The sequence below is a fragment of the Sphingomonas plantiphila genome, from assembly GCF_046000505.1.
In the GTDB taxonomy this organism is placed as follows: Bacteria; Pseudomonadota; Alphaproteobacteria; order Sphingomonadales; family Sphingomonadaceae; genus Sphingomonas; species Sphingomonas plantiphila.
On the sequence record NZ_JBELQC010000001.1, the window covers coordinates 2,494,573 to 2,551,531 of the forward strand.

Genomic DNA, 56,959 nt, shown 5'->3' on the forward strand with positions numbered 1-56,959 from the left:
CCCGGTCCGCCGCGGCTGGCATAGGTGCCGGCGATCAGCCGATCGCGTCGCGGCGCGAATGCTTCAGCGGGAGCGGCGGCGAGGGCGATGGACGCGCCGAACAAGCTGCGGCGGGACATTGCAAAAGGCAAGGCGGGCATGGCTGTGGTCAAAGCCGTGCCCGCGCGCCGCGTCAATGTGCTTCTGAACGCGTGAGGGCGTTCAGGCGTCGATGCTGGTGCCGAGCGACGCGTTGACGAGGCCGCCGTCCACGACCAGCGTGTCCCCGACGACATAGTCGCTCGCGCGGCTGGCGAGGAAGATCGCGGCGCCGGCCATGTCTTCCGGCGTGCCGACGCGGCGCATCGGGATGCGCTTGGCCACCTCGTCACCATGGTCGCGGGCGGCGCGGTTCATTTCGCTGGCGAACGCGCCCGGGGCGAGGCTGGTGACGATGATGCCGTCGCGGATTAGCCGCGCCGCCATGCGCTTGGTCAGGTAGATCAGCGCCGCCTTCGACGCGTGATAGCTGTAGGTTTCCCAGGGGTTGAGCCGCAGCCCGTCGATCGAGGTGATGTTGATCACCTTGGACGGCGCGTCGAAGCTTGCGCGCGCTTTGAGCAGATCGTGCAGCGCCTGGGTCAGGAAGAAAGGTGACTTGACGTTGAGGTCCATCACCTTGTCCCAGCCGCTCTCGGGGAATTCGGTGAATTCGACCCCCCAGGCGGCGCCGGCATTGTTGACGAGGATGTCGAGTTGCGGCTCGCGCTCCGCCAGCGCAGTGGCGAGCGCCTTGCACCCGTCGACCGTCGAGACGTCCATCGGGATGGGCACGCAGTTCGGCCCCAGTTCGGCGGCGGTCTCCTCGCATGCCGGGGCCTTGCGCGACGAGATATAGACCTTTGCGCCCTGGGCGATGAAGCCCGCGGCGATCATCTTGCCGATGCCGCGGCTGCCGCCGGTGACGAGCGCGACCTTGCCGGTCAGGTCGAAGAATTTGCTGGTATCCATCATGTCTCCCTCTCCCCCTCGAAGAGAGGGCCGGGGAGAGGGGCAGTCTCTCCAGTCCGGCCCTTTGCTTCGACAAACTGCCCCTCTCCCAACCCTCTCCTCTCAAGGGGAGAGGGCTAATAGCTATCCCGCGCGCTTGAGCGTTTCGCGCGCGATGATCAGCTTCTGGATCTCGCTGGTGCCTTCGTAGATGCGAAACAGGCGGACGTCGCGATAGAGCCGCTCGATGCCGTAATCGGCGATATAGCCCGCGCCGCCGAAGATCTGCACCGCGCGGTCGGCGACGCGGCCGACCATCTCGGTCGCGAACAGCTTGGCCGCCGCGCTTTCCATCACCACGTCCTTGCCGGCATCTTTGGCGGCTGCGGTCTCCAGGACGAGTGCGCGGGCGGCGAGGCATTCAGTCTTGCTGTCGGCGATCATCGCCTGGATCAACTGGTGCTCGGCGATGGCTTTTCCGAACTGCTTGCGCTCGCTCGCATAGGCGACACAGTCGGCGATCAGTCGCTCGGCGACGCCGACGCTGACCGCGCTGATGTGCAGCCGACCGCGGTCGAGCACGCGCATCGCGATCTTGAAGCCTTCGCCCTCTTCGCCGAGGCGGTTGGCGACCGGGACGGGGACGTCGTCAAAATTGACGTCGGCGACCTTTGCGCCCTTCTGCCCCATTTTCTTCTCGGGCTCGCCGATGCTCACGCCGGGCAGGTCGCGCGGGACCAGGAAGGCGGAGACGCCGCGCGCGCCGGGTTCGTCGCCAGTCCGTGCCATGACGGTGAACAGCGATGCCTTGTCGGCATTGGTAATGTAGCGCTTGGTTCCCGACAGGCGGTAGACGTCGCCATCTCGGACTGCGCGGGTCTTCACCGCGCCGCTGTCGCTGCCCACATCGGGTTCGGTTAGCGCGAAGCTGGTGACGATCTCTCCGCTGGCGATCTTCGGTAGCCACTCCGCCTTCTGCTCGGTCGTCCCGGCCATGACCAGGCCCTGGCTGCCGATCCCGACATTGGTGCCGAAGGTGGAGCGGAAGGCGGGGGTGGTGCGCCCGAGTTCGAGCGCGACCCGGCATTCCTCTACCATCGTCAGGCCCAGCCCGCCAAACTCCTCGGCGATCGACAGACCGAACAGGCCCATCGCCTTCATCTCGTCGACGACATGCTGCGGGATCGCGTCGGCCTCTTCGACCTCGGCCTCCAGCGGCCGCAGCCGTTCGGCAACGAAGCGGCGTACCATGTCGATCAATGCGTCGAATGTTTCAGCGTCGAGGCTCATAACCGGCGATCCTGCTCCATACCCTATTTTCGAATCGGGGGATTAGCAGCGGGCATTGGCAGACGCAAATACCCGCCGGAGCCGGTCCGGCGGGTATCGTTCCTCCCCAGGAAAGCGGGACGCTTCAGCCGAGGCGGCCGAGGCGGTGATAGAGGTTGGCGAACTGGACCGAGCGGGGGTCGTCGGCAATCCTGCGGGTATAGTCGGCGACCGCTTCCTTGAGCAGGGCGAAGTCGGCGGTCGAAAAGACCGGGCGGGCCGTCGCGGGTTCGGGGGTCTTCATGGGCCTTCTCCTGTAAAGTCTTGTGCATTCTGTATGACTCTCAAATGGCGATGCTGACAATTTCGATCGGGTGTCAGGCGGGTCATGGTGTTGTTCATGGGTGACAGGCCGGTGGATGGTATGTAAATAATTCACACGGTGGAATTGAAGTGAACATAGCAGGAACGGGGGCTGTAGGACATGGCGGAGCGCAAGCTGTTTGCTGGACATGCGGTGCGGCGGCTGCGGCGCGGTCAGGGGCTGACCCAGGCGGCGATGGCCGAGATGCTGGGCATTTCGGCGAGCTATCTCAATCTGGTCGAGCGCAACCAGCGCCCGCTCTCGGCGACGCTGATGCTGGCGCTCGCGGAGACGTTCGACTTCGATCCGCGTTCGCTTTCCGCGGGCGAGCCGGGCGGGGGCGAGGAGCCGATGCGGCGGCGGCTGGCCGATCCGCTGTTCGCCGACATCGAGATCGATCGGACCGAGCTGACCGAATGGCTGGCCGGTGCGCCGGGTGGGGCCGAGGCCTTCGCGCGCGCCTATGACCGGATCGGGGCGGGGGGCGTGGTCGCGCCGGGCGAGGGCGAGGACCCGGGTACGGCGGTGCGGCGTGAGGTCGAGCGCTGGCGCAACCATTTCGCCGATCTCGACGCGGCCGCCGAAGCGCTGGCCGACGAACTGCGTATCGCGTCGAGCGACCTGTTCGGGGCGATGGCCGAGCGGTTGCGCGTCAAGCATCAGCTGGCGATCCGGATATTGCCGATCGAGGTGTTGTCGGGCCTGCGCGTGCGGATCGACCTGCATGCGCGGCAGCTGCAACTGTCGGAAGCGCTCGACCCGCCGAGCCGGGTGTTCGCGCTGGCGCGGCAGCTGGCGGGCGAGGCGCGCAGCGAGATCGATGCGCTGGTGCGCGGCGCGGGCTTTGCCGATCGCGTCGCCGAACGGCTGTATCGCCGCCATCTGACGGGGTATTTCGCCGCGGCGGTGATGATGCCCTATGCCCGCTTCCTGCGTGCGTGCGAGGCGACCGGCTACGATCTCGAGCTGCTCCGCCGCCGCTTCGGCGCGAGCGCCGAGCAGGTCGCGCACCGCCTGACCACGCTTCAGCGCGTCGGCGCGCGCGGACTGCCCTTCTTCATGCTGCGCGTCGACCGTGCGGGACAGGTGTCGAAACGCTTTGCCGGGGCGAGCGGGTCGCCGCTGGTCGAAAGCGCCGTGCCATGCCCGTTGCTCGACGCCTATGCGGCGTTCGCGCGCCCCGACGAACGGATCGTTCAGCTGGTCGAGCTGGAGGACGAGTCGCGCTGGTTCACCAGTTCGCGCTGCGTCGCCCCGCCGGGCGGGTGGGCCGGGGCGGTGCGCGCGCGGTTCGTGGTCACGCTGGGACTTGCAGCCCAGGCGGCGACGGGGCTGGCGGCGGCGCGCGGCCTGGATTTTGCCGGGGAAGCGGTACCGGTGGGGCTCGGTTGCCGCGCCTGCACGCGCGAATGTCCTCAGCGAAGCGCGGCGCCGACGGGGCGCGCGATGCTAGTCAACGAACGCGAGGCCGGGGTGTCGCCATTCGGTTTCGCGGGGGACTGACCCGCCAGGTCACATGCGGAAACCGAGCGTTTCTTCGCATTTGCAACATCGGCTGACACACTTTTGCGACAAATTGGTTGGAATGGTTGATGTTCCCCCCGGTTGGTGTAGCGCGTTCTGTTCATGAGAATGATTCCTGTCTTGGCGGTTGCGGCCGCGATGCTTGCTTCCTGTGGCGGCGGCGATGCCGCGCCGAAAAAGGGGCGTGAGGCGCCGCTGGTCACGCTGGCGCCGGTCCAATCGACGCGCTTCGTCGAACGGATCGACGCGGTTGGCACCGCACGTGCGAACGAGCAGGTGACGCTGACCGCTCCGGTCACCGAGCGTATCCTGCGGCTCAACTTCGAAGACGGCGCCTATGTCAGCAAGGGGCAGGTCGTCGCGGTGCTGGCGCAGGGGCAGGAAAGCGCCCAGCTGGCCCAGGCCAATGCGCGCGCCCGCGAGGCACGCCAGCAGCTCGACCGGCTCGAGCAGTTGCGCGAGCGCGGTTTCGCCACGCGCAGCGCAGTCGATGCGCAACAGGCGCTCGCCAGCCAGGCGAGCGGGCAGGCAGCCGAGGCAAAGGCGTCGATCGGTGACCGCGTCGTGCGTGCGCCGTTCGGCGGTTGGGTGTCGCTACGCAACATCTCCGCCGGCGCGGTGGTCAGCGCCGGGACCGAGATCGCTACCGTCAGCGATGTCAGCCGCATCAAGCTCGACTTCGCGGTGCCCGAGACGATGCTGAGCCAGATCAAGCCCGGTCAGACGATCGTGGCGACCGCGGCCGCCTATCCCGACCAGCCGTTCCGCGGCACCATCGCGACGATCGATCCGGTGCTAAACCCGCAGACGCGCGCGGTGACCGTGCGCGCGGTGCTGGCCAATGGCGACCGCAAGCTCAAGCCCGGCATGCTGCTGACCGTCGCGATCGAAGCGCAGGCGCGCACGTCGCCGTCCGTTCCGGAACTGGCGGTGGTCGGCGAAGGCGAGCGCAGCTTCGTGTTCATCGCCGAGAACGGCAAGGCCAAGCGCGTCCAAGTGCGCACCGGCCTGCGCCAGAACGGGCGGGTCGAGATCGTCGAGGGGCTCAACCCCGGGGCGCGGGTCGTCACCGAAGGCGTGGTCAAGATCGCCGATGGGCAACAGATTCGTACCGGCGGATCGGGCAATGCGGCACCGAAGGCGGCCGCCAAGAGCGCCGACAAGGCGGGCTGATGCAGCTTTCGGATATTTCCGTCCGCCGGCCCGTCTTCGCGGCGGTGATGGCGATCCTGCTGACGATCGTCGGCGTGGTCGGCTTTCTCAGCCTGTCGGTGCGCGAATATCCCGATACGGACCCGCCGATCGTGTCGGTCGGGACCGCCTATACCGGCGCCGCGGCGAGCGTGATCGAGGCGCGGATCACCCAGCCGATCGAAGAGGCGCTGGCGGGGATCGAGGGCATCCAGACGATCACTTCGCGATCGCGCGACGGGACGTCCGACATCTCGATCGAATTCCGGCCGGGCCGCGACATCGACGCCGCCGCGAACGACGTGCGCGACCGTGTGGGCAGCGTGGTCGAAGACCTGCCCGAAGAGGCGCTGGCGCCCGAGGTGCGGAAGGTCGATGCCGACGCCTCGCCGATCCTGTTCCTCGTCATCTCGCGTCCCGGCTGGTCCAACCTCCAGCTGTCCGACTATGTCGACCGCAATCTGGTCGATCGGTTCAGCACGATCGACGGCGTGGCGCGCGTGTTCATCGGTGGCGATTCACGACCGTCGATGCGGGTGTGGCTCGACGCGACCAAGCTCGCCGCGTTCCAACTGACCCCGGCCGATGTCGAGGCCGCGCTGCGTACCCAGAATGTCGAGCTTCCCGCCGGACGTCTCGAATCGCAGCAGCAGAACCGTACGTTGCGTGTCGACCGGCCGTTCGCCAGCCCCGAAAGCTTCCGCAACCTGGTGGTCGGACGCGGTGCCGACGGCTATCTGGTACGGCTGGGAGATGTCGCGCGGGTCGAGACCGGCGCGGAGAATCCGTACAATTCCTTCCGCACCAATGGCGAGTCGGGCGTGGCGCTCGGTATCGTTCGCCAATCGGGCGCCAACACACTAGAGGTCGCGGCGCGCGCCAAGCAGGTCGCCGCCGAGATGGCGGACCAGCTGCCCGACGGCATGACGATCGAGGTGGGATCGGACGATTCGCAGTTCATCGACCGTGCGATCGAGAAGGTGTGGCACACGCTGGCTGAGGCGGCGGTGCTGGTGGTGCTGGTGATCTTCCTGTTTCTGGGCTCGTGGCGCGCGACGCTGATCCCGGCGGTGACTGTGCCGATCTGCCTGCTCGGTGCGTTCGCCGTGCTGTGGCTGGCGGGCTTCTCGATCAACCTGCTGACGCTGCTGGCGCTGGTGCTGGCGATCGGGCTGGTGGTGGACGATGCGATCGTCGTGCTCGAAAATGTCTATCACCGGATCGAGGAGGGCGAGACGCCTCTGGTCGCCGCGTTCCAGGGGACGCGCCAGGTCGGCTTTGCGGTCCTGTCGACGACGATGGTGGTATGCGCGGTGTTCGTGCCGATCTGCTTCCTTGCGGGGCAGACGGGTCTGCTGTTCCGCGAGCTCGCCGTCGCGATGATCGGGGCGATCGCCTTTTCGGGATTTCTCGCGCTAAGCCTTACCCCGATGCTGTGTTCGAAGATGCTGCGCAAGCAGGAGCGCGGACGCTTTACCGGCTGGGTGGACGACCGCTTCCAGAAGCTGGAGGGGTTTTACGCCCGCTGGCTGAGCAAGGCGATCGACAAGCCGTTGATCCCGCTGATCGGGGTGCTGTTGTTCCTCACCGCGGCGGGCGCGAGCTTCGCGACGCTACAGGCCGAACTGGTCCCGCCCGAGGATCAGGGCATCGCGCAGGTCACGATCAGCGCGCCCGAGGGTACGAGCTACGCGCAGATGGAGCGCTATATCGCGTCGACCGAGGCCAAGCTGCTCCCGATCCTGGACGAAGGCGTCGTGCGCACGATCATCACGCGTGCGCCGGGCAATTTCGGCGGTGGCGACGATTTCAACAGCGGGTTGTTCATCTTCTTCCTCAAGCCCTGGGAAGAGCGCGAGAAGACGACCCAGGACGTCGCCGCACAGGTCAACCGCATCCTGGCCGACGAACCTGCGGTACGCGGCAACGCGCAGGTCCGCTCGGCACTGTCGCGCGGGCGTGGCCAGCCGGTCAACTTCGTCCTGGCGGGGCCGACCTATGAGGGGCTGGTCGCCGCGCGCGACCGCATCCTGGCGGCGGCGGCGCAGAATCCGGGGATCATCAACCTCGATTCCGACTACAAGGAAACCAAGCCGCAGCTGCGCATCGATGTCGATACCACGCGGGCCGGCGATCTCGGCGTATCGGTCAACGATGTGAGCCAGGCGCTGCAGACGCTCCTGGGGTCGCGTCGCGTGTCTACCTATGTCGATCGCGGGGAGGAATATCGCGTGATCGTGCAGGCGGAGGATGACGGACGCTCGACGCTCGCCAACCTCGCCCAGATCCATGTCCGCGCGCGCGACGGATCGCTGATCCCGCTGTCGAACCTCGTGACGACGCGCGAGGCGTCGGGGCCGCGCGACCTCGGCCGCTACAACAAGCTGCGCGCGATCACGCTGTCGGGCGGCATCGCGCCGGGCTATTCGCTGGGCGAGGCGCTGACCTTCCTCGAGCAGCAGGCGGCGCAGGCGCCCGAAGTGGTCGCGGTTGGCTATCGCGGCGAGAGTCAGGCGTTCAAGGAAACCGGCGGATCGATCCTGCTGGTGTTCGGGCTGACGATCCTCGTAGTCTATCTGATCCTGGCCGCGCAGTTCGAGAGTTTCGTCCATCCGGGCGTGATCATCATGACCGTGCCGCTCGCGGTGGCGGGCGGATTGCTCGGCCTGTTCTTCTTCGGGAAGACGCTCAACCTCTACAGCCAGATCGGCATCGTCATGCTGGTGGGGCTTGCCGCGAAGAACGGCATCCTGATCGTCGAGTTCGCCAACCAGCTGCGCGACGAGGGCAAGAGTATCGCCGAGGCGATCCGCATCGCTTCGTCCCGCCGCCTTCGCGCGATCCTGATGACGTCGATCGCGACTGCGGCGGGTGCGGTGCCGCTGATGCTGGCGAGCGGGGCGGGGGCCGGCGCACGATCGGCGATCGGCGTGGTGATCGTGTTCGGCGTGCTGCTCGCGACGCTGATCACCTTGTTCCTGATCCCGATCCTGTATAGCAGGCTTGCCAAGTGGACCGGTTCGCCCCAAGCGGTGAGCCGTGAACTCGAAGCGGCGATGGGGGCGCCGCAGCCGGCGGAATAGCCGGTTCAAACGACTGGGGAGCGGCGATGGAGATTGCGTCCAAGGGGCAGTTGCGGCTCGCATTCCTGCGATGGGCGGTGGTGACCGTGCCGTTCATCCTGCTGCTCGGCTTCACCTCCGCGCGCATCGCCCCGACCGCGGCGGAAAACGCCTGGTACCAGATGCTGGAAAAGCCCGCGCAGACGCCGCCGGATTGGGCATTCCCGGTGGTATGGACGATCATCTATGTCCTGATGGGCCTGGCGCTGGCGATGATCATCAACGCGCGCGGATCGAGGCTGCGCGGGCCGGCGCTCGTGCTATTCGCGGTGCAGATGGCGGCGAACCTGATCTGGTCGCCGCTGTTCTTCGGCGCGCATCAGGTGTTCTGGGCGTTCGTGCTGATCGGGGTGATCCTGGTGCTGGCGCTGGCGACGACCATCGCGTTCGGGCGGATTCGCACCGGCGCGGCGATCCTGATGCTGCCCTATCTCGGCTGGCTCTGCTTCGCGGGCTGGCTCTGCTACCAGATTGATCAGCGCAACCCGAACGCGGAAACCCTTGTCCCGGCGCAGTCGGCGCCCCAGATGATGATCTGAGGAGCAAGATATGCAGAGCGACAACCGCATTTTCGACGATTTCGTGAAGGTCCTGAACGGCGCGGCCGGCACCATGGCGGGCATGGCCCGCGAGGGCGAGGCGGCGGCGCGCGAGCGCTTCAAGAGCTTCGTCGGCGGGATGGACTTCGTCGCGCGCGACGAGTTCGAAGCGGTGAAGGCGATGGCCGCGGCGGCGCGCGACGAGAATGACGCGCTGCGCGCGCGGATCGACGCGCTGGAGGCGAAGCTGAGCGGTGCGACCGCGCCGGCAGCAGGGAAGAAGCCGCGCACCAAGAAGGGCGATGCCGACCCGTCGCTGTAAGCTGCGCTTTTCCACATCTATTTCAGCCGCGTTAACGTTAAGCGGCTTGTGCGTCGCGGCATCGCTTGGCACCCATGCGCCAGGCAAGGGCCGGGCGGAGGACGACCGGAATGCTCGACGAGAGCGAATATGAGCGCGACGACGATGCCGCGCCGATCGACATGCTGGAAAGCTATTACGCGGCGCATGGCTGGAGTCACACGCGCGAGGACGACGAGGTCGTCGCGCGCGTAAAGGGCAGCTGGACCGAATATGAGCTGCGCGCGATCTGGCGCGAGGACGACGGCGTGCTCCAGTTTCTGGCGTTTCCCGACGTACGCGTCGCGGACGAGCGGCGCAGCGACATCTACGAGACGATCGCGCTGGTCAACGAACAGCTGTGGGTCGGGCATTTCGAGCTGTGGTCGTCGAGCGGGATCCTGCTCTATCGCCACGCCGCGATGATCCCCGGCGAGGATGGCGGATCGATCACGCTGCAGCACACCGAATTGCTGGTCGAAAGCGCGATCGACGAGTGCGAGCGCTTTTACCCGGTGTTCCAGTTCGTGCTGTGGGGCGGCAAGACCCCGCGCGAGGCGATCGCCGCGGCGCTCATCGAGACGCAGGGCGAGGCCTGACCGGCCCGGGCGACGTATGACGGAGCCCGTATGAACCCGGTCATCACGGCATTTGAAACGTCCCCCGACCGCGGCAGGGGGCTGGCGCGCGACTTTCGCGTGCGCTGGGCGCTCGAGGAGCTCGGGCTGCGCTATGACGTGCGCGCATTGTCGTTCACGGCGATGAAGGAGGCGGCGCATCGCGATCTGCAGCCCTTCGGCCAGATCCCGACCTTCGAAGCCGACGGCGTGGCGCTGTTCGAGACCGGAGCGATCGTCCTGCATCTCGCCGAGCGACATGCCGGCCTCTTGCCCACCGGCCCAGCGGCGCGTGCCCGCGCGCTGAGCTGGATGTTCGGGGCCGTGAGCACGATGGAGCCGCCGATCGTCGAGCGATCGATGGCGGTCCTGCTGGAGCAAGACAAGCCGTGGTTCGCCGCGCGCATGCCCATGCTGGAGGAGCGAATCCACAGGCGGCTTGACGAACTGTCCGCATATCTGGGTGAGTCCGAATGGCTGGACGATGCGTTCAGCGCGGGCGACCTGATGGTTGCCGATGTCATGCGCCGGCTGGGTGGATCGGGGCTGCTCGAAGCGCATCCCCGCGTCGCGGCCTATATCGCCCGGGCGGAGGCGCGTCCGGCGTTCCGGCGTGCCTTCACAGCGCAGCGCGCGGTTTTCGAGGCGCAGGGCGAGGCTTAGCGGGAGATAGCGCGCTTCGAGGGCTATCGCTTCGGCTCGTCGCTCCACTTCCAGTCAGGATTACGTGCCGCTAACGGGGCGATCGGGAGCCCTCGCCGCAGGGCGTAACCGTCGAGATAGGAGCAGACGATCGTTATGCCTTTGGCGCGTCGACGGACTTCATTATCGGTTTTTGGAAATCGTTCGACTGCGTTGCCGAAACTCTCGACCCGGTTCATGCAGTAGGGGGAGACAATCGTAGACTCGATGCATCTTCGAAGAAACGCGACTTCGTATGGTCCCACATTCTTGTCGATCCACATCGTTATGTCGCTGACGTATCTTTCACCTTCATCGAAGTTTTTCCAAACTCTGAGTTGTTCATATGCCTCAAGATATTGTTCGATCTGTGCGCGATCCGGGACCGGGCGCGCGTCGATATACAGCACTGGGAAGAGGACTTCCGGTTCGTATCCGCATTCTTCGCCGTTCGGTGGGTCAGTAAGGGTCAGGAACAGCCGAAAGGGAGCGAGACGATTCCTATAGGCCTCCACCAACCTCTGTGCTTCGATCGAGCCGCCATAGGGACCCTGTTCGGGGAACAAGGCGGATATGGCGGCCACCGCGACTGGACCCAGAACTGTGCCCGTCGTGAGAAGGAGGGCGGCAAGGCCGACGGTCCGCAGCCGCGAATTGACAGTGAGCCTCATCGGACAGCTCCGCGTTATACTGTATCATTACTCCCTTTTTCTCATCGGTGTAAAGCACGCGCTCCCCATCTCTTCTGTCAACCCGGACTTGACCCGGGGCCTCGCTTCTTCTTCGAGTGCAGTGAGCAAGCGGGACCCCGGATCAGGCCCGGGGTGACGGACGGAGTGCATTGGCGATGGCGACCCCCAAGACCCTCTGGCTGATAGGATGCGGCAATATGGCCGGGGCGATGTTGCGGCGCTGGATCGAGGCGGGGGCGGTGCGGGGCGCGGACGTGTTCGTGCTCAACCGCGGTGACCGCACGCTGCCCGACGGCGTGCGGCAGGGACGGGCGCTTCCCGAGGGCGAACTGCCCGACGCGGTAATGCTGGGGGTTAAGCCGCAGCAGCTGGACTATATTGCCGGGCAGATCGCGTCTCGAATCGCGGGCGTGCCGCTGCTGATCTCGATCCTCGCGGGGGTCGAGGAGGCGGCGCTGGCGGCGCGGTTCGACGTCGGCGCGATCGTGCGCGCGATGCCCAACCTGCCGGTTGAGATCGGCAAGGGCGTCGTGGCGCTGCACTCGGATAGCGCAGGCGCGAGGGTCCGCACCGACGCGGAGGCGCTGATGGCGCCGCTCGGCCTGGTCGAATGGGTCGATGCGGCACAGTTCGATGCGGTGACAGCACTGGCGGGGAGCGGACCTGCGTTCGCGTATCGGTTCATCGATGCGCTGGCGCAGGCGGGCGAAGCGATCGGGTTGCCGGCCGATCAGGCGCTGCGGCTGGCGCTGGCGACGGTGGAGGGCGGGGCCTCACTCGCGGCGCAGGCCGTCGAGCCGCCCGCAGCGCTCGCCGACAAGGTGGCGAGCCCCGGAGGTTCGACTCGCAAGGGGCTCGACGTGCTCGATGCCGATGCGGCGCTGACCCGGCTGCTGACTACGACGCTGGAGGCCGCAGCGCGCCGCAACGCAGAACTGGCGGCGGCGGCGCGCAGCTGACATGGAACGTCCAACTCGCTGAATTCGTTGTCGCGCCAGAACCTTTTCATGGAGGCGATCATGGCGACCAAGACACAGAGCGAAAAACAGGCAGAATCCCAGCCGCGCGACAGCAAGGGCCGGTTCAAGGAAGAAAGCAGCTGGGGCGGCCATCTCGGCGCGATCGCGGGCGCGACGGCCGCCGGTGCCGCGCTCGGCGTGCTGGCGATGCTGGGCCGCAAGGCGGCAGTCCAGTCCCCCACCATGCTCGCCGGTGACTGGATGGACGGCCTGATCGCTGAACATCAGGCGACGCTCAAGCTGCTCGACACGATCCAGGCGACCGACGACAGCGCCACGGCGCGGCGCAAGATGCTGCTGATGCAGCTCAAGCATGCGCTCGCCAAACACGCGATCGAGGAGGAGAATGTGATCTATCCCGCGCTGCGCGAGGCCGGAAAGGTCGACGCGGCCGACGAGCTCAACAAGGAGCATGGCTATGTGAAGCAGCATCTCTACGAGCTGGAGAACATGCCCGCCGCCAGCCCGCAGTTCCTGGCGACGATCGCCAAGCTGCGCAGCGAGCTGGAAGAGCATATGAAGGACGAGGAGGAGCGCCTGTTCCCGCAGCTACGCGCCAGCCTTTCCGACGAGAAGAACGCAACGCTGACCAAGGCGATGAACAAGGAAGGGTTCAAGGTCGCGTGAACTAAGGCGGCCCGCTTCCCGGGTGGCGGCGGGCCGCTTACTTTCCGAGGTCGGAAATGCGCTTGCGCTCGGCCTCGGGAACCAGACCTTCCAGCACCGCCCAGAACCCGCCGACCGCGCCCTGGCCCGCCGAACTGTAGGCGGCGGCCATCTTGTCGCGCAGCGCGTCGAACAATTCCCCCTCCAGCCGGGCGCCTTCGGGCGTCAGGCGCAGCAGGCGCTGGCGTCGATCTTCGCGACCGGGCCGCGTCTCGATCAGGCCGCGCTCGGCGAGATCGCCCAGCACGCGTCCCAATGATTGCTTGGTGATCGCCAGTAGCGCGATCAGTTCGCCGACGGTGATGTCCGGCTGCCGCGCGATGAAATAGAGCGAGCGGTGATGCGCGCGACCCAGCCCCTGCGCCGCCAGTCCCTCGTCGATCGAGCGCGTCAGATGGCTGTAGCCGAAATACAGCAGCTCTACGCCGCGCCGGATCTCGGCTTCGCGTAGGAACAGCGGGGACGCAGTTGGGACAGCCATGTTGACCTGTTTTGCCATCCGCCTTAGGCGTGCGCAACGATAGATTCAGGAGATTGATGTGAGCAGTCCGACGTTTCACGTTGAAGCCAACCCGGCTCCTGTCGCGGCGAACGAGCGCACTCGTCTGTTGGCCGACCCCGGTTTCGGCAAGCTGTTCACCGATCACATGGCGATGGTACGCTGGTCCGATGCGAAGGGCTGGCACGATGCGAAGATCACCGCGCGCGGTCCGCTGACGCTCGATCCCGCCACCGCCGTGCTGCACTATGCTCAGGAAATCTTCGAGGGGCTGAAGGCCTATCGCCTTGCCGACGGCGGCACGGCGCTGTTCCGGCCGGAAGAGAATGCCCGCCGCTTCCGCGAGTCCGCGCGACGCATGGCGATGCCCGAGCTGCCCGACGACCTGTTCATCGGATCGATCGAGGCGCTGGTGAAGGCCGATGGCGACTGGATCCCCGAACTCGAAGGGGGCTCGCTGTACCTGCGCCCCTTCATGTTCGCGAGCGAGGTGTTCCTGGGCGTGAAGCCGGCCAGCGAATATCTCTACCTGGTCATCGCATCGCCCGCCGGCGCCTATTTCAAGGGCGGGGCCAAGGCGGTGACGATCTGGGTCTCCGATCACTATACGCGCGCCGCGCCGGGCGGCACGGGCGCTGCGAAGTGCGGCGGCAACTATGCCGCCAGCCTGGTCGCGCAGGCCGAGGCGATTAAGGAAGGGTGCGACCAGGTCGTGTTCCTCGACGCGGCCGAGCGTCGCTGGGTCGAGGAACTGGGTGGCATGAACCTGTTCTTCGTGTTTGACGACGGCAGCATCGTCACCCCGCCGCTGACCGGCACGATCCTGCCCGGCATCACCCGCGAATCGATCATCGCACTCGCGCGCGAGCAGGGCATCGCGGTGCGCGAGGAAGCCTATGCGATCGACCAGTGGGAGGCCGACGCGAAGAGCGGCAAGCTGGTCGAGACCTTTGCCTGCGGTACTGCGGCAGTGGTAACGCCGGTCGGCACGGTGAAGAGCCGCGACGGCGCGTTCACCATCGGCAGCGGCGGCCCGGGACAGATCACCGAATCGCTGAAGGCGCGGCTCACCGCGATCCAGCGCGGCGAAGCACCCGACCCGCATGGCTGGGTGCATCGGTTCGGCTGAAATCCCTTTTCAGCAGCGGCGCGGCGCTTTAAGGGCGTCGCTTCCCGTGACTATTGGGGCGTAGCCAAGCGGTAAGGCAGCGGTTTTTGGTACCGCCATGCGCTGGTTCGAATCCAGCCGCCCCAGCCACTCTCGATCCGACCGATCCTTGACGTGCGAGCGATGCGATCGTCCGACCGTCCGTCGACGATCGGTCCGATCGGCCGTACCTGGCCAGGTCGCGGGGCAGGGGGGTGCCGCTCCAGTCCGACGGATTGGCGCGGCGCGCCTGCTAACATCCCGACGCCCTGGAGGTAGCCCGCATCGCGTGGCGCAATGGCTTGCGGCTTGCCCGTGCCGACGTAAGTATTTCGTCATGCTTGCCCTGCATCCAGAGAAGTGCGGGCACAGCGGTCGACGGCTCGGGAGGCATCGTTTGGCGTTCAATTGGCGGATCGCCCGAGCCATTTGGCAACCCGAACTCGACCTCGTCTTTCGGCCGTCGCGCGCGTTCCTGGTCGAGGTGTCCGGGTCGCCCGGAATGTGGATGGCGCCCGGTCGGCTGGAGCAGTTGCAGCGGGATTGCCGGACGGTGGTGGCGGCCTGCCTCAATGGCGATCAGCTGGATTACGGACTGTTCGAAGCCGACGGAAAGGCGTGGAACACGAGCGTCATCACCCTGGTGCGCGATGCTGCCGATCGCCGGCCGATCGCGTTCAACGCGATGCCGCTGCTCCCCGTCCGGCAAGGGGCCGAACAGATCGAGGTTCTGCATCTCGGTCTGGTGATGGTCGATCCTTCCGCCCGGAGCGCGGGATTGTCGTGGCTGCTCTATGGCCTCACCTGCTTCTTCCTGTTCCTGCGCCATCGACTGCGACCGCTGTGGATCAGTAGCGTGACGCAGGTACCCGCGGTCGTCGGGATGGTCGCCGAGACGTTCGACCAGGTCTGGCCGGGGCAGGACGGTACCTTGCCCAGCTTCGCGCACCGCCATTTCGCGCGCCAGATCATGGCTTCGCATCGGCACGCTTTTGGGGTGGGTCAGGACGCCGGCTATGACGCTGTGCGCAGCGTGATTACCGATGCCTATACCGGCGGATCGGATAATCTGAAGAAGAGCTTCGCCGTCGCTGCCAAGCATCGCGATCCGCGCTACAACCGGTTTTGCGAAACCCTGCTCGACTATGCCCGGGGAGACGATGTGTTGCAGATCGGCCAGTTGAACTTCGCGACGCTGCGGCGGTTTCTGCTCAAGAGTGTGCCGCGATCGGCGTTGCCGCGCCTGATCGTCCAGCTCGCCGTGATCGCGACGCAGGCCGCGGTCGCCCCGGTGCTGCAATGGCTCGCCGCAGATCGCAGCCTCGGTCAGTTGAGGCCCGCGCGATGAGCGGGTTCAGCTATGGCGAGATGACGACGCGCAACCGGGGTTTCGTCAGCGAGGCGGAACAGGCGCGGTTGCGCGACTCGACCGTGTTCATTCCGGGGACCGGCGGAATGGGCGGCGCGGCACTCATGGCGCTGCTGCGTGCGGGGGTGGGCCGCTTCATCCTCGCCGATCTGGACGGATTCGAGGTGTCCAATCTCAACCGCCAGCTGTTCTGCACGCTCGACACGGTGGGGATCCACAAGGCGCAAGCAGCGCGCGCGACCGCGTTGCGGATCAATCCCGAAGTCCGGGTCGAGGTTCTGGACGGCGCCTGGACCGACCAGCTCGATCGGATCGCGGGCAGCGCCGACGTCATCGTCAACGGCATGGACGATGCTGCGGCGGGGGTGCACCTGTATCGCCGCGCGCGGGCGCATGGCAAAACCGTGATCGATGCCTATGCTTCGCCGCTGCCTTCGGTCACGGTGGTACGTCCCGGCGATCCGCGGCTGGAGGAGCGGCTCGATTATCCCACCGTCGGTGTCGAATGGACTGCGATCGACGCGGCCATGCGCGATGCCTGCCTTGTCCGCGAAATCGAATATGTGCTGGTGCACTCGTCGAGCCACGCGCATGTCGATCTCGCCATCGCGGCCGAGGTCGCGGCAGGAAAGCGATCGCGCTTCTCCTTTTCGACCATGGTGACGATGGCGGGGACGATGATGGCCGAAGAGGCGATCCGCATCTTGCTCGGACGACCGGGCGGGACCGATTGTCGCGGCTATTTCTTCAATCCGCATAGGATGCGGGTCGAGCGGCCCCGATCCGCCCCGGTCGCGGCGGTGCGGCGGATGGTCGTGCGGCGTTTCCTGGCCCGCATGATGGCGGCGACATGAACGTCGCGGCGGATCTCGTCGTCACCGCCCTCGCGCTGATCGCGACGGCGATCGCCGTGCTGCCGCTGGCCGAGGCCCGACGCGACTCCGCCGTGGCGATGAAGGTCTTCTGGCTGTTGCTCGGCTTGCTGGCACTGCTCGCGGCGCGGCTTCTGGCGTGGAGCGGCAATGCCATCGCGGCCGTTCCGCTGTTGCTGATCGCCAGCTGGCTGCCGCTGCTCGCCCTGCGCGTCGCCGAGCAGATCGTCCGTCGCCATGCTGCGGTCGCGGTGAAGTGGCTCATGCTCGGCGGCGGTCTGTTGTTCACGGTCATCACGCTGATCTTCGGCGCCGCGTGGAGCGGACGGGTGCTGACGGCATTGGCGGCGTTCCAGGCTGTCGCAATCATGTGCACGGTGGTGCATCTTCTGCGCGCGCGCGAGGTTTCACCTGGCGAAAGGCATTTGGCTCAGGTGTTCGCAGCCGCGCTCGCGCTGGCTATTCCGCTGACGGCGACCGACTTTCAGGGCATCGCGCACCTGCCGGTGCGCGGCGGCGCGTTCGCGGTGTTGCTGCTGGTGCTGGCGACGTCGCGTGCCGTTTCGGATACCGCCTCGCTCGGGTCGCTGATCATCGATCTGCTGGTGCTGAGCGGTGCCGGGGCGGTCATTGGCGGTAGCGCGGCACTCGTCCTGGGGCGCAGCGACCCGTCGCAGCTGTGGCAGATCGGCGCAATCGGCGCGGCGACCGCCGCCGTTGCGCTCATCGCCCAGCGCCGGGGCGAGGCGCGGCTGATCCTTCGCGCGCGGCCGTCGCTTGCCCGGGCCATCGCCGCGCTGCCGGAGCGCCCGGATCAGGCAACGCTCCTGTCGGCGCACCCGCTACTCGCATCGGGCCGCATGGTCGAAGGGGATATGTTGCACGCCTATTCCTCCGCCGAGATTGCGGCATGGCTCGCCCAACGCGTGGTGACCCGATCGGCCGGCGATGCGGCACGCGATCTGCTGGACGCCACCGCGGCGACGCATCTGCTGCGCCTGTCGACGTCGCCGCCGCGCTTTCTGGCGGTGTCGGCCGGCGCTTTGGCGGGCGACGACATCGGTGCCGAACTCGATCTCGTCGCGCGGGTCGCGCGCCCGTGATCGCGCTGCGCCAAGGGGATGTCGCGGCGTTCTTCGACACGCCCTTTGCGATCTACGACCGGTCGGTCGGCTATGTTTCGCCGATGCGGGGCGATGTGCGCTCCATGCTCGATCCAGCTCGCAATCCGCTGCTCGCAAGCGGTAACCCCTTCGCCTTCTGGACCGCGCATCGCGATGGCGTGCCGGTCGGACGAATCGTGGCGGTGCGGCACGGCGAGTCCAATGCCCGACACGGCACGCGGCGCATGCAGTTCGGTTTCTTCGACGTGGCGGACGATGCGGAGGCGGCGACTGCGCTGCTCGGTGCCGCAGAGGGGTTTGCGCGCACGCATGGCTGCGACGAGATCGCGGGGAATTTCAACCTCACCGCGATGCAGCAGGCGGGTGTGATGACAGACGGGTTCGGCGCGCGCGCATTCACCGACATGATCGTCAATCCACCGCATCTGCCGCGCCTGCTCGAGGCGAACGGCTATGCGCGCTTCTTCCCGATGACGACCTTTTCGCTGGATCCCGCGACGGCCCAGGACGCGCAGCTTCGCGCCGTTCCCGACGGCTATGATTTTCAGCCGATCACGCGCTCGGCCTTTCCACAGCGCATGGAGCAGGCGCGGATCGTTCTGAACGATGGCTTCGCCGACAATCCGATGTTCGTGCCGCTGACGCGCGAGGAGTTTGAGTTCCAGGCCGGTGAGATGTCCGCGATCCTCGATCCGCGCCTGTCGAGCATCTTGACGCATGCGGGGCGCCCGGTCGGGGTGATCGTGTGCATTCCGGACCTGAATGGCTTCCTCAGCGCGACGCGCTCGCGCATCGGTCTTGCGACCCCCTTTCATTTCCTGCGCCATCGGCTGATGCGGCGGCGGGCGGTGATCATCTTCTATTCGGTGGTGCAGGATCAGCATGGCCGCGGGCTGATGGGCGGGATGCTCAAGCACCTGATCGGCACGCTGCGCGACGCGCGGTATCGTGAACTCGGGATCACCTGGATCGCCGACGCCAATGCGGCGAGCCTGCGCCAGATGGAGCGGATCGGCGCGCGGCCGCTGCATCGGCTCCACCTGTTCCGCAAGGCGCTGGCATGAATTCGATCGATCCGATCGCCCTCGTCGCCGAGGCTGCGCTCGCGCCGAGCGTGCACAATGTCCAGCCTGCGCGCTGGCGCTTCGGCGGCTCGACCGTCGACCTGTGGGAGGATCTCGCGCGGCGGCTGCCGGCGGGCGATCCCGAGCGCCGCGACGCCGAACTGAGCCTCGGCGCGGCGGTAGAGGGGATGGCGCTGGCGCTGTCCGCGCGCGATCTGGCGCTGGAAGAGACGGGCGAGGTGCTGGCGGAGCGGATGGGCGATCTGATCGCGCGCCGGCGGTTCCGCATCGTGCCGGGCGCGCGCGATCCCTTACAGCCGCATGTACGCGCGCGGCAGTCGCATCGCGGCGGGTTCGAACCGGTGACCGGTCGCGATCGCGAGGCCGCGCTGACACTCGCCGGAGAGGATTGCACGGTCGTCGTCGATCCCCAACGGATCGGGTCGATCGCGCAGCAGGTGGACCGGTCCGGCCACCGCTTCTTCCGCGACCCCGCGTTCCGCGCGGAGCTGCGGAGCTGGATGCGATTGCGGCGGGACGATCCGCGATGGTCGCGCGATGGCCTGAATGCCGAGGCGATGGCGATGACGCGCGTCGAGGCGCTGGGCGCCGGTCTCGTGCTGGGTCCGCTATTCCGACCGCTCGATGCAGTCGGTCTTGCCGCACCGCTCACGGCGGAAGCGGCGGTCATTCGTGGATCGGCGGGGATCCTGCTGTTCCATCGTGCTGCCGATGAGCCGCGCTTCGACAGCGGGCGGGCCTTCTACCGGGCTTGGCTGCGGCTGGAGGCGGCCGGGCTGCGCGGCGCCGTGATGGCTGCGCTTGCCGACGATCGGGAGGGCGCGGCGCGCGTCGCCGAGCTGGTTCCAGCCGGACGGACGCTCGTCAGCGCGCTGCGTATCGGGCGGGCACCCGCCGGTAGCGGCTATCGGCGCGCGCGCATCAAACCGCGCGAGCTGCTGGTCTAGAGCAGCTTGAGGAACGCGATCAGCGCGCGCTTTTCGGGCTCGGTCAGGTCGCTGCCGAAGACATGGCCGTCATTGCTTAGACCCGGCTTGCGCGTATCGATCCACGCAGTGCCCGCCCAGGGCCGCGAACCCGCCGGATAGCGTCCGTCCGCAGCCAGCCGCAGGCCCAGCGCAGTGAAGTCCAGCGAATGCCCGCCCACCATGAACGCCGTCGGCCGACGGGACGGATCGAGCAGCGCGGCGATGGTCGGCACCGAGCCATTGTGAAGGTAGGGCGCGCTCGCCCAAATCCCCGCAAGCGGGGGCGCGGCATAGCCGTTGCCGGCGCGCATCGTCATCCGCTGGGCATAGCGTGTCGTGTTGACCGCATCGACCAGCGCGGCGTCGAACAGGTTTGCCCGCAGCGGATCGGTCCCGACATCGCCGATCCAGTTGGGAAAGCGCGTGAGCTTTGGCCGCGCGCTGCCGCTATAGCTGCCATGGCAGGATGCACACGCGCGCGCATAGATGACAGCGCCTTGCGCGGCGGCGCGTGCGTCGATCCTGCCGGGGAAGGGCTGGGCGCGATAGGTCGCAAGAAAGGCGCCGACCTCGCGCGCCTCGCCCAGGCTGCGCTCGGCGCGGTCCGGGTGTACGCCCATGCTCGGCACGGTGAAAAATGTGGTGATGGTGGCCAGCGCCTCGCGATGTGCCGAGGTCCGTCCCGCATCCTCCATCGCGCGACCTGCAGCTTCCCCGGGCACGGCATAGGCGCCGTCCGTCAGCAGGCTGCGCCGCCAGTCGCGCTGGCCCAGGTCCGGCACCGACACGAAGCCAAGCTCGCCTGCGCCACCCCCGGCCAGCGGCGTGCCGAGCGCCTGTTTGAGCGCGGCGACGCCGTTCGTGCTGCCGGGAAGTCCGTTCGGAAATGGCAGCGGGCGCGGCGCCTGCCCTAGTTCGGTAAGGCGCTTCTTAACGCGCGGGAGCACCAGCCAGCGCAGCGCGAACCGCTCGCGCCCCCTCATTTCGGGAAAGATCGTCGCGGTCGCGCGCAACAGCCGGTCGGGGTCGCGCACCTGCCGCCGCATCGCGGTGAATACGGCGCGCGTATAGCCTTCGAGATCGATCGAGCTATTCGGCATCCCCAACCACGCCCGATCCGGATCGGCATCTCCCTTTGCGTCATAGGTCGCGCCGGCATGGCAGGCCGCACAGCCCAGATTCGCGATCGAAACCGGCAAGCCCCGGATCGGCGACAGCACGCCGTGCGTCATCCCGAGCGGCAAGGTCCCCGACGGTTGCGTCGGCATGCCATCGGGCCAATTGCCGACCCGCGAGGGGAAAAGAAAGCCATATCGCTGTAGAATCGGCCTGAGCGCCGCGCGGTCGAGCGGCACCCGACGATCGCCGCGCTTCGCGTCGAGGATCAGCGCAGCCGCGCTCAATCGCCACGGTATGGCATGGGTTTCGAGCGGCCCGGCAGCAAGGCCGCCGAACCCGGCGTTGCGAAACTGCCAGGCGCCGCGGGCAGCGGCGTCCCAATCTCCAGACGGGAGACTTTGATCCGGCCGCGCGTCGGTCGGACCCCGCATTACCAGCGCCAGTCCCAGCAGCACGGCTGTCGCCACCAGCAGAATGCGCCCCCAGCGGCGCGCGGACGGCGCTGCGCGGCCCCTCACGGCCCGGGCTCGCACGATGGCGTGGCCGGATCGGAATAGTGGGGCAGCCGTGGACGCATATTCGTGCTTTTAGCGTCTCCGCGCGTTCCTTTCCATCGCGCGGGACATCAGCGTCTGCGCGCATGCAAGGGCGAAATCGCTGTCATGGAGTTTCGCGCGCTCGCGCTTGCGTGACGTTCTGGACGCAGTAGAGAATCGACATGACCCCGATCGCGCTTCAGGAACTCATTCTCAAACGGTTGATCCGGCGGGCCGGCGGCTCCCAGCGCCGCTGGCGCCGGTGATCGGGCCGATCCTGGTCCATGACGTGACCACGCACGCGCATTGCAACTGGTCGATCAAGCCCGCAGGCACGACTGGCGAGATCGCCGAAGTGGAGCGATTGCTCGATCAGCTGCGCGTGGAATACCCGTTCGTCACACCGGGTTGAGAGCGGGCGGGTCAGAATTCTTCGGTATCGATCTCGGCCTGCGTGGCGGCCGGATAGCGCGGACCGGCGATTGCGGCCGGATCGAACAGCCGATCGAGCTTCTCCACGACGGTATTGGCAAGCGGGGTCGTGGGCGTGCCGACATTTTCGGCCAGGTGCCGAGCCGAGGTCGTTCCGGGGATCGCCACCACATGCTCGCCCCGCGCAAACAGCCATTGCAGGCACAGTTGGGCGGGGGTGACGTCGAGCGCGGCGGCGATCGTCCGGAATTGCGCGAACAACTCAAGATTGCGCGCGAAATTGTCCGGCTGGAAACGCGGCATCATCCGGCGGATGTCCTTGTCGAGAAGGCTGTCGGGCGAGGGCACGCCTCCCGCGAGGAAGCCACGCGCAACGGGTGAGAAGGCGACCAGAGTGGCGCCGAGTTCGCGCGTCGCATCGAGGATGCCGAGTTCGGCGTTGCGCGACCACAGCGAATATTCGTTCTGAACCGCAGCGATCGGTTGCACTGCATGGGCGCGACGCAGCGTTGCGGCGGAGACTTCGCTGAGGCCGATCGCGCGCACCTTGCCCGCCTCGACCATCCGGCCGAGTTCGCCGACCGACTCCTCGATCGGCACCGATTTGTCCCAGCGATGGAGATAATAGAGGTCGACGTGATCGGTGCGCAGCCGCTCCAGACTCGTATCGATCTGTGCGCGAAGCGTCTCCGGACGACCGTCGATCACCCGCTTGCCCGCGACGATCGACATGCCGCACTTCGATGCGAGGAAAACGGAGTCGCGGCGACCGGCTATCGCGTCGCCGATCAGCGCCTCGTTGGCGCCGCCGCCATAGAGCGATGCCGTGTCGAGATGATCATAGCCCAGATCGAGCGCCTGGTTGAGGATCCGTACGGCATCCTCACGCGCGGGAGGGGTGCCATAGGCATGGCTCAGCGACATGCAGCCGAGCCCGACCGGATTGACGTTCGAACTTCCCAGACGACGCTTCATCATGCCTCCATGTTCCGGGTGCCCATGTGAAGCGCCGCTATGGACACTTCAACCCGTACCCGGACTATTCGGCCAGGATCAGCGCATCGAGCGCGACCACGCCCTCGCCCTTGGGATAGACGACGACTGGGTTCAAATCGATCTCGCGGATCGACGGTGTTCCGGCCAGAACCCGTCCCAGCCCGGCGATGAGCTGTGCCACCGCGTCCACATCCAGAGCGGGCGATCCACGCCAACCGTCGAGCAAAGCGCCCTGCTTGAGCGCACGTAGCTCCGCGACGATCGCGTCATGCGTCAGGTCGTGGGGCAGCAGTCTTACGTCGTGCAGCAGTTCGGCGGTAACGCCACCGAACCCGGCCAGGATCACCGGCCCCCATTCGGGGTCGTTGCGCGCGCCGACGATCAGTTCGACCCCGCGCTTCCCCATCGCCTCGACCTGCGCGCCGTCCAGCGTAATGCCGACGTCATAGGCGGCGACATTGGCGAACAGGCGATCCCATGCGGCATCGAGTGCGGCATCATCGGCGATGTTGAGGATCACCCCGCCCGCATCGCTCTTGTGGCTGAGCGCGGCGGACTGCGCCTTGATCGCCACGGGGTAGCCGACCCGGGCGGCGATCGCCTTCGCCGCATCGGCACTCGCCGCAAAACCGCCGGCGGGGAAGGGGATGCCGACCGGGGCGAGCAGCTGCTTCGCGCGATATTCGGGGATCACGCCCGATGGCAGGTCGAGCGCGACGGGCGCTGCATCCGCCGTCGCGAAATCGCGCTCCGCCAGCCTGCCGAGATGGCGTAGCGCGCGGAAGGCGCGATCGGGCGAGGGGAAATAGGGGACGCCGATCGCGCGAAGCCCGGCGATATACTCCTCCGGCACCTCGGCGCCGTCGTCGATTCCGGCGAAGATCACCGGCTTTTGCGGGTCGAGCGCCGTCACAGCGTCGATGATGGCGGGGAATTTGCGCGCGCAGGTCGCGGGATCGGTCTGGATGATGCCGAACACCAATGCCGCGAAATTGTCGTCGGCGAGCAGCGGGATCAGCGTGCGGCGATACAGGTCCGGATCGACCAGCGCCTGCGCGGTCAGGTCCATCGGGTTCGAGACGGGGATGAAATCGGGGATCGCGGCGCGCATCTCGTCCGCAGTGCCGCCGTTCATCGCGGGCAGGTCCAGCCCGATCGTCTCGGCAAGATCCAGCGTCAGCGCCTTGAACGCGCCGCTCTCGGTCAGCACCGCGGTGCCGCCGCGGCGCACCGGTTTCGCGCGCACGGCCAGCTCGACGACATCGCCCAGCGCCTCCAGGCTGTCGACCAGCACGACGCCGGCGCGCTCGACCTTGGCCTTCATCAGCTGCCAGTCGCCCGCCATCGCGCCGGTATGCGTCGCCGCGCTCTCGCGGGCGGCCGACGACGTGCCGGGGTGAAGCAGCACGATATGCTTGCCCGCCGCGCGTGCTTTCTCCGCGAGCGCAAGGAACCGCGCAGGCTTGCGGAATTGTTCGACGATCATCGCGATCGCCGGGGTGGCGGGATCGTCGATCAGATGCTCGACATAATCCTCGACCCCGGATGCGGCCTCGTTCCCGGTCGACACCGACACGGTAATGCCGAGCCCCTTGGCCATCAGCGTCGTGCCCAGAACCACCGCCATCGCGCCCGACTGGCTGACGATCCCGACGGCGGGCTTGCCTTCGAGCTCGAGCGCCGGGGTCTCGACGAAGGTCAGCGGCACGCCCGCGGCATAGTTGACCATGCCCAGGCAATTCGGCCCTTCGACCACCATGCCATGCTCGTGCGCGATCCGCGCGACTTCGGCCTGCGCGGCGAGGCCCTCTTCGCCGCCCTCGGCAAAGCCGGCCGAGAAGATGATGGCTGCGCCGACCCCGCGCGCGGCGAGCGCCTGAACGGCGGGCAGCACCGCCGGGCCCGGGATCGCCAGCACCGCCGCATCGACCCCTTGCGGCATTTCATCGATCGATTTCAGGCATGGCCGCCCGTCGATCGTGTCCCGCTTGGGATTGATCAGGTGAATGTCGCCCGCATAGCCGTGCCGCTCGAGATTGCGCAGCACCGAATTGCCGAGCGCGCCGGGCGTAGGGGAAGCACCCACGATCACGACCGAGCGCGGGGAGAGCAGGCGGGAAAGGTCGGGCATTGTTACGCTATCCTAATTCCTCCCCTGAGCTTGTCTCAGGGGAGGGGACCGCCCGCGAAGCGGGGGGTGGAGGGGCCGCCGCGCAGACGGCGGGTTCGCTTTGAGAGGTTTCCCGCCGACTGCGTCGGCGGCCCCTCCGTCATCGCTGCGCGATGCCACCTCCCCCAGCAAGCTGGGGGAGGAATAGGATCACGCCTTCACGCGATCCTTGTCGTACGCGCCCAGGCCCGGCTTGTAGCTCTTCTCGTCGATGAACTGCTTGATGCCTTCCTTGCGGCCATCATTGTCGTAGCTGTTGGCGGCCTCCTGCGCGCGGATCAGATAATCCTCGGCATCGTCATAGCTCATGATACCGACGCGGCGCACCGCGTCCTTGGTCGCCTTGAGCGCGACCGGGTTCTTTTTGAGCAGCACATTGGCCACTTCGGTCACCCGCTCCTTGAGCGAGGCAAGCGGGAGCGATTCATTGACCAGGCCCCAGTCGGCGGCGGTCTTGCCGTCGATATTCTCGCCCATCATCGCATGGTACATCGCCTTGCGGAACGGCAGCAGCTCGGTCGCCACCTTGGTCGCGCCGCCGCCCGGCAGGATGCCCCAGTTGATCTCGGACAGGCCGAACTGCGCCTCGTCGGCGGCAAAGGCGAGGTCGCAGGCGAACAGCGGGCCGTACGCGCCGCCGAAGCACCAGCCATTGACCATCGCGATCGTCGGCTTCTGGTACCAGCGCAGGCGGCGCCACCAGCCATAGGCCTCGCGCTGCGCCTTGCGGCTCGCGCCCAGGCCCTGCGCCTCGGTCTCGCGGAAATATTCCTTCAGGTCCATGCCGGCGCAGAAGGCTTCGCCCTCGCCGGTCAGCACCAGCACGCCGACATCGTCGCGGAATTCAAGCGCCTCGAGCACTTCCATCATGTCGCGGTTCAGCGTCGGATTCTGCGCGTTGCGCTTGTCGGGGCGGTTATACTTCACCCAGGCGATGCCGTTTTCGATCGTATAGGCGACGACGCCGTTGGTGCTCAGTTCGGTCATGCTCATGTCCCTGTTGGGCGCAGCGTGCGCCTATTCGACGATGTAGAAATCGATCACGACGTGATCGGGCATTCGGATCCCGCGACCGACCAGCACCTTGCTGAGCAGCCACTGGTGCGCACCCGGCGGCGGATCGAAGGTGGCGGCGGAGCGGAAATAATAGCTGTCGGGAGCCACCTTCTCCCCGCGTGCGATCTTGTCGGTCACCTCGGGGCTGGCGACACGGACGCCGACATTGTGGATGCCGATCACCGCGCCATCGGACGCCTTGAGGAAATAGCGCGCCTCGACGCGGGTCACCCCGCCGGCATGGATCGCCTGCCAGTCGCCCCCGCCGGGCAATACCGTACCGGTCAGACGCGGGCCCGTAACGGTCCCGCCGGTGATCGGGATGAAGCGCTTGCGCGCGCCGTCGATCTCGCCGTGTTCGACCGGAGCCGCCACCTCGACCCGCGCGGAAAAGGCGTAGGTGAGGGTGGGGGCCGGCGCGGACTGACCTGCGGCCATTCCGGCACCGGCAATCGCGGCCAGCGCAAGCGAAGGAGACAGCGCGCCCATCGGATCAGATCGGATAATGACCCGGTTCGGTCTCGATCGTGATCCAGCGCAGCTCGGTGAAGGCGTCGATCCCGGCCCTGCCGCCGAAGCGGCCATAGCCCGATGCCTTGACGCCGCCGAACGGCATCTGCGCCTCGTCATGCACGGTCGGGCCGTTGACGTGGCAGATACCCGACTTGATCTGCTTCGCGACCTTCAGCCCGCGAGCGGTATCCTTCGTGAACACCGACGCCGACAGACCATATTCGGTGTCGTTGGCCAGTTCGATCGCATGCGCCTCGTCGCGTGCGCGAACCACGCCCACCACCGGGCCGAAGCTCTCGTCGCGGAACAGCTTCATCTCCGGCGTCACCTTGTCGATGACATGCGCAGGCATCAGCACGCCGTTCGCGTCGCCGCCATTGACCTGCACCGCGCCGTTCGACACCGCGTCGCCGATCAGCGATTTCACATGATCGACCGTCTTCTGGTCGACCACCGCGCCCAGCGGGGTCTTGCCCTCGCGCGGGTCGCCGACCGCCATCGTGCCGACCTTCGCCGCGAACTTCTCGACAAAGGCGTCGGCGACGCTCTCGACGACGATGATCCGCTCGGTCGACATGCAGATCTGGCCTTGGTTCATGAACGCGCCGAACGCAGCGGCCTTGACCGCTTCGTCGAGGTCCGCATCGTCCAGCACGACCAGCGGCGCCTTGCCGCCCAGTTCGAGCAGGACGGGCTTCAGATGCTCCGCCGCGCGCTTGGCAATGATCTTGCCGACAGCGGTCGACCCCGTGAAATTGATGCGGCGTATCGCGGGATTGTCGATCAGCGCGCCGACGATCTCGCTCGCATCCTGCGGCGCATTGGTCACGATGCTGACGGCGCCCATGGGCAGCGCTTCGTCGAATGCTTCGGCGATCAGGCTGTGGGTGCGGGGGCACTGCTCGCTCGCCTTGAGCACCACGGTGTTGCCGCATGCCAGCGGCACGGCGACCGCGCGCACGCCCAGGATGATCGGCGCGTTCCACGGTGCGATGCCGAGCATCACGCCGACCGGCTCGCGCAGCGCCATGGCGATGCAGCCGGGCTTGTCCGACGGGATCACCTCGCCCCCGATCTGCGTCGTCAGCGCGGCAGCCTCGCGCACCATGCCGACCGCGAGCATCAGGTTGAAGCGCGCCCAGCCTTCGGTCGCGCCGATTTCGCCCATCATCGCGTCGACGAACGCATCGCCCTTCGCGGCGAGCGCATCGGCGGCCTTGTTGAGTGCGGCGCGGCGGGCGTTGGGGCCCAGTGCCGACCACCCCGGGAAGGCGGCGGCGGCGGCTTCGACCGCGGCGTCCGCATCGGCGACACTGAACGCCTTCGCCTCGGTGGCGACCGCTCCGGTCACCGGATTCATGCGTGTAAAGGTAACGCCGGGAGCCGGCGGTGCGATCGTAGCCATGAACCTCTCCTCTATATTGTTATGCTATATAACCTAAGTTTCGGCTGTGCAAGCGAGATGATGGGTCAGCGCTCCGGCGCTGGAATCGACCGGAAAGTCGAGTATTGTCAACGCGATGGTCCGCGCGGAGGCGGCGTCGATCGGGCGCGCTGCATGTGCCGCGCAATCGACGAACTTAGCGACGAGCGACTCATCATCCATCGGTCGGTCGGGGTGTCCTGCGGCCTGCATCACGCGATGGGTCACCAGGGTTCCGTCGTCGAGCGTGATGGCGAGCGATCCGCTCGCCGCCTCGGTGCGGGTCCAGTCCGGGTTACGCCGTTCTACCACCTTGTCCGCTAGCGCGCGCGTCTCCGGATCGGCGACACGCGCTGCCGCGAAGCTGTCGAGTGTGACCGCGCCATCGATTAGCGCGGCGGCGACGGTGAAGGGGATCGAGAATTTCGCCTCGATCGCGCGGGTCGGCGCGGCCTTGATTGGCTGGGGGCGGATCAGCATTTCCTGGATCGGCCCGGTTTCGGCCTCGATCCGGACGATCCGCGCCGGGTCGACCCGATCGCGCAGCGCCAGTGCCGCCTCGATATAGGGATGCGTCCCGCGGCAGGCGGGCCAAGGCTTGAAGCTCACCACATCGCCCAGAAAGCGTTCGCCCAATCCCTCGATCAGCACATCGCGCGGCGCGCCGCCGCCATAAACCGGGAAAAAGCCCGCACGCCCCTCAAGCGGTTCGGCAAAGGCCTTCGCCCCTGCCTCAGCCAGCAGAGCCGCTTCGACCGCTGCGCGCGCGACCAGCCCCTCGCGCACGCCCCGGATCGGCGACGCGGAATCATATTTGATCTCGCTCGGGAAGCTGCCCTGCAACAGCGCCGACCCCATCGCGTGGCGGATCCCGTCGGCGCCAAGCCCGATGAAGCGTGCGCATGCCGCTGCGCCCGCGATCAGATTGACCAGCGGCGGGGGATACCATCCGCCGTCCTCATAGGGGCGCGGCGCGGCGATCGACAGGCGGCAGGCAAGGTCGCTTCCCGCCGCCATCGCGACCAGGAACTGGCCGAACGTCGCTTCAGGTCGCGCATCCGCGAGCGCGAGCAGGGCCGGCACCAGGGCCGCATTGGGGTGCGCCGGCCCCGCGTCGAACGTGTCCCCGAAATCGAGCTGATGCGCCAGCGCGCCGTTCGCGAGTGCGGCCAACGCCGGTGTACTCGTCGCCTCGAATCCGATCAGCCGCGACGGGCCGGGTACCGCCGCGGCATGGGAACGATAGGGCGCCGCATCCTCGCCCAGCCCGGTCGCGCCCAGCGTCACACCGACCGCGTCGAGCAGCGCGCGCCGGGTCGCATGGCGGGTCGCGGCGGGCAGCGCGTCATGCGTCAGCCCGGCGAGATGCGTCGCGATCGTCGCCGAAATAGCTTTACCACAAAACATTCTATGCAAACGCTTTCATCGGCTTTATCGCGATTGCAAGCAAAAACAGGAGAGAGACGATGCGGCACGGCGCGATCGGAGCGCTAATGGGTGTGGCGGCAGCGCTTGCCGGATGCGCTTCGCCGATCCCCCCGCAAACGGTGCAGTCGGATAAGCTTCCCGGCGGCGCACGCTGGGATGCGCAGGTGCCCGAGAACTGGAATGGCACGCTACTGCTCTACAGCCGCGGCTATTCGCCGGTCCCGGGCGAACCCGATGCGGCGCCCAAACAGCATCGCGCGGCGCTGCTCGCGGCGGGCTATGCCATTGCGGGGTCGAATTACGGCAGCGGCGGCTGGGCGCTCGAACAGGCGGTCCCGGCGCAGCGCGCCACCATCGCCGCCTTCGCCGCGAAACATGGCAAGCCGAAGCGCGTCATCGCCTGGGGCAGTTCGATGGGCGGTCTCGTCAGCACCGCGCTCGCCGAAGCGAAGGGCAGCGGGATCGACGGGGCGGCCCCGATGTGCGCATCGATCGGCGGCGCGCTCGGCATGATGAACATGGCGCTCGACGGCGCCTATGCCTTTCGCACGCTGATCGCGCCCGATGCGGGCATTCGCGTGACGGGAATCGATGACGACCGGGTCAACGGCAAGCGCGTCGCCGATGCGCTTGCCGAAGCCGCGAAGACACCGCAGGGGCGCGCCCGGATCGCGCTTGCCGGCGTGCTCGCGGGCATCCCCAACTGGACCAGCCGCGACAAGCCACAGCCTGCGGCGACGGATTACGCCGCGCAAGGGGAGGAGATCGCCCGTTCGTTTGTGATGGGGGTGTATCTGCCACGTACCGATCAGGAGCAGCGCGCGGGCGGACCATTCAGCTGGAACACCGGCATCGATTATCGCGCCCAACTCGACCGGTCGGGTCGCCGCGCGATGGTCGCGGCGCTGTACCGCGACGCTGGCCTCGCGCTCGATACCGATCTGGCAACGCTCAACGCCGGCAAGCGCATCGCCGCCGACCCCAAGGCGGTCGCCTATATGCGTGCCCATTACACCCCGAACGCACGCCCGCTGGTGCCGTTGGTGGCGGTGCAGACGATCGGCGACGGGCTCACCCCGCCCGCACTGCAGCGCGGCTATGCCGAGGCCGCACGCGGCGATGTGAAGAGCCTGTATGTCGACGGCGCAGGCCATTGCAGTTTCGATACCGCGACGGTGCTGGCGACGATCCGCTATCTCGACACGCGGATCGCCACCGGCAAATGGCCGCAGACCCCGGCCGCATTCGTCCCGCACACCCCCGCCCCGATGCTGCGCCCGTGCTGGCGCGGGGGGAAATGCAAATAGCGGCCCCTCCCGGTCAGGAGGGGAGGGTCCTCACAATCCCTTGCGCTCGATCGTCCATTTGGGATCGTTGCACAGGCCGCACTCGGCGCCCTTGAACAGCTTCCCCGCCTCGGCGTCGCCGCGCAGCTGCCAGTTCAGCCAGGCGACGGCGAAGCGCCCGACATCGCCGCCATTCTCTTCGCGGAACGTGCCGCCATGTCCGACATCGGCATAGACCAGCGCGACCGGGACATGATCGATCCGTGCGAAATCGTCGCTGCCATTGAGCCAGGCGATGTCGCTCTCCCCGCCGAGGACATAGAGCGTCGGGGTGTGCAGCGACTTCAGCATGTCTTTGCTCACCGTCATCCCGCTGATCGCCTGCTTGCCGTCGTTGAAGACGCCGCTGTTGTGGACCAGTACCGTCCTGATCCGCTTGTCCGCGCCTGCCTCGATCGCCTGCAACCCCCCACAGCTATGCCCGGCGACGGCGACCTGTGCGGGATCGATCAGCCCCTTGTAGCGACTGCCCTCGCGGCCATTCTCCGCCAGCGCCCAGTCGAGGCCCTTGAGCACGTCCTGCGCGCTCGTGGCGGGCGGCGGCAACTGCCCGGTTGCCGGGTCGGGGCCGCGCCCGGTTGCGGCGGCGGGGCGGGGCAGGGCGCCGGGGCCGCTGTAGATCTTGCCCGGGGCGACGACGAGATAGCCATAGGATGCGATCTGCGCGAGGTGGTGCCGCGCGCTCGCGCCATCGGCGGCGCATCCGCCATTGCCCCAGATCACCACACCCAGCTTCTGCCCGTTGAGCTTCGAGAAGTCGGCGGGGCGATAGACGGTGTGGTCGGGCAGCGTCGGGTCTGCTTCCTTGATCGCGGCAAAGGGGCCGGTGCCGACCGAGTCGGCGCGCTTGGCGTCCGCCGCGCGCATCTCTTCCATGCGCCGCGCCGCATCGGGATCGGGCCGCGGGGCGGTTTGCGCCAGCGCCGTGCCGCCCATCAGCGCCAGTCCGATCGCGAATAGTCCGATCCGCATCCTTGCTCTCCCGAAGTTGTTATGCGGAAAAGCTAACCGCACGGGGGCACGATGCAAGCCCTTTCATGCGCTTTCGCGTGCGATCACCCGAAAGCCCACATCGATCCGCGTTTCGATCTCCGTGCCGGCGGCCCGCGCGCGCAGCACGCGCATCACCTCGCGCGCGATCCGTGCTCCGTCGACATCCATCGAGGTGATGGTCGGGCGCATGTCGCCGGCCAGGCGCAGATTGCCGAAGCCGGTAACGGCCAGCTGATCTGGCACGCGAATCCCTGCGGCCTGCGCTTCCACGATCAGTCCCTGGGCGATCCAGTCCGATCCACATACCACAACGTCGGGCTGCGCGGGCAAGTCGCCAAGCCCGCGATAGGCCAGCCGTCCCTGCCCGAAATGGCTGGGGACATGGACCTCCAGCCGCGTCGGCTCACTGCCGCCATCGTGCATCCAGCGCGTCGTGAACCCATCGGCCCGCCGTTCGGACCGGGTGGAGCGGGGGACGACGAGATGGGGTCGCTTGTACCCGCGCTGGCGCAGGAAGCGGGCCATTTCCTCGCCCGCGGCACGATGCGAAAAGCCCACCGCGACGTCGATCGGATCCTCCGGCAAACCCCAGGTTTCGATGACCGTGATTCCCGCCGAGCGCAGCCGTTCGCGCATCTCGCCATCGGAGACGATGCCGGTTAGGATGATCGCATCGACGCGCCGCCCGAGCGCCATGTTGATCTCGCGCGTCAGGCGGTGATTGTCCGCGCCGGTCAGCGCCAGCATCACGCTGTTGCCGTCGCTCGCCAGCTCGTCGATCATCGCCTCGACCGTGTCGTTGAAGATCGACTGGGCGATATCGGGGACTAGCGCGGCGATCAACCTGCTGCGGCTCCCGGCCAGCGCGGTGGCTGCGAGATTCTGGACATATCCGGTCTTTTCGATCGCCTCGCGGATTCGCGCGCCGGTCGCCGCGGCGACCACTTCGGGACTGTTGAGATAGCGTGACACGGTAGCTGCGGAAACGCCCGCCATCGCCGCCACATCGTCCAATCGCGGATTTCGCCCTGCCATCGCTAACTTCCTACACAGGCCGACGCAAAAAACGAAAAAGTTTCTTGCAAGCGCTTGCATCGTTTTGTACGCGGATTGTTATGACGCATGACTTCGATCCGCTAAAACCGGAGACGTTCGACAGCGCAAACGGAGAGTATGCCGAGCTTCGCGCCCGGTGCCCCGTTGCGCATAGCGACGCATGGGGCGGCTTTTGGGCGCTGATGAAGCATGACGACGTGTCGGCTGCAGCTGCGGACTGGCAGACCTTCATCACGTCGAAGCAGAATGTCGTGCCAAAGGTCGCCTTCACCGGCCGCCGCCCGCCGCTGCATCTCGATCCACCGGAGCACACCCCCTATCGCCGCGCGATCGCGCCCCTGCTGACCGAGCGCAAGGTCGCGAAGCTGGAGCCGGTCGTGCGGCGAATTTGTCGGGATCTGCTCGGCGACATGGTCGCGCGGGGCGGGGGCGATGTCGTTGCCGATTATTCCGCGCACATGCCGATCGCGGTGTTCGCCAACTGGATGAACCTGACGCCCGAGGCGGTGGACGAGCTCACGCGGGTGGGGCAGCGCTACAATATCGCGGTCCAATCAAACGATATGGATGCGACCAAGGAATCGAGCCTGCTGCTGTACGACATGGCGCGGGGCATCGTTGCCGATCGCAAGGCCTCGCCGCTGCCGGTGGACGAGGATGTGACCAGCGCGCTGCTCGCGACCCGCGTCGACGGCGAACCGCTGCCCGAAGAGATGATCGTCGGGACCATTCGCCAGGTACTGGTGGTCGGCATCATCGCGCCGAGCGTGATGATCGGATCGATCGCGGTGCATCTGTCGCGCGACCCGGCCCTGCAAAGCGCGCTGCGGGCCGACCCGGCGCTCGTCCCTGCGGCGGTCGAGGAATTTCTACGGCTTTACACCCCGTATCGGGGCTTTGCGCGCACTGCCGTGACGGACGTGACGATCCGCGGGCGGACCATCCCGGCGGGCGAGCCGATCGCGCTGGTCTATGCCTCGGCAAATCGTGACGAAGACGTGTTCGAATGTCCGCACGAGTTTCGCATCGATCGCACCAACATGAAGGAATCGGTCGCGTTCGGGCGCGGGCCGCACATGTGCGTCGGCGCGGCGCTGGCGCGGCTCGAACTGATCGTGGCGGTCGAGGAATTGCTCGCCGCTGCGCCCAGCTTCACGCTGACCGGCGAGCCCAAGCCGACCCGCTTCCCCGAAATCGGCGCGCTCAGCGTTCCGATCGCGTTCGAGCGCGCGGCATGACCCATGTCTTCCTCGCCGCAGGCGACCTGGCCCCCGATCGCGACGATTACGACGAAAGCTATGTCGCGACCCGCGACGTGCTGCACGCCGCCGACATCGCCTTCGCCCAGCTCGAGACGAGCTTTGCCGAGAAGGGCGTCCGTCTGCCGCAGGCGCGCCACGCCGTGCTGGCGCGGCCGGAGGGCGCCGACGCGCTCGCGCGGGCGGGGTTCGACGTCATCTCGGTGGCGGGCAACCACGTTCTCGACTGGGGCAATGACGCGTTTTTCGAGACCAGGGCCAATCTCGAACGGGCCGGCCTGAAGGTCGTCGGTGCCGGAGCGAACATCGCCGAGGCGCGCAAGCCAGTGAAGATCACGCTGGGCGACGGCACGCGCGTCGCGATCCTTGCCTACTGCACGATCCTCCCGCACAGCTACTGGGCAGAGGAGCGCCGTCCCGGCTGCGCCCCGATGCGCGCGCACACGGTATACGAACAGATCGAGCATGATCAGCCGGGTACGCCAGCGCGCATCCACACTTTTCCGCATCGCGAGGACCTCGCGGCGCTGGAGGCAGACATTCGAGCGGCCAAGGCAGAGGCCGACCTCGTCTTCGTCTCGCTGCATTGGGGCATCCATTTCGTCCGCGCGAGCATCGCCGACTATCAGCGCGACGTCGCGCGTGCCGCAGTTGCGGCCGGGGCCGACGCGATCCTGGGTGGCCATCCCCATATCCTGAAGGGGTGCGAGGTTATCGACGGCGCGCCGGTCTTCTACTCGCTGTGCAATTTCGCGACCGACCTGCGCATGGACCCGGTCCATGCCGCGTCGAAGAGCTTCAACGAAATCCGTGTGCTGGCCGAGGAATGGGAGCCGGATTTCGACAGCCTGTACAATTTTCCCAAGGCGTCGCGGATGTCGATGGTCGCGCGGTTCGAGATCGCGAACGGCCGCATCCTCCGCTCGGGCTTCCTGCCGCTGTATATCGATCGCGACGCAGTCCCGCGCTTCGTCGAGCCGGGCAGCGAACGGCACGCCGAAATCGTCGACTATATGGCGGCCGTGACCGCCGAAGCAGGGCTCAACGCCCGCTACCATGTGGAGAGCGAGATGGTCGTCCTGGAGGCCGCGGCATGACCGCCGCCAGACAAACGGGCGCATCCGCCTTTCCGCTGGAAGGCTATGTCTTCCTCTATCTGCTCGCCTATCTGCCCAACGTCATCATCACCAAATTGGTGACGAGCACGGTGCATCCGGGTCTCGGCCGTCCGCTCACCGGGCTGGAAACGCTGCCGGCATCGCTGATCATCTCGACCGTGCTGACCTATCTCTTCATCTGGTGGTCGGGCTGGCACAAGGATGCGCACGGCGTGATGGTGCTCGGCCGCCGCATTCCGGTGCCGACCAAATATACGCTCTATTCGGGCTTCGGCACTGCGCTGGTGCTGTTCACCGTCCCGCTGTCCTTCACCTTCGAAGGCGTCAGCATCCCGTTCATCCAGCTGCTGATGCGCGGCGACATCCTGATCATCGCGCCGATCGTCGACCTGCTATTCGGGCGGCGAGTGCGCTGGTGGAGCTGGTGCGCGCTGGTGATGGTGCTGGGGGCGATGGTGATCACGCTCGCCGACCGCGGCGGACTGTATCTGCCGCCGCTCGCGATCCTGACCGTCATTCTCTACACCATCGGTTACTTCGTGCGCCTGATCGTGATGACCAAGGTGTCGAAGAGCGGCGATCCCGCATCGGTGCGCCAGTATTTCGTCGAGGAGAAGGTGTTCGCGCTGCCGCTGTCGGTCGCGATCCTCGCCGCGATCTCCGCGTCGGGCATCGGCAGCCAGTCGGGCGCGCTCGGCTGGGGGTTCATCTCGGTGTGGACCGATCCGGTGATCCTGCCGCTGTTCGGCATCGGTATCACGCTCACCATCGTCTCGGTGTTCGCGATCATCATCCTGCTCGACCCGCGCGAGAACGCCTATTGCGTCCCGCTGGAACGCGCGGCGAGCCTCGTCGCGGGCGTAGGCGGCGCGCTGATCCTGGCGTGGGTCTGGGGCCTGCCGCATCCGCGCACCGCCGAACTGATCGGCGCCGGAATCCTGATCGCCGCCATCGTGCTGCTTTCGCTTGCCCCGCGCTTTGCCGACCGGCCCGCCCGTTCGGCGCGCGCGGAAACGACCTGACCGAAAATCGATCCAACCAACCGCAGGAACATGCGGGCTGAACATGAGGAGGGGACTATGAACAACACTGCCATTCGTCGCCAGTCGACCCTGCTGAGCCGCAGCGCACTCGGCGTGCTTGCGCTGACCGTCGCCATGCCTGCCCTTGCGCAGGATGAGACTTCGCCGCCGCCGGCCGCGCCGGAAGCCGCCGAGCAGGACATCATCGTCACCGGCAGCCGCATCCGCGGCATCGATCCGGTCGGGTCGGCCGTGATCGCGATCGACGCCGATCAGATCCTGGAAGAGCCGGTCACCTCGACCAACGACATCCTGCGCCGCGTGCCGCAGGTCGTGTCGCTCGGCGCCAACCGCGCGGGCGGCTCCGCCCAGAATGGCGCAGCGAACGCGACGCGCGGCGCCGGCATCAACCTTCGCGGCCTGTCGACCAACGCGACGCTGCTGCTGTACGACGGCAAGCGCCTGCCGCCGCAGGGGACGCAGGGGCAGTTCACCGACCCGTCGGCGATCCCCTCGATCGCGCTGGGCCGGATCGAGGTCGTCGCCGACGGCACCTCCGCAGTCTATGGTTCGGACGCCGTCGCCGGCGTGGTCAACCTGATCCTGCGCAAGGATTTCTCCGGGATCGAAGCGCGCGGGCGCTATGGGATGACCGAGGGCGACTATTACGAGGCGCAGGCCGCCCTGCTCGTCGGGCATAAATGGGATGGCGGCTACATCATGGCGGCGGGCGAGTATTCGAAGAACAACAATCTGTTCGGCTCCGAACTCGATTTCTACACCTCCGACAATCGTGCGCGCGGCGGACGCGACCTGCGCGGCACCAACTGCGCGCCGGGGACGATCGTCGTCGGCGGCGTGAACTATGCGATCCCGGCGGGCGGCGTGACCAGCGCGAATGTCGGCAGCCTGGTCGCGGGAACGCGCAACCAGTGCGAGTTCCGCGACATCGCCCAGGTCATTCCGGACCAGGAGCGCTGGAGCGGCGTCGCGTCGGCCAGCCACGAGACCACCGACGGCATACGCGTTTTCGCCGACGGCTTCTACTCGCGGCGCAGCGGCACCCTGCTGTTCAATCCGACGGTCAACGCAACCGTCCCGAGCACCAATCCGTTCTTCGTGTCGCCGGTTCCCGGAGCGACATCGGTCACGGTGCAGACCAACTTCCTCGCCGACACCGGCCCGCTTCCCAACCCCTATCATGCCAGCACGTGGAATGCGTCGGCAGGGATCGAAGCCGACCTGTTCGGGGATTTCCAAGGCACCGTCTACTATGCCTATGGCAAGTCTGAGGAGGTTGCCGATCGGCGGCGCTCCGGCGTCAATGGCGGCGCGTTGAACGCAGCGCTCGCCGATACCAATCCCGCAACGGCGCTCAACGTATTCGGTGGTCCGAACAATCCGGCAACGCTGGCGCGGATCACCGACAATTATTTCGTCATCACCGGCCGCACCCGGCTCGAAGTGATCAACGCGCAGATGGACGGATCGCTGTTCACGATGCCCGGCGGGAATGTCCGTATCGCCTTCGGCGGCGAGCATCGGGTGGAATATACCTATACCGATCTGTTCATCGGTCAGTCCTCTGCGGCGAACCATGTCACCGACGATGGCAGCCGCAATGTCGACGCCGTGTTCGCCGAGTTGTTCATTCCGCTCGTCGGAGCGGGCAACGCGTCGCCGGGCCTTGAGCGGCTGTCGCTGAGCATCGCTGGCCGCTACGAGGATTACAGCGACTTCGGCAGCACCGCCAATCCGAAGATCGGCATCACCTATTCGCCATGGATGGGTCTCGTTCTCAAGGGCACCTACGGTACGTCGTTCCGCGCCCCGACCTTCACCGAAGTGTCGACGGTGGGCGGCGGTGCGGGCCTGTATTTCGATACGCTGCCCGGCCCCGGCGGCAACCAGCAGGGGATCGGCATTGCGGGCGGCAACCCCAATCTGAAGCCGGAAAAGGCGACGACCTGGTCGTTCGGCGTGGAAGTCGCGCCGCCGGATATCCCGGGGTTCAACGCGTCGCTCAACTATTTCCGGATCGACTATACCGATCAGATCCAGGCACTGCGCGGAACTCCGGGTCTCCTCACCAACCCGATCTACAGCCAGTTCGTCCAGTTCAACCCGACCGCCGCAGAGATCAGTGCGCTGGTCAATTCGGGGCTCCCGATCAACGGCACGATCAACCAGTCGCTGGTCACCTATATCCAGGACGGGCGGCGCCAGAATCTCGGAACGTCGCTCTTGCGCGGCCTCGACTTCACCGCGGCCTATCGCTGGAACTGGGGCGGGGTCGATCTCGATGCCGGTGTCCAGGGCACCTATGTCCTCGACTATCTGTTCGAGGCGGTTCCCGGCGCGGGTCTGGTCGATGTCCTCGACACGATCGGCTTCACCCAGAAATTCCGTACCCAGGCGGACATCGGCGCCAAGGTCGGCGGGTTCAAGTCGCGGCTGACCTGGAACCACCTCAACGGCTACATCAACACCACGTCGAACGTGGTGCGCGAGATCAGCAACTACGACACGTTCGATCTGCTGATCGGATACGACATCACCGATCGGGTCGGCATCTCGTTCGACGTGCGCAACCTGTTCAACGAAGACCCGCCCTTCGTCGACACCACCAACGGCTTCGATCCGCAGGCGTCGAACCCGATCCCGCGTCTCTTCGCGATCACGGCCAACGTGAAGTTCTGATGCCGGCGATGCTCGCCGCTGCGCTTGTCGGATGCGCGTCCCTCACGGGCGCGCATCCGGGAGACGTCCGGGTCACGGCGGCAACCGCGGTGACCCCGTCGCCGAGCTGGCAGCCCGAGACGAAGAGCTTTTACCGCCCGCTACCGGTCAGCGTTCCACTGTGCCGCGTCGAAGGCACGATCGAAGGCAATATCGGCTTCGAACTGTGGCTGCCTGCGACGTGGAACGGGCGGCTGCTCGGCGCTGGCGTCGGCGGCGACGCGGGCGTGTTCAACTATATCGACATGAGCCGCCGCATTGCCGAGGGATTTGCGACGGTTACGACCGACAGCGGGCATAAATCGTCCCAGGCGCGCTGGATGGCGGAGCCCAAGGCGCGGGTCGATTACGAACATCGCGCCGTCCACCTCACCGCAGTTGCGGCCAAGGCGCTTGCCGCCAAATTCTACGGCCGCGCGGTCGAAAAAAGCTATTTCACCGGCTGTTCGGGCGGTGGGCGCCAGGCGCTCAAGGAAATGCAGAACGATCCCGGCGACTATGACGGCGTGATCGCCGGTGCGCCGGGTCCGTACATGCCGCTGCAATCGGTGCGGATGCTGTGGTTCGCGCTGCAACAAAAATGGGCGCCCGCCGAAGCGCTGAGCGATGCCGACTGGGCATTGTACGAGAGCAAGGCGACCGCAGCCTGCGACGCCAAGGATGGCGTGGTGGACGGCATCATCGCCAACCCGCTCGCCTGCCAGTTCCGCACCGCGACGCTGTTGTGCAAGCCCGGCCAGACCGAAGGCTGCCTGACTGCGCCGAAGCTCAAGATGCTCGATCTGATCCGCGCGCCGATGCGCGACGAGGCGGGCAGGGTGATGGATGACGGTCTGTTCCCCGGCGTGCGCACGCGCCCCGGACCTCCCTCGCCGCTGTTGCGCGCGATGTGGGCAGATGGGGTGTATGACGACGCCAGTTGGGATGAGGACAGCTTCCAGCGCAGCCGCGACTTGCTTGCCGCCAATCGCAAGATGCCCGAACTGCGCGCCGACAGGGTCGCGATCGCGCCCTTCATCAAGGCCGGCGGCAAGGCGATCCTCTATCAGGGCTGGGCCGATCCCTCGACCAATGCCGGGCCGACGATCGACTATTACGCCGCGCTCGCGCGTGCCAATGGCGGGCTTTCGCAGTTGGACGACCATGTCCGCCTGTTCATGGTCCCCGGCATGTATCACTGTGCCCGCGGTCCCGGCGCGGATCAGTTCGGCGCATCGGGTCAGGCGAGCTGGCCCGGCGATGCGTCGCGCGACGTGCTGTGGTCGCTGATCCACTGGGTCGAAAAGGGACAGGCTCCCGCCCGTCTGACCGCGACGAAGATGGAAGAGGGGGCCGAGGCGTTCACCCGAACGCTGTGCCCCTATCCACAGGCGGCGCGCTACGACGGGAAGGGGCCGAAGACGGCGTCGTCCTCCTATCGCTGCGTGGTCGATCCTGCGCTCGTCCGCTATATGGGACGAAAGACACTGGTCGGTTCCTAAGCGGTGCCTGCGCTGCTAGCCACCGTCGCGGTGCAGCGGAGGATAGCATGGCAGCGGTGGTGGTCGATCCTGGCAAGGTGCGCGAATTCGCCGACGCGGCGAGCTTCTACGCATGGCTGGGCGACAATCACGCCGTCGCCGACGAAGTGTGGATCAAGCTCCACAAGGTGAACTCCGGCCTTCCGTCGATCACGCCGAAGGAGGCGATCGACGTCGCGCTGTGCTGGGGATGGATCGATGCCATCCGCAAGCGCTTCGACGCGCAAAGCTATCTTCAGCGCTACACCCCGCGCACCGCGAAGAGCATCTGGAGCCAGGTCAATGTCGAGAATATCGATCGCCTGATCGCCGACGGCCGGATGACTCCGCACGGCCTTCGCCAAGTCGAAGCGGCAAAGGCCGATGGGCGGTGGGACCGCGCCTATGGCGCGGGCCGAAAGCTGAAGATCGCCGAGGATTTCCAGGCCGCGATCGATGCCGAGCCACTGGCGAAGGCGATGCTGGGCAAGCTGACCGAGCAGAACCGCTTCGCGCTCGCCTTTCGGGTGCACAATATGAAAACGCCGGCGGGACGCGCGAAGAAAATCGCCACCTTCGTCGAAATGCTCAAGCGCGGCGAAACCATCTACCCCCAGCGCGACCGCTAGTCGCCCTCGGGCACGATCCGCACATCGACGCGCCGTGCCTGTGGCCAGGTCAGCCCGTCGAACGCCTCCGCCACATAAGACCCGGGTAGCGTCTTCACGATTCGGATCCGCTCCGGGGCAATGCCGCGCAGGATCAGCGCGCGTTGCACCACTTGCGCGCGGGTCCGCGCCAGCGCGGCATCTTCGACGATCTCGCGGCCCGACACCATGTCCGGTCTGGTCTGCGCGACCCCGGCGATCTCGATCCGCGCGGGTTGCACGTCGAGTGCATAGTTGATCGTCGCGTCGAGATAATAGTCGCTCAGCTGATAGGTGATGAAGCTGCTGCGATACCCGAAGGGTATGGTGAACCGCCCCTCGGCGAACGGCCTTTCGGGCTTCTCCCGCGCCTCGTAGAGGGGGCGGACATTGCGCGCGGGGAGGGCGAACTTGCGCCCCTGATAACCTTCCGCGCGGATCATGTGCCGCGTGCAGGGCAGGTCCATCACCGACACGCGCGCCGGTTCGATCACCGTTCCGCCACACGGATCGCCGCCATCCTTGGCGACGCGACCCTCGACCAGGATGGCATGGTTCCAGTCGGGCTTGGTCGGCGCGGCCGTGACGTCGTAGCGGATACCGGTCGCCGGGTCGCTGGCCAGCCAGCAACCCGATTTTCGGCCATTGTCCGTGTCGCGATAGACGGGGCAGGTGATGAATCGCACCGCCTGCTGCGCATCCTGCGCACCCATCAGCAAGACGGCGCTCGAAAGCAGGAGCATCCTCATCACAGCGCCCGCATCAGGTTTTCGAGGTCGCGCTTCTCCTGCTCGGTATAGCCGATATTGTAGCGCCGCTCGTAATAATCGATCACGCCACGGATATCCTTCGCGCTGCCGTTGGAGAAGAACGGAGCGCGCGCCGACATGCCGCGCAGCGACTGGAGCGTGATGCGTCCGACATCGGCGCACTTGCCCGTGGTCAGCGCGAAACCCGGATCGCTGGTCAGGATCGTGCGGCCATAATGCGGATGCGGCGGCCCTTTGCAGGTGATGCGGAACAGCGGCAGATGCGGCGCGGGGTCAGCGAAGGGCTGGTTGGTGGTGCCGAGATCCACCTGGCCCGGCGCAACATCCATGCCCATATACGACATGTTGTGACAGAAGACGCAGCTGTTGCGCACCGGATTGCCGAAGCCGATCGGCGAGTTGATGCCGGCCGTGTCGGTGATCAGGAACGTCTTGTCGCGAAACACCCGCGCGCCGCGCGCGACGGATTCGCGGAACGCGCGGACTTCGGGCGACAGCTTCGCCTTCACCGCCTCCGGCATCTTCTCCCACGCCTCGAACTCGCTCCACACCGGGATGCCGCCATCGCTGCCCAGCCGCCCGGCCTGCGACACCTGAAGCGTCTTCGTGCCGCCCATCGAGCCGTCGCCATCGAGCGGCCCGCCCACGGCATCGATCTGTTGCGCAGCATAAATCCGGCGCTCGAAATCGAGGATGCGGGCGATGTCCCGCTTGTCGAGATTCTCGAGGAAGCCGAGATGCGCTCCCGCCGCGTCGCGCATCTGCGCCTCCAGCGTCGGCACGCGCCCATCGGCCATCAAATTACCGCTCACCGGCTTTCCCGTATCCGGATCGACCGGCAGCGGCATGCCCGCCTTGGGGTCATAGGCGAAGCCCATCGCCTCGATATATTTGAAGTTCGCCACCGGGCGCGGGCGCCGGAACACCGACACCATCCCCGCGCTCTTGAGGCCGTATTTGGGATCGAGATTGCAGGTGGATGGATCGCGCACGACCTCGATCGTGAAGTCCGGCGTCACGTTCTTGGGCGGCCACGGGCGGGCGATCCGGATCAGGCCGTGGTCGATCAGCAGCGAATGCGACGCGCGCTCGCCCTGCGGCAGGGTGGGGCAGTTCGATCCATCCGATGCCGCGAACAACGGGTCCGCCGCGCCGTGGCGCTGCCATTGCCGCGCCGCGGACGCCGCCGACAGGCTCATCGCGTCCGCGGGCTGATGACAGGTGACGCACGCCCGGCCATTCGGCCCGATCGCGGTGAAGAAGGGATGATCCTTCGTCTCCATCGGTCCATCGTCGAGCAGCAGGCGGAGCGTGCCGTTGGCGTTGCGATAGTCGAGCTGGGCCGGGAAGACGCGACCCTCGTCGGGGTTCCACCACGGGTCCTTCTCACCCCCCTGCGCGAACGCGACCGCCGCAGCGAACGCGGCGGTGGCAGTGCCCAGGATCATCTTGCGGATCATGCCTTGCCCTCCCGCGCATTGCCCAGCCGCGCGAGCGGCAGGATCAGCAGCGCGCCAAGCAGCATCAGCCCTGCCAGCACGAACACCGGGACTGTGATCTGACCCGTCGTTGCCACGATCCAGCCGATCACCACCGGCATTGCCGTGCTGCTGGCATTGCCGCACAGGTTGATCGTCGCGATGGCGCCGGGATTGCGCGCGCCGACGAATTTGGTGGGCACCGTCCAGAATACCGACTGCGCGCTGCCGAGGCCGAACCCGCCGATCACCAGCGCCGTCAGTGCGAGCGGTCCGTTATGCGTGAACAGCGCGGCGACGCCGAACGCGGCGGCCGCGCCCAGCATCGGCCAGGCAAGGTGCCGATATCGCTCGCCGGTGCGATCCGAATGCCGGGCATTCCACACCATCCCCGCGCCGATCGCGATCCAGGGAAGCGCGGCGAGGATGCCGACCTCCAGCGGATCGCTGCGCCCGAGCGTCTTGATCGCGATCGGAAGCCAGAAGATGATTGCATTCGCGCCGGTAATCAGCACGAACCACACGCCGGCGGACACCCACAGGATCGGGTCCTTCAGCGCATCCGACAGCTTCGCGCTCGGCGCGCGGGCGTCTGCAATCTCGGCCGCGATCGTATCCTCGATCCGGGTGCGCTCGTCGTCGGAGAGCCAGCGCGCCTGTGCCGGGCGATCGACGAACCAGAAGAGCGCGAACAGCCCGGCGATCACCGTCGCCAGCCCCTCAACCAGGAACATCACCCGCCACGACGCCATGCCGCCCGTATCCATCGACATCAGCGCGCCACATAACGGCCCGCCGAAGATCACCGAAATCGGGATCGCCAGCATCGTTCCCGCGATCGCCCGTGCGCGATACTGCTGAGGCAGCCACTGGCTGACATACCACACCACACCCGGCGCAAATCCGCTCTCGAACAGGCCGAGCAGGAAACGCAGGACATAGAATTGCAGCGGCGTCTGGATCGCCGCCATCATCGCCGCGACTGCACCCCAACCGATCACGCTGCCCGCGATCCACCAGCGCGGCCCGATCCGGCGCAGCAACGCCGCGCTGGGCAACTGAAACAGCAGATATCCGACGAAGAAGATGCCGACGCCGAAGCCATAGGCCTTGGGATCGAGCCCGATATCGGGATTCATCTCGATCGCGGCGAAACTCACATTCACACGATCGAGCGAACTCAATATGATGAGAAAGGTCAGCGGCGCGACGACGCGCGCCATCACCTTGCGATAGGTGGTCGGATCCAAGCCTCTCTCCTTTGCGAAAACGCTATGCGATAAAGCATTTTTGTGTCAACGAGATTGTCGACAATCTGTTGAGGTGAGGATGATGAAGCCGCGCTGGACCGGCCAGGAATACGACCCGCACGCCCCGGAGGAGTTCGACACGCCGCATCGCGTGTTCGCCGATCTGCGCAGCCGATGCCCGGTTGCGCACAGCGACGCATTCGGCGGTTTCTGGATCGCCACCCGGCATGCGGACATACGGTCGATCCTCGACGATCCGGAAGAATTCACCACCACCGTCCGCAATGTCGTTCCCGGCGCATCGGCGACCGGCCGACGCCCACCGCTGCATCTCGACCCGCCCGAGCATACGCCCTATCGTCGCGCGATCGACCGCGCATTGGGTGCATCGCGCCTGGCCGCGATCGAACCGGTCATCGAGCGGCATGTCGCGATGCTGCTCGACACCTATATCGCGGCGGGGGGCGGCGATTTCGTCGAAGGGTTCGGCAGTCCGCTACCCGCGCTGCTGTTCGCCGACTGGTTCCAGCTCAGCCCCGAACAGACCGATCTGCTGTGGCGCACTGCGCAGGCGTTCGTGAAGGCGTGGGAGGCATTCGACGTCGAAACCGTCTCGCGAACCAGCGAGACGCTCTACGACCTCGCCCGCGACCTTCTCGAAAGCCGCTGCGCCGCACCGCTCGATCCCGAATTCGATCCGGTCAGCAGCCTGCTGGCAGCGACCGACGCGGACGGAAACCCGCTGCCGAACGAGATGTTGGTCGGCTGCGTCCGCCAGATCCTGGTCGTCGGGCTGGTCGCGCCGCCCGTCTTTCTCGGCAGCGTCGCGGTGCACCTCGCACGCCATCCCGCACTGGCGGACCAGTTGCGCACCGCTCCCCACAAGATCGACGCGGCGGTCGAGGAGTTTCTGCGCCTCTACACGCCCTATCGCGGCTTTGCGCGCACGACGCGCAACGGCGTGGAACTGGGCGGTCGCCGGATCGAGCCGGGCGAGCCGATCGCGCTCGCTTATGCCTCGGCCAACCGCGACGAAGCGGTGTTCGAAGCGCCCGACGAGTTTCGCCTCGACCGCGCGAATGTGCGCGAGCATCTCGCCTTTGGCCGCGGCCCGCATCGCTGCGCCGGCATGGCGATGGCGCGGATGGAGTTTCGCATTGCCTTGCGCGAACTGCTGGCGCGGACCCGCAGCATCGACCTGGCGGGCGACGTGCGCATGAGCGGGATGCCCGAGGTAGGCCCAGTCTACGTACCGCTGAAGGTGACGGCGGTCTAGCAAGCCCATCGATCCTCCCCCGCCAGGGGGAGGTGGCGCCGGAGGCGACGGAGGGGGAGGCAGGGAACGACCTCAGCCGTCGTGCTTCCTCCCCCTCCGTCAGGCTACGCCTGCCACCTCCCCCTAGCGGGGGAGGATTGCGAGGGCATTCCATACAAGAAAACCCCTCCGCCCTTGCGGGGGAGGGGTCAGGTTCGGGGGGAGCCCCGCGGATTGCGGCCCCTCCGATCGGAGAGGCCGCCCGAACTCAGAAGCTGAACCGCACCGTCGCGTAGATCTCGCGCGGCGCCGCCGGGATCGCGACATATTCGCCCGTCGGGGGCAGTGTGCCCTTGTAATAGGCGTAGTCGGTCTCGGTCAGGTTGGTCCCCTCCACCGACAGCTCGATACCGGGCAGGAAGCTCGGCTTGAACGCCACGCGCGCGCCGAGCAGCGTATAGCCATCCTGGAACGACGTCGCATCGGCTGGAGTCAGGAACTGCGAGCCCTTGTGGCTCAGGTCGCCGCGCAGCGTCAGCTCGCCCGCGCCGGTCTCGAAGCCATAGGAGATACCGGCGTTGATCGACCAGTCGGGGATCTGCGGGACGCGGTCGCCCAGCTTGAACCCGCTCGAAATCGCCGATGCCGCCAGCGTGTCGAACTTCGCGTCGACATAGCCGACGCCCAGGTTCAGATCGAGGCCGCGGGTCGGCCGCGCCGCGATCTCGAGCTCAAACCCCTTGATATCCGAACCGCCCGCGTTGCGCGTGGTGCGGATATTGGCGTTGGTCACCGGATCGACCGACTGCACCGTCAACTGGATGTTGCGATATTCGGAATAAAAGCCCGCGACGTTGAAGGTCAGCCGGTTGTTGAACCACGCCGTCTTCGCGCCCAGCTCATAGCTGGTCAGCTTTTCCGGATCGTAGCGCGGCGTTGGGGTCGACGCGACGGTCGATGCGCCGAACCCGCCCGATTTGAACCCCTTCGACCAGCTGGCGTAGAGCAGCATGTCGCGGTTCGGCTTGAATTCCAGCGCGACTCGCGGGGTGAAGCTGTCCCATTCGGCCACCGCGCTGGAGAGCGGGACGACGGTCGCGCCGCTCTGCGGCCGCACGACCGACGTCGCATATTCCTTGCGGTCCTTGTTGTAGCGCGCGCCGACAGTGATGCCGAACTGGTCGGTCAGGTTCAGCGTCTCCTGGGTGAACAGCGCATAGCTCGTCGCCTTCATGTAGAAGGTGGTGAAGGTGTTCCCGGCGTCCGCCGCGGTGGGGGTGCCACCGGCCGCGACGATCGCTTCGTAGATGCCCTCGAACGACCGCGTGAAGACGGTCGAATCGCCCTCCTCGCGGAATGCGTAAGCGCCGATCAGGAAGTTCAGCTTGCCGTCGATCGCGGTGCCGCCCAGCTGCAGCTCCTGGCTCAGCTGGTCCTGGTTCATCGTCGTGCGCGATTGCTGGAGCGGGTAGGGGGTCTGGTCGCCGTCCACCTCGATCGTCGCATCGATCTTGCGCCAGGCGCTGATCGATTTGAGCGAGATGTCATCGGTCAGATCGATGTTGAGCACCGCGGAAAGGCCACCGATATCGGCGTCGTCCTGCTGCGGCTGGAGCGAGTACACATTATAGGGGTCGGGCGCCTCCCACCGCGCGTCGTAGATCGATCCGGCGGGAAGGCCGAGCTGCGGGTTCCAATAGGGCGCCGCGAACTGGTTGAAGCGCGCGATCTTGGCGACGGTCGGCCCGGCGGGGACGAAGTCGATCAGATAGCCCGAGGGCGGGTTCTGGCGCTGGCGCGTGTAATCGCCCGCGACCTTCAGTGTCACTGCCTCGCCCAGCTGCGCCTTGATCGCGCCGCGCACGATGAAGCGGTTTTCGCTGGCATAGTGCAGCCCGTCGAGGATGCGCGTGCCATAGCCTTCGCTGGTGAGATAGGAGGCGGAGAGCTTGAGCCCCAGCACATCCTCGACCAGCGGCGTGTTGATCAGCGCGGAGACGTCGGCGCGCTTGTAGCTGCCGGCGCGCGCCTTCACCATGCCGGTCGCATCGCCCGACAGGCGCGGGTCGGTGGTGATCACGTTGATCGCGCCGCCGATCGTGTTGCGGCCGTACAGGGTACCCTGCGGGCCCTTCAGCACCTCGACCCGCTCGATATCCTCGAGGCTCAGCAGGCCGCCCATCGAGCGTGCGATATAGACGTCGTCGACATACAGGCCGATGCCGGGATCGGTCGGAAACTGGAAGTCGCCGGTGCCGACGCCGCGGATATAGCCGGCAAACGCGGAACCGCCGCCCGCCGGACGGTTGGTCGGATGCAGTTCGAGGTTGGGCGCGAAGTTGGATACGTCGCCAAGATTGTCGATGCCGCGCTCGACCAGCGAATCCGCCGACAACGCAGTGACCGACAGCGGTGCATCCTGCAGCCGTTCCTCACGACGCTGTGCGGTGATGACGATTTCGCCAATGCCGACCTCTTCGTCCTGCGGGGCAGGGGAAGTCTGCGACAGAGCGGGCGATGCGGCGAGCAGGGCGGCGATCGACGCGCCCGTGGCGAGCGCGATGGTCGGACGAAAGCGCATATCAGATTCCTCCCCATGGGTACGGCCGGGGGTCGTCGCCCCCTTCGCGAGCAATCGTTATGGAACAATACAAATATTGTCAACAATCTCGTCAGCAACCGATGCGCCAGCAAATATCAGAGGTATCCGGTGCGGTTTGCGATAGAAGTCGTCGGATGCGGCTGCCGTTGCTCTGTGCTTTGCTGATCTGGCCCATGGGGGCGTTCGCCGGCCAACGGACTCCGGTTCCCGAGCCGGCGCGACAAGCGATGGCCGCGGGCGATCATGCGGGCGCCGCTGCCGCCGTGGAGCCGGAAGTGAATCGCTGTCTCGCGATGAGCGATCCTGGCGACCGCTGCCTTGATCTCATGGTTTTCGCGGTCGGCATCATGGACGCAATGGGCCGGGCGGAGGACTATGATCGGCTGCTGCAGGCCACCGTGCGCTACGCCGAACTCACGCTTCCGGCTATGGATCGGGAACTGGCCGATCTGCGCGCACTCCAGGCGGACCGCCTGTTCGTCGCGCAGGACTATCCGGCGGCGCAGGCTTTGCGGGAGCTCGTCCTGCGTGCGCGCCGTGCCGCCAAGCCGGTGGACGACGCCGCGCTCGCGGACGCCCTTTCGGATCTCGAGATTACGCTGAGCCTTCAGGGCAACTATGCCGCGGCATTGCCCTATGCCACCGAAGCGGTGGCCGTGGCGCGTCGGCTGGGTCGTCCGGCCCTGCTCGCAGACGCGTTGTGGCGCGAAGGGCGGGTTCTGCTGGAGGCTGGCCGCAATACCGATGCCGAAACACGTCTGCGCGAAGCGGACCTGCTCAATGCGCGCGGCGGCGCCGAGCGGCGGGCCGCACGCGTCCTCGCCCTCGATCAACTCGCCGTGGCCCTGTTCGAACAACGCCGCGTTCGCGAGGCCCGCGATGTCGCCGTTCTGGCGTTGGCGCTCTCGCGCGAGGTCGATGGCGAACGGGGCGAGCGCACGCTCGCGCTGATCGGCGACATCGCGACGTTCGACCGCGACCTTGGAGAGCTGGAGCGGGCGGAAACCGCACTGCGGCAGGCGGTGGCGATCGCGGAGGCTTCGCCCAAGGCATCGGTCAGGACCCGTCTGCGGCTGTACTCCGCTTTGTCCTCCGTGCTGGTCAGCCGCGGGCGCGCGGTCGAGGCGGTGAGGATGCTGGGCGACCTGACCGGCGCGATCGGCGCGCTGGACGAGGCCGAGCAGCGCGATCTGTCCGACCTGCTGCAGAATTACGCGACGGCACTGACCGAAGTCGGCCGGCTCGACGAAGCCGAGGTCATCGCGCGCCGTGTCGTCGCGATCCGCAAGGCGGCATTGCGGCCCGACGATCCCGCGATCGGCCGGGCGCTCGGCGCGCTGGGATTGGTGCTGGACCGTCTCGATCGCCTGGAAGACGCGCTGAAGGTTCAGATCGAGGCGGCGAACCTGCTCATGGGTAATGGGCGGGACGATGCCGCGCTGGCGCGGGACGACGTGTTCATCGTCGCGGTCGGCAACGTCGCCACGACGCTGGTCAAACTCGATCGCCTTGCAGAGGCCAAGCCGTTTCAGGAACTGGCGCTGCGGCTGGCACGGGCGGGGTTTCCCGCCGAGTCCGACGATCTTGCGAACGCGCTCAATCGCTGGGCGCAGTATCGCAAGGCGATGCGGGTCTGCGACGGGCTCGCCGCCGCGCGGGAGGCGCAGGCGATCTGGGCGCGGCGGTCGGGTGCGGTCTCGCCCGATCGCGTCGTCGGCGACATCAATCTGGCAAGCTATCTGCGCATGTGCCGCGGTGATCCGGCGGAGCAGCGCGCATATTGGCGCGATGCGGTGCGCTATCTCCTCGCGGACGCAGGCCAGTCCACCGACTATGATGCGCGCGCGCGAACGCTGCTACGCGACCGGCGGATTGCCTTTCTCGGCACCGTCGATGCGAACTGGCAGCTTGGTGCCATGGCAACGCCGCGCCCCTAGTGCGGCAGCACGTCTTCCATCTCGATCACCGCCGCCAGCGCATCCTCGACATGCTTGCGCATCAGCCGCTCGGCCTCCGGCCCGTCACCGCGCACGATCGCATCGGTGATCTGGCGATGGTCGCTATTGGCATCGTCGATCCGGTGCGGCTTGAAAAAGGCGGAGAAGAGCAGGCGATAGAGCGGAAGCCGCAGTCGTTCGACGAAACCGCGGATATATTCATTGTCCGCGCCGTCCAGGATCAGGGCATGCCATGCGTCGTTTGCGCGCACGAAAGCGGGGTGGTCGCCGGTATTCTCCACGGCATTCAGTCGCGCCTGCAGCGCCATCAGCTGCGCCTTGCGGTCCGGGTCGTCCGCCACCGCGAAATCATGCGCCGCAAGCCCCTCCAGCGCCATGCGCGCGCGATAGATCTGCCGGATTTCGTCAATCCCGAAGCGCCGTACGGAGGCGCCGCGAAACTCCTCGATCACGATCAGCCCTTCGCTTTCGAGCCGCTGTAGCGCCTCGCGCACGCGGCTGCGGGTAGCGCCGGTGTCGCGGATGATGTCGGCCTCGACCAGCCGCTGTCCCTGAACGGCGCGCCCCGTGCGGATCCGCTCGCGCAGCCAGGCGGCGACTTCGGCGGCGGAGAGGATGCGATCGGTCTCGTCGGTCATGCCCGAAGCCTTTCGGCCGGGACCGTCGCTGTCAACCGGTTGCGCCTTCGACCGGCGGTTTCCAGCCTCGCATGGCGAGCAGCGCCACGGCCGCGACGATCGATCCGAGCCCCATCAGAATCGCCACCGTCGGTAGGCCATATCCGGCTGCGAACAGAAAGCCCGCCAGCGCCGGCGCCAGCGCCGATCCGCCGCGCCCGACGCCGATGACGAAGCCCGTCGCCGTCGCGCGCACGCCGGTGGGGAAGGACTGGGCGATCAGCGCATACAGGCCGACCACGCCGGCATTGGTGGCAAAGCCGGCTGCGGCCGCGACCATCGACAATCCCGCCAGGTCGCTCTGTCCGCGGCCGAACAGGATCACCAGCGCGGTGGACAGCAGCATCGCCACCACGGTGAGCGCGAGCAGCCGGATCTTGCCGGTCAGCAGCCCCAGGATCAGCGATCCGGTCGCGCCGCCGATGCTGGCCCACACCAGCACGCCCGCCGCCTCGGGCGGGGGAAAGCCCATGTCGACCACGATCTTCGGAATCCATTTCAGGATGAAATAGAAGGTCATGATGTGCGCCAGATAGGCGAGCGTCAGCAGCAGGGTGGGGCGCATCAGCGCGGGCGAGAACAGATTGATCAGCGGCGCCTTGCGCGTCGTCACCACATCGGGCGCGGGCAGCGCGTCGATCGGCGGATGCCCCATCCGCGCGAGGTTGGCGTTGATCCGCTCGAGCGCGTCCGGCGGGCGCCGGTGCATCAGGAAGGCGACCGACTCCGGCGCGCGCCACAATACCAGCGGTACGAACAGCAGCGAGCAGGCCGCGCCGAACACGAACACCGCGCGCCAGTCGTACATCGATAGCAGCACCGCCGAGATCGAGCCGCCGACGATCGTTCCGACCGGGTATCCCGCCGCCATCAGCACCACGGCAAGCGAGCGGTGCTTGGCGTTCGCCGCCTCTGCCACCGCGGCATTGGTCGCCGCGAGCATGCCGCCAATGCCGAGGCCCGTCAGCACGCGCCACGACATCAGCGTATACACGCCGCCCGCGCTCGCCGCGCCAAGCATACCGACGGACATGATCGCGAGGCAGGAGAGGATCGTCGCGCGCCGGCCGATCCGGTCGGCAATGCCGCCCAGGAAAAGCGACCCGATCGCCATCCCGACCAGCTCCATCGACAGCACGATACCCAACTGGGCACGGTCGATGCCCCAATCGGCGGCGATGCCGGGAGAGGCGAAGCTGATCGAAAGGACGTCGAACCCGTCGAGTGCGTTCAGGCCGACCATCGTCGCCACCACACCCCATTGGAACCGGGACATCGGTGCCTGGTCGATCACTGCACGCGGATCGGTAGCCATTTCCCCTCCATCGGCCGCTCTCCGGCCATTGTTATATCGGCAAACAAGTCAGCGATAGATGCGCGCGAGCAATTCCTCAAGCGTTGCCAGTTCCGCCTTGCTGAATCGCGCCTTCAGCCAGTCCTCATGCGCGACGATCGCCGCGCGTGCGTCTTTCAGCATCGTCTCGCCCGCATCGGTCAGGCGAAACGCGATCCGCCGCCCGTCCGTGCGCGACGGGCTGCGCGACAGCAGCCCGCGCTTTTCGAGCCCGTGGACCAGCGCCATCGTCGTCGCGCGATCCATGTCGAGCGCCTGCGCCAGATCGGCCTGCGCCAGATCGGGGTGATCGCCGGTCAGCCACAGCACCGATACCTGCTTCTGCGTCAGGCCAAGATCGGCGAAATGGTCCGCAAAATGCCGCTGCACCGCGCCGTGCGCGCGCCGCAGACGAAGCCCGAGATTGCGGTCGAGATCGCCCCGGCCGATGCTCATGCGGCCTGCATATCCATCAGCTTGCGGATGATCGCGCGGGCGCGCACGCTGCCCTGGTCGATCGAATAGCCGCGCAGCTTCATGTCGGGGTTGGCATCGATGCTGCGTTGCTGGGCTTCCAGCACCTCGACATCCTCGTCGAAGACCTGGCCCTGCTGCGCCTTGAACCGTGCGGTGAAGCCTGCGTCGTCGATGTCGAAGTTCCTCGCCATGCCCCAGAAATAATGCGTCGTGGTCTCGCTCTCCGGCGTCATCGCATCGACGACGAAACCGCGAACCCCCGAATCGTGGCTTTCGATCGTATCACCGGCTTCGACCGGAGACACGCCGACATCGATCAACACCGATGACGGGGGCAGGAAATGACAGACCTGCCACCGGTCGACCGGACCGGCGGACTTGAGCGCATCGCGCCAGAAGGGCGGTGGCTCGATCCCCGGCATCCACCGGCGCACCTTCACCTCCTCTCCCTCGACGACCGTTTCGATCGGCGCCTCGGTAATCTCATGCTGCCCGATCGACCCCTGATGGACCCAGGTTTCGTGGCTCAGGTCCATCAGATTGTCGATCACCAGCCGGTAGTCGCAGTTGATATGGTTGTAGCCGCCGTCGAAGGTCCAGCCGGTCGCGCTGCACGGCCAGAAATCGGGGATCAGCGCCGGGTCCGCCTTGGCTGCCTCGCCGATCCAGATCCAGACGAAGCGATGCTTCTCCACCACCGGGTAGAGCGTCGCGCAGACCGCCTTCGGCACCTTTTCCGACTTGATCGGCATTTCGGTGGCGCAGCCATCGGGGCCAAGCAGCAGGCCGTGATAGCGGCACCGGATCGAATCCCCCTCCTTGAACCCCATCGATAGCGGCAACAGGCGATGCGGACACGCATCGCGCATCGCGACGATGCTGCGGTCGAGCTTGCGGTAGAGCATCACCGGCTCGCCGCAGATGGTGCGGGCGATCGGCGCGCGATCCACTTCGGAATCCCACGCGGCGACATACCAGCGGTTGACGATCCAGGTCATTGCCTCGCTCCTCTCTCTGTCCTATCGATCTTTGCAGTAGTTTGTATGTAACACTTACAAAAACCGCAAGGAGTTTCGAGGATGCCCACGCCCCCCTTCCGTGCCGATCATGTCGGCAGCTTCCTTCGCCCAAAGGCGCTGATCGATGCGCGCGCCGCGTTCAAGGAAGGCAGCATCGACGCCGCCGAATTGCGCGCCGTCGAGGACGAGGCGATCCGCGGCGTAGTGAAGTTCCAGGAGGATCTCGGGCTTCAGGGGATCACCGACGGCGAATTCCGCCGCACCTATTTCCACACCGATTTCCTGCTCCAGCTCGACGGCGTGGAAGAGGCGGGGGGCACCGCGGTGCATTTCCACCAGCATGGCGGCAAGGAACTCTCCTACGCGCCGCCGGTGATGAAGATCACCGGAAAGATCGCGCACGCCCGCGACATCCAGCGCGCGGACTATGAGTTTCTGGCAAGCTGCACGTCGCGCACGCCGAAGGTGACGATCCCCTCGCCGACGATGCTGCACTTCCGCGGCGGCCGCGACGCGATCGACAGCGCAGCATATCCCGATCTCGAGGACTTCTACACCGATCTAGCCGCCGCCTATCGCGCCGAGATCGCCAGCCTCGCCGATGCCGGTTGCCGCTATCTCCAGCTCGACGACACCAACCTCGCCTATCTGTGCGACGACACGCAGCGTGAAAATGCGCGCAAGCGCGGCATGGACCCCGACGAGCTCCCGCGCCTCTACGCGCGCATCATCAATGACTCGATCCGCGACAAGCCCGCCGACATGACCGTCTGCGTCCACCTCTGCCGCGGCAATTTCCGGTCGAGCTGGGCGGCGGAGGGCGGTTACGAGCCGGTCGCAGAAGTGCTGTTCAACGAACTGAACATAGATGGCTATTTCCTCGAATATGACGATCCGCGCTCGGGCGACTTCGCGCCGCTGCGGTTCGTGCCCAAGGGCAAGACCGTCGTGCTCGGCCTCGTCACCACCAAGCTCGGCGAGCTGGAGTCGAAGGACGACGTCAAACGCCGCATAGACGAGGCGGCGAAGTTCGCCCCGCTCGACCAGCTGGCACTCTCGCCGCAGTGCGGCTTCTCCTCGACCGTCCATGGCAACGATATCGAGGTCGAGCAGCAGGCCGCGAAGATGCGGCTGGTGATCGACGTGGCGAAGGACATTTGGGGCTGAAGCCGTCGCCGCCCGCACGCTGACACCCGTGCGGGCGGCACTCCGCGGGATTTACGCCCTTTGGACCCCCGGCCTTCGCCAGCGGCGTTCCGCGATCCACAGCGCGGCGCTGACGACGAGCCATCCGAGAAACCATGGCCAGGCCGGGCCGTCGCGGTCGGGCGGGGTCGACATGGTTTTGCGTTGTTGCCGCTCCGCCCACACCCTCGTCGCCTCCGCCGTCTCCAGCGCGCGCAGCGGCGCAAGTGCCGCTGCCGGCTGGATATAAAACGCGAAGCTGCGCGCGCCTGCGGCTGTCGGCTGCACCACCTCGTGCACGCCCGGCCGCTTCGGCCAATAGGCGGCGCAACCGCGCTGGCCGCTGCGCGGATCGATCGCGACGGGAACCGTCTCGCCAGCGGGATCGACCACCCGGGGACGCCCTTCCAGCCCACAGATCGGCACCCGATCGCCGACGCGCGCCAGGGCGGGCAGATCGGGCCGGAAGCGTCGATCCGGCCGCGCCACCGCGCTCAGCGTTTCGCTCCACCATTGATAATAGCGCTGGGCCTGCCCGTTCAGCACGAGCGCAAAGCTGTCCGCGACCGTCCATAGCGCCGCCCGACCCTGGCCCAGCTGTTCCCAGCCAGCCAGCACTGAACCTGCATCGTCGCTGATGGCGGGGACCAGGTCGCGCCCGCCGGTGACGGAGAAGCGCATCAATTGCGGCACGGGATCGTCAAGGGCATTGAGGTCGTCCGGCGCGTCTGCTTCCCCCGGGCCGCGACGGGCCTCCAGCATATCGCCATCGGCCGCCAGCGGCGGCAGCGCGACCGGCTGGGTTTCCGCGCCGCCTTCGATGGCGAGCCCGATCGTACGCAAGCTCCGCCGCAGCTCGGGCGTCGCGGGGCCGGTCATCCGCACCACGATGCCCAGCCCGTTACGAACTGCCTGCGCGACGCTCGCGCGCGTGCCCTGGCCGAGTGCATTCCAGCTCCGGTCATCGATGATAAGCGCGTCGGCCCGCCCCAGCGTCGCGGCACTCAGCGACACCGGCGCGTCCCCCAGTCGCACGGCCCCGCCGACATCGAGCTGACTGGTCAGATCCAGTCCCGAATCGGTGGCCCAGCGGCGCAGATATTTGGTCTCCGGCGATGGCGCGCCGACCAGCAGAACGCGCGTCGGGCGCGTCGTCGACGCGCGCACGGGGAGTTGCGTGTCGGAAACGATCGCCTTGCGCGCGTCGCGCAATCGCACGGTGAACAGCGCCAGCCCCGCGGTGCGTGCGGTGCCGCCCATGCTGAAGGCGCCATCTTCGCCGATGCGACGCTGGTCCACCCGGCGCCCCGCCGGGTCGAGGAGTTCCGCACTCCCGCCGTTCAACCCCCGCGCCGCGCCCGATAGGATGAAGACACTTCCCGCCGGGACGTCGGCGGGAGGGTCAAGCCGGATCAGCCCGGGCGGAACGGCGATCGGACGGAACGCGACCGGTACCCCCACATCGCTGTCGCGATCGCGCGCGGTCAGGCCGCGGCCGACAATACGGATGCGCTGGACCTGGCGATAGCGCCGGACGGCGGTGGCG

General features: G+C 66.9%; 50 protein-coding genes and 1 tRNA gene (2 of these 51 running past the window's edge). 27 read left to right on the plus strand and 24 right to left on the minus strand.

Translation table 11 applies throughout. The annotated features are described in order from the left end of the window. The 4 genes from ABS767_RS11895 to ABS767_RS11910 form a co-directional block, all read right to left on the minus strand. A protein-coding gene (locus ABS767_RS11895; RefSeq protein ID WP_408078557.1) for a lactonase family protein crosses the window boundary here: on the minus strand, positions 1-119 show its start. Its footprint begins 967 nt before the window's first position; 119 of the gene's 1,086 nt are visible here — the first part of the coding sequence; the start codon lies at positions 117-119; its stop codon lies off the left edge, out of view. Positions 120-201: 82 nt separating this feature from the next. Continuing rightward, on the minus strand, positions 202-990 hold the full coding sequence (locus tag ABS767_RS11900; protein ID WP_408078558.1) for an SDR family oxidoreductase: 789 nt from the start codon (positions 988-990) through the stop codon (positions 202-204). 123 nt (positions 991-1,113) lie between these two features. Further along, complete coding sequence (locus ABS767_RS11905) at positions 1,114-2,259, minus strand: acyl-CoA dehydrogenase family protein (protein ID WP_408078559.1); 1,146 nt, start codon at positions 2,257-2,259, stop codon at positions 1,114-1,116. Positions 2,260-2,383: 124 nt separating this feature from the next. Continuing rightward, the gene (locus ABS767_RS11910) at positions 2,384-2,542 is read right to left on the minus strand and encodes a hypothetical protein (RefSeq protein WP_408078560.1); all 159 of its coding nucleotides are present in this window, start codon (positions 2,540-2,542) and stop codon (positions 2,384-2,386) included. Positions 2,543-2,722: 180 nt separating this feature from the next. Here ABS767_RS11910 and ABS767_RS11915 point away from each other — a divergent pair, with 180 nt between their 5' ends. The 7 genes from ABS767_RS11915 (at position 2,723) to ABS767_RS11945 (ending at position 10,598) form a co-directional block, all read left to right on the plus strand. Then, positions 2,723-4,105, plus strand: coding sequence for a helix-turn-helix domain-containing protein (locus tag ABS767_RS11915; RefSeq protein WP_408078561.1), 1,383 nt, complete (start codon positions 2,723-2,725; stop codon positions 4,103-4,105). A gap of 159 nt (positions 4,106-4,264) precedes the next feature. Beyond that, positions 4,265-5,299 (plus strand): efflux RND transporter periplasmic adaptor subunit, encoded by a 1,035-nt coding sequence (locus ABS767_RS11920; protein WP_408078562.1) that lies wholly within the window; start codon positions 4,265-4,267, stop codon positions 5,297-5,299. After that, positions 5,299-8,400 carry an efflux RND transporter permease subunit gene (locus ABS767_RS11925; protein WP_408078563.1) on the plus strand — a complete coding sequence of 1,034 codons (3,102 nt, stop codon included), beginning with the start codon at positions 5,299-5,301 and terminating at the stop codon, positions 8,398-8,400. The genes ABS767_RS11920 and ABS767_RS11925 overlap by 1 nt, the downstream gene beginning before the upstream one ends. Positions 8,401-8,426: 26 nt before the next feature. Further along, on the plus strand, positions 8,427-8,978 hold the full coding sequence (locus tag ABS767_RS11930) for a TspO/MBR family protein (protein ID WP_408078564.1): 552 nt from the start codon (positions 8,427-8,429) through the stop codon (positions 8,976-8,978). Between the two features lie 10 nt (positions 8,979-8,988). After that, positions 8,989-9,300: an accessory factor UbiK family protein gene (locus tag ABS767_RS11935; RefSeq protein ID WP_408078565.1), complete on the plus strand. Its 312-nt coding sequence runs from the start codon at positions 8,989-8,991 to the stop codon at positions 9,298-9,300. Between the two features lie 110 nt (positions 9,301-9,410). Further along, positions 9,411-9,917, plus strand: coding sequence for a type III secretion system chaperone family protein (locus ABS767_RS11940; RefSeq protein ID WP_145845807.1), 507 nt, complete (start codon positions 9,411-9,413; stop codon positions 9,915-9,917). Positions 9,918-9,947: 30 nt separating this feature from the next. Further along, positions 9,948-10,598: a glutathione S-transferase family protein gene (locus ABS767_RS11945; protein WP_408078566.1), complete on the plus strand. Its 651-nt coding sequence runs from the start codon at positions 9,948-9,950 to the stop codon at positions 10,596-10,598. A gap of 23 nt (positions 10,599-10,621) precedes the next feature. Here ABS767_RS11945 and ABS767_RS11950 read toward each other — a convergent pair whose 3' ends face one another. Next, entirely contained in the window at positions 10,622-11,287 is a 666-nt protein-coding gene (locus ABS767_RS11950) for a hypothetical protein (protein WP_408078567.1), read from the minus strand. Between the two features lie 176 nt (positions 11,288-11,463). Here ABS767_RS11950 and proC point away from each other — a divergent pair, with 176 nt between their 5' ends. Both proC and ABS767_RS11960 read left to right on the plus strand, forming a co-directional pair. After that, positions 11,464-12,267 (plus strand): pyrroline-5-carboxylate reductase, encoded by an 804-nt coding sequence (gene proC, locus ABS767_RS11955; protein WP_408078568.1) that lies wholly within the window; start codon positions 11,464-11,466, stop codon positions 12,265-12,267. A 60-nt stretch (positions 12,268-12,327) separates the two neighbouring features. Then, on the plus strand, positions 12,328-12,954 hold the full coding sequence (locus tag ABS767_RS11960; RefSeq protein WP_408078569.1) for a hemerythrin domain-containing protein: 627 nt from the start codon (positions 12,328-12,330) through the stop codon (positions 12,952-12,954). Between the two features lie 37 nt (positions 12,955-12,991). Here the strand turns inward: ABS767_RS11960 and ABS767_RS11965 are convergent, their stop codons facing one another. Continuing rightward, on the minus strand, positions 12,992-13,474 hold the full coding sequence (locus ABS767_RS11965; protein ID WP_408078570.1) for a MarR family winged helix-turn-helix transcriptional regulator: 483 nt from the start codon (positions 13,472-13,474) through the stop codon (positions 12,992-12,994). A 58-nt stretch (positions 13,475-13,532) separates the two neighbouring features. On the opposite strand from ABS767_RS11965, the gene ABS767_RS11970 reads away from it, so the two are divergent. From ABS767_RS11970 to ABS767_RS12000, 7 genes are all read left to right on the plus strand, one after another. Next, positions 13,533-14,621: a branched-chain amino acid aminotransferase gene (locus ABS767_RS11970; protein ID WP_408078571.1), complete on the plus strand. Its 1,089-nt coding sequence runs from the start codon at positions 13,533-13,535 to the stop codon at positions 14,619-14,621. A gap of 54 nt (positions 14,622-14,675) precedes the next feature. Then, positions 14,676-14,750 (plus strand) — tRNA-Gln (locus ABS767_RS11975). 286 nt (positions 14,751-15,036) lie between these two features. Next, the gene (locus ABS767_RS11980; RefSeq protein ID WP_408078572.1) at positions 15,037-15,987 is read left to right on the plus strand and encodes a hypothetical protein; all 951 of its coding nucleotides are present in this window, start codon (positions 15,037-15,039) and stop codon (positions 15,985-15,987) included. Next, positions 15,984-16,862: a HesA/MoeB/ThiF family protein gene (locus tag ABS767_RS11985; RefSeq protein WP_408078573.1), complete on the plus strand. Its 879-nt coding sequence runs from the start codon at positions 15,984-15,986 to the stop codon at positions 16,860-16,862. Before ABS767_RS11980 ends, ABS767_RS11985 begins: the two co-directional genes overlap by 4 nt. Further along, positions 16,859-17,983, plus strand: coding sequence for a hypothetical protein (locus tag ABS767_RS11990; RefSeq protein ID WP_408078574.1), 1,125 nt, complete (start codon positions 16,859-16,861; stop codon positions 17,981-17,983). Before ABS767_RS11985 ends, ABS767_RS11990 begins: the two co-directional genes overlap by 4 nt. Then, positions 17,980-19,068 carry a GNAT family N-acetyltransferase gene (locus ABS767_RS11995; protein WP_408078575.1) on the plus strand — a complete coding sequence of 363 codons (1,089 nt, stop codon included), beginning with the start codon at positions 17,980-17,982 and terminating at the stop codon, positions 19,066-19,068. The genes ABS767_RS11990 and ABS767_RS11995 overlap by 4 nt, the downstream gene beginning before the upstream one ends. Next, entirely contained in the window at positions 19,065-20,036 is a 972-nt protein-coding gene (locus ABS767_RS12000; RefSeq protein WP_408078576.1) for a hypothetical protein, read from the plus strand. Before ABS767_RS11995 ends, ABS767_RS12000 begins: the two co-directional genes overlap by 4 nt. Here ABS767_RS12000 and ABS767_RS12005 read toward each other — a convergent pair. Further along, the gene (locus tag ABS767_RS12005) at positions 20,033-21,694 is read right to left on the minus strand and encodes a c-type cytochrome (RefSeq protein ID WP_408078577.1); all 1,662 of its coding nucleotides are present in this window, start codon (positions 21,692-21,694) and stop codon (positions 20,033-20,035) included. The two genes, ABS767_RS12000 and ABS767_RS12005, sit on opposite strands and share 4 nt — an antisense overlap. 280 nt (positions 21,695-21,974) lie before the next feature. Here ABS767_RS12005 and ABS767_RS12010 point away from each other — a divergent pair, with 280 nt between their 5' ends. Next, complete coding sequence (locus ABS767_RS12010) at positions 21,975-22,124, plus strand: hypothetical protein (RefSeq protein WP_408078578.1); 150 nt, start codon at positions 21,975-21,977, stop codon at positions 22,122-22,124. A gap of 11 nt (positions 22,125-22,135) precedes the next feature. On the opposite strand, the gene ABS767_RS12015 is transcribed toward ABS767_RS12010, so the two are convergent. From ABS767_RS12015 to ABS767_RS12040, 6 genes are all read right to left on the minus strand, one after another. Then, entirely contained in the window at positions 22,136-23,119 is a 984-nt protein-coding gene (locus ABS767_RS12015; RefSeq protein ID WP_408078579.1) for an aldo/keto reductase, read from the minus strand. 64 nt (positions 23,120-23,183) lie between these two features. Next, on the minus strand, positions 23,184-25,271 hold the full coding sequence (locus tag ABS767_RS12020) for an acetate--CoA ligase family protein (protein ID WP_408078580.1): 2,088 nt from the start codon (positions 25,269-25,271) through the stop codon (positions 23,184-23,186). Between the two features lie 189 nt (positions 25,272-25,460). Then, positions 25,461-26,297 (minus strand): p-hydroxycinnamoyl CoA hydratase/lyase, encoded by an 837-nt coding sequence (locus tag ABS767_RS12025; protein WP_408078581.1) that lies wholly within the window; start codon positions 26,295-26,297, stop codon positions 25,461-25,463. 30 nt (positions 26,298-26,327) lie between these two features. Then, positions 26,328-26,855: a DUF3237 domain-containing protein gene (locus ABS767_RS12030; RefSeq protein WP_408078582.1), complete on the minus strand. Its 528-nt coding sequence runs from the start codon at positions 26,853-26,855 to the stop codon at positions 26,328-26,330. Positions 26,856-26,859: 4 nt separating this feature from the next. After that, positions 26,860-28,284, minus strand: coding sequence for an aldehyde dehydrogenase (locus tag ABS767_RS12035; RefSeq protein WP_408078583.1), 1,425 nt, complete (start codon positions 28,282-28,284; stop codon positions 26,860-26,862). 33 nt (positions 28,285-28,317) lie between these two features. After that, positions 28,318-29,709 carry an MmgE/PrpD family protein gene (locus tag ABS767_RS12040; RefSeq protein ID WP_408078584.1) on the minus strand — a complete coding sequence of 464 codons (1,392 nt, stop codon included), beginning with the start codon at positions 29,707-29,709 and terminating at the stop codon, positions 28,318-28,320. A gap of 140 nt (positions 29,710-29,849) precedes the next feature. Between ABS767_RS12040 and ABS767_RS12045 the strand changes: the two genes are divergently transcribed. Continuing rightward, on the plus strand, positions 29,850-31,037 hold the full coding sequence (locus tag ABS767_RS12045) for an alpha/beta hydrolase (protein ID WP_408078585.1): 1,188 nt from the start codon (positions 29,850-29,852) through the stop codon (positions 31,035-31,037). 30 nt (positions 31,038-31,067) lie between these two features. On the opposite strand, the gene ABS767_RS12050 is transcribed toward ABS767_RS12045, so the two are convergent. Next, positions 31,068-32,048: an alpha/beta hydrolase gene (locus tag ABS767_RS12050; RefSeq protein WP_408078586.1), complete on the minus strand. Its 981-nt coding sequence runs from the start codon at positions 32,046-32,048 to the stop codon at positions 31,068-31,070. A gap of 63 nt (positions 32,049-32,111) precedes the next feature. Further along, positions 32,112-33,104 carry a LacI family DNA-binding transcriptional regulator gene (locus ABS767_RS12055; protein ID WP_408078587.1) on the minus strand — a complete coding sequence of 331 codons (993 nt, stop codon included), beginning with the start codon at positions 33,102-33,104 and terminating at the stop codon, positions 32,112-32,114. Between the two features lie 203 nt (positions 33,105-33,307). Here ABS767_RS12055 and ABS767_RS12060 point away from each other — a divergent pair, with 203 nt between their 5' ends. Genes ABS767_RS12060 through ABS767_RS12085 form a run of 6 tightly spaced genes read left to right on the plus strand, consistent with a single transcriptional unit; the run spans position 33,308 to position 41,391 of the window. Further along, positions 33,308-34,363, plus strand: coding sequence for a cytochrome P450 (locus ABS767_RS12060; protein ID WP_408078588.1), 1,056 nt, complete (start codon positions 33,308-33,310; stop codon positions 34,361-34,363). Next, positions 34,360-35,481 (plus strand): CapA family protein, encoded by a 1,122-nt coding sequence (locus ABS767_RS12065; RefSeq protein ID WP_408078589.1) that lies wholly within the window; start codon positions 34,360-34,362, stop codon positions 35,479-35,481. The genes ABS767_RS12060 and ABS767_RS12065 overlap by 4 nt, the downstream gene beginning before the upstream one ends. Then, complete coding sequence (locus ABS767_RS12070) at positions 35,478-36,524, plus strand: hypothetical protein (protein ID WP_408078590.1); 1,047 nt, start codon at positions 35,478-35,480, stop codon at positions 36,522-36,524. Before ABS767_RS12065 ends, ABS767_RS12070 begins: the two co-directional genes overlap by 4 nt. A gap of 57 nt (positions 36,525-36,581) precedes the next feature. Continuing rightward, complete coding sequence (locus ABS767_RS12075; protein ID WP_408078591.1) at positions 36,582-39,224, plus strand: TonB-dependent receptor plug domain-containing protein; 2,643 nt, start codon at positions 36,582-36,584, stop codon at positions 39,222-39,224. Then, entirely contained in the window at positions 39,224-40,744 is a 1,521-nt protein-coding gene (locus ABS767_RS12080; RefSeq protein ID WP_408078592.1) for a tannase/feruloyl esterase family alpha/beta hydrolase, read from the plus strand. The genes ABS767_RS12075 and ABS767_RS12080 overlap by 1 nt, the downstream gene beginning before the upstream one ends. 47 nt (positions 40,745-40,791) lie before the next feature. Next, positions 40,792-41,391 carry a YdeI/OmpD-associated family protein gene (locus tag ABS767_RS12085; RefSeq protein ID WP_408078593.1) on the plus strand — a complete coding sequence of 200 codons (600 nt, stop codon included), beginning with the start codon at positions 40,792-40,794 and terminating at the stop codon, positions 41,389-41,391. Here the strand turns inward: ABS767_RS12085 and ABS767_RS12090 are convergent. Genes ABS767_RS12090 through ABS767_RS12100 form a run of 3 tightly spaced genes read right to left on the minus strand, consistent with a single transcriptional unit; the run spans position 41,388 to position 44,907 of the window. Next, a complete protein-coding gene (locus ABS767_RS12090; RefSeq protein ID WP_408078594.1) occupies positions 41,388-42,158 on the minus strand; it encodes an OmpA family protein in 771 nt (256 codons plus the stop codon). The genes ABS767_RS12085 and ABS767_RS12090 overlap by 4 nt on opposite strands. After that, complete coding sequence (locus tag ABS767_RS12095) at positions 42,158-43,639, minus strand: hypothetical protein (RefSeq protein WP_408078595.1); 1,482 nt, start codon at positions 43,637-43,639, stop codon at positions 42,158-42,160. Before ABS767_RS12095 ends, ABS767_RS12090 begins: the two co-directional genes overlap by 1 nt. Then, positions 43,636-44,907 carry an MFS transporter gene (locus ABS767_RS12100; protein WP_408078596.1) on the minus strand — a complete coding sequence of 424 codons (1,272 nt, stop codon included), beginning with the start codon at positions 44,905-44,907 and terminating at the stop codon, positions 43,636-43,638. The genes ABS767_RS12095 and ABS767_RS12100 overlap by 4 nt, the downstream gene beginning before the upstream one ends. Positions 44,908-44,986: 79 nt before the next feature. On the opposite strand from ABS767_RS12100, the gene ABS767_RS12105 reads away from it, so the two are divergent. Further along, on the plus strand, positions 44,987-46,183 hold the full coding sequence (locus ABS767_RS12105; protein ID WP_408078597.1) for a cytochrome P450: 1,197 nt from the start codon (positions 44,987-44,989) through the stop codon (positions 46,181-46,183). A gap of 247 nt (positions 46,184-46,430) precedes the next feature. Here ABS767_RS12105 and ABS767_RS12110 read toward each other — a convergent pair whose 3' ends face one another. Further along, the gene (locus ABS767_RS12110; protein WP_408078598.1) at positions 46,431-48,743 is read right to left on the minus strand and encodes a TonB-dependent receptor; all 2,313 of its coding nucleotides are present in this window, start codon (positions 48,741-48,743) and stop codon (positions 46,431-46,433) included. A gap of 347 nt (positions 48,744-49,090) precedes the next feature. Here ABS767_RS12110 and ABS767_RS12115 point away from each other — a divergent pair, with 347 nt between their 5' ends. Then, positions 49,091-50,701: a tetratricopeptide repeat protein gene (locus ABS767_RS12115; RefSeq protein ID WP_408078599.1), complete on the plus strand. Its 1,611-nt coding sequence runs from the start codon at positions 49,091-49,093 to the stop codon at positions 50,699-50,701. Here ABS767_RS12115 and ABS767_RS12120 read toward each other — a convergent pair. From ABS767_RS12120 to ABS767_RS12135, 4 genes are read right to left on the minus strand one after another with little or no spacing between them, the layout of a single operon-like run. After that, positions 50,698-51,360 (minus strand): GntR family transcriptional regulator, encoded by a 663-nt coding sequence (locus tag ABS767_RS12120; protein ID WP_408078600.1) that lies wholly within the window; start codon positions 51,358-51,360, stop codon positions 50,698-50,700. The genes ABS767_RS12115 and ABS767_RS12120 overlap by 4 nt on opposite strands. 31 nt (positions 51,361-51,391) lie before the next feature. Further along, positions 51,392-52,714 (minus strand): MFS transporter, encoded by a 1,323-nt coding sequence (locus ABS767_RS12125; protein ID WP_408078601.1) that lies wholly within the window; start codon positions 52,712-52,714, stop codon positions 51,392-51,394. 48 nt (positions 52,715-52,762) lie between these two features. Continuing rightward, positions 52,763-53,188 (minus strand): MarR family winged helix-turn-helix transcriptional regulator, encoded by a 426-nt coding sequence (locus ABS767_RS12130; RefSeq protein WP_408078602.1) that lies wholly within the window; start codon positions 53,186-53,188, stop codon positions 52,763-52,765. Beyond that, positions 53,185-54,207, minus strand: coding sequence for a Rieske 2Fe-2S domain-containing protein (locus ABS767_RS12135; protein WP_408078603.1), 1,023 nt, complete (start codon positions 54,205-54,207; stop codon positions 53,185-53,187). Before ABS767_RS12135 ends, ABS767_RS12130 begins: the two co-directional genes overlap by 4 nt. A gap of 81 nt (positions 54,208-54,288) precedes the next feature. Between ABS767_RS12135 and ABS767_RS12140 the strand changes: the two genes are divergently transcribed. Beyond that, positions 54,289-55,395, plus strand: coding sequence for a 5-methyltetrahydropteroyltriglutamate--homocysteine S-methyltransferase (locus ABS767_RS12140; RefSeq protein ID WP_408078604.1), 1,107 nt, complete (start codon positions 54,289-54,291; stop codon positions 55,393-55,395). A gap of 51 nt (positions 55,396-55,446) precedes the next feature. Here ABS767_RS12140 and ABS767_RS12145 read toward each other — a convergent pair whose 3' ends face one another. Beyond that, positions 55,447-56,959: the 3' portion of a carboxypeptidase regulatory-like domain-containing protein gene (locus tag ABS767_RS12145; RefSeq protein ID WP_408078605.1), read on the minus strand. Its footprint extends 296 nt past the window's final position; 1,513 of the gene's 1,809 nt are visible here — the last part of the coding sequence; its start codon lies beyond the right edge, outside the window; the stop codon is at positions 55,447-55,449.

Bases quoted from the DNA above. Each gene is read 5' to 3' on its own strand.
- ABS767_RS11990 (WP_408078574.1), top strand. From the start codon at position 16,859: ATGAACGTCGCGGCGGATCTCGTCGTCACCGCCCTCGCGCTGATCGCG.
- ABS767_RS11940 (WP_145845807.1), top strand. From the start codon at position 9,411: ATGCTCGACGAGAGCGAATATGAGCGCGACGACGATGCCGCGCCGATC.
- ABS767_RS12020 (WP_408078580.1), bottom strand. From the start codon at position 25,271: ATGCCCGACCTTTCCCGCCTGCTCTCCCCGCGCTCGGTCGTGATCGTG.
- ABS767_RS12105 (WP_408078597.1), top strand. From the start codon at position 44,987: ATGATGAAGCCGCGCTGGACCGGCCAGGAATACGACCCGCACGCCCCG.
- proC (WP_408078568.1), top strand. From the start codon at position 11,464: ATGGCGACCCCCAAGACCCTCTGGCTGATAGGATGCGGCAATATGGCC.
- ABS767_RS11930 (WP_408078564.1), top strand. From the start codon at position 8,427: ATGGAGATTGCGTCCAAGGGGCAGTTGCGGCTCGCATTCCTGCGATGG.
- ABS767_RS12085 (WP_408078593.1), top strand. From the start codon at position 40,792: ATGGCAGCGGTGGTGGTCGATCCTGGCAAGGTGCGCGAATTCGCCGAC.
- ABS767_RS11905 (WP_408078559.1), bottom strand. From the start codon at position 2,259: ATGAGCCTCGACGCTGAAACATTCGACGCATTGATCGACATGGTACGC.
- ABS767_RS11920 (WP_408078562.1), top strand. From the start codon at position 4,265: ATGCTTGCTTCCTGTGGCGGCGGCGATGCCGCGCCGAAAAAGGGGCGT.
- ABS767_RS12125 (WP_408078601.1), bottom strand. From the start codon at position 52,714: ATGGCTACCGATCCGCGTGCAGTGATCGACCAGGCACCGATGTCCCGG.
- ABS767_RS12000 (WP_408078576.1), top strand. From the start codon at position 19,065: ATGAATTCGATCGATCCGATCGCCCTCGTCGCCGAGGCTGCGCTCGCG.
- ABS767_RS12035 (WP_408078583.1), bottom strand. From the start codon at position 28,284: ATGGCTACGATCGCACCGCCGGCTCCCGGCGTTACCTTTACACGCATG.
- ABS767_RS12015 (WP_408078579.1), bottom strand. From the start codon at position 23,119: ATGAAGCGTCGTCTGGGAAGTTCGAACGTCAATCCGGTCGGGCTCGGC.
- ABS767_RS11965 (WP_408078570.1), bottom strand. From the start codon at position 13,474: ATGGCTGTCCCAACTGCGTCCCCGCTGTTCCTACGCGAAGCCGAGATC.
- ABS767_RS12090 (WP_408078594.1), bottom strand. From the start codon at position 42,158: ATGAGGATGCTCCTGCTTTCGAGCGCCGTCTTGCTGATGGGTGCGCAG.
- ABS767_RS12065 (WP_408078589.1), top strand. From the start codon at position 34,360: ATGACCCATGTCTTCCTCGCCGCAGGCGACCTGGCCCCCGATCGCGAC.
- ABS767_RS12025 (WP_408078581.1), bottom strand. From the start codon at position 26,297: ATGACCGAACTGAGCACCAACGGCGTCGTCGCCTATACGATCGAAAAC.
- ABS767_RS12030 (WP_408078582.1), bottom strand. From the start codon at position 26,855: ATGGGCGCGCTGTCTCCTTCGCTTGCGCTGGCCGCGATTGCCGGTGCC.
- ABS767_RS12040 (WP_408078584.1), bottom strand. From the start codon at position 29,709: ATGTTTTGTGGTAAAGCTATTTCGGCGACGATCGCGACGCATCTCGCC.
- ABS767_RS11945 (WP_408078566.1), top strand. From the start codon at position 9,948: ATGAACCCGGTCATCACGGCATTTGAAACGTCCCCCGACCGCGGCAGG.
- ABS767_RS11960 (WP_408078569.1), top strand. From the start codon at position 12,328: ATGGCGACCAAGACACAGAGCGAAAAACAGGCAGAATCCCAGCCGCGC.
- ABS767_RS12135 (WP_408078603.1), bottom strand. From the start codon at position 54,207: ATGACCTGGATCGTCAACCGCTGGTATGTCGCCGCGTGGGATTCCGAA.
- ABS767_RS12075 (WP_408078591.1), top strand. From the start codon at position 36,582: ATGAACAACACTGCCATTCGTCGCCAGTCGACCCTGCTGAGCCGCAGC.
- ABS767_RS11985 (WP_408078573.1), top strand. From the start codon at position 15,984: ATGAGCGGGTTCAGCTATGGCGAGATGACGACGCGCAACCGGGGTTTC.
- ABS767_RS11915 (WP_408078561.1), top strand. From the start codon at position 2,723: ATGGCGGAGCGCAAGCTGTTTGCTGGACATGCGGTGCGGCGGCTGCGG.
- ABS767_RS12050 (WP_408078586.1), bottom strand. From the start codon at position 32,048: ATGCGGATCGGACTATTCGCGATCGGACTGGCGCTGATGGGCGGCACG.
- ABS767_RS12130 (WP_408078602.1), bottom strand. From the start codon at position 53,188: ATGAGCATCGGCCGGGGCGATCTCGACCGCAATCTCGGGCTTCGTCTG.
- ABS767_RS12080 (WP_408078592.1), top strand. From the start codon at position 39,224: ATGCCGGCGATGCTCGCCGCTGCGCTTGTCGGATGCGCGTCCCTCACG.
- ABS767_RS11925 (WP_408078563.1), top strand. From the start codon at position 5,299: ATGCAGCTTTCGGATATTTCCGTCCGCCGGCCCGTCTTCGCGGCGGTG.
- ABS767_RS12140 (WP_408078604.1), top strand. From the start codon at position 54,289: ATGCCCACGCCCCCCTTCCGTGCCGATCATGTCGGCAGCTTCCTTCGC.
- ABS767_RS12120 (WP_408078600.1), bottom strand. From the start codon at position 51,360: ATGACCGACGAGACCGATCGCATCCTCTCCGCCGCCGAAGTCGCCGCC.
- ABS767_RS12115 (WP_408078599.1), top strand. From the start codon at position 49,091: ATGGTTTTCGCGGTCGGCATCATGGACGCAATGGGCCGGGCGGAGGAC.
- ABS767_RS12110 (WP_408078598.1), bottom strand. From the start codon at position 48,743: ATGCGCTTTCGTCCGACCATCGCGCTCGCCACGGGCGCGTCGATCGCC.
- ABS767_RS11910 (WP_408078560.1), bottom strand. From the start codon at position 2,542: ATGAAGACCCCCGAACCCGCGACGGCCCGCCCGGTCTTTTCGACCGCC.
- ABS767_RS11935 (WP_408078565.1), top strand. From the start codon at position 8,989: ATGCAGAGCGACAACCGCATTTTCGACGATTTCGTGAAGGTCCTGAAC.
- ABS767_RS11900 (WP_408078558.1), bottom strand. From the start codon at position 990: ATGGATACCAGCAAATTCTTCGACCTGACCGGCAAGGTCGCGCTCGTC.
- ABS767_RS12055 (WP_408078587.1), bottom strand. From the start codon at position 33,104: ATGGCAGGGCGAAATCCGCGATTGGACGATGTGGCGGCGATGGCGGGC.
- ABS767_RS12095 (WP_408078595.1), bottom strand. From the start codon at position 43,639: ATGATCCGCAAGATGATCCTGGGCACTGCCACCGCCGCGTTCGCTGCG.
- ABS767_RS11950 (WP_408078567.1), bottom strand. From the start codon at position 11,287: ATGAGGCTCACTGTCAATTCGCGGCTGCGGACCGTCGGCCTTGCCGCC.
- ABS767_RS12070 (WP_408078590.1), top strand. From the start codon at position 35,478: ATGACCGCCGCCAGACAAACGGGCGCATCCGCCTTTCCGCTGGAAGGC.
- ABS767_RS12060 (WP_408078588.1), top strand. From the start codon at position 33,308: ATGAAGCATGACGACGTGTCGGCTGCAGCTGCGGACTGGCAGACCTTC.